The organism is Arthrobacter sp. UYEF20 (genome assembly GCF_040546335.1).
Taxonomy (GTDB): Bacteria; Actinomycetota; Actinomycetes; order Actinomycetales; family Micrococcaceae; genus Arthrobacter.
Genome location: NZ_JBEPNP010000022.1, coordinates 1 through 56,480 on the forward strand (window position 1 = coordinate 1; position 56,480 = coordinate 56,480).

Consider the following 56,480-nt stretch of genomic DNA (forward strand, 5'->3'; position numbering starts at 1 on the left):
CTGGGCACCCACTTCGAGGGCCGCAACGCGACCCACCAGATGAAGAAGCTCACCCTCGCGGACCTCAAGGCCTTCCGCGACCACCTGCGCATCCCCATCACCGACGAACAGCTCGAAGCCGACCTCTACCGGCCGCCGTACTACCACCCCGGCATGGACTCCCCGGAGATCCAGTACCTGATGGGCCGCCGGAAGGAACTCGGCGGCTTCGTCCCCGAACGCCGCTCCAAGCATTCCGAGATCACCCTCCCGGAGGAGAAGGTCTACGAGGTGGCCAACCGCGGCTCCGGCAAGCAGCAGGCAGCCACCACCATGGCCTTCGTCCGGCTGCTCAAGGACCTGATGCGGGACAAGGAGTTCGGCCAGCGGATCGTGCCGATCATCCCGGACGAGGCCCGCACCTTCGGGATGGACGCGTTCTTCCCGACCGCGAAGATCTACAACCCGAACGGCCAGAACTACCTGTCCGTGGACCGCGAACTCGTCCTGGCCTACAAGGAGTCCATCTCCGGGCAGATCGTGCACGCCGGCATCAACGAGGCCGGTTCCGTGGCGGCCTTCACCGCCGCCGGCACGTCCTACGCCACGCACGGCGAACCGCTGATCCCGATCTACGTCTTCTACTCCATGTTCGGGTTCCAGCGCACCGGGGACTCCTTCTGGGCCGCCGCGGACCAGATGACCCGCGGCTTCATCATCGGCGCCACCGCCGGCCGCACCACGCTGACCGGCGAGGGCCTGCAGCACGCCGACGGCCACTCGCCCATCCTGGCCTCCACCAACCCGGCCGTCGTCTCCTACGACCCCGCGTACGGGTACGAGATCGGCGTCATCATGCGCGACGGCCTGAACCGCATGTACGGCCCCGGCCCCGCCGACGACGACCCGTCCCGGAACCTGATGTACTACCTCACGGTCTACAACGAGCCGATCGTCCAGCCGCCGGCGCCGGCGGAACTCGACACCGAGGGCATCATCAAGGGCATCTACCTGCTGGCACCGGCCAAGATCGACGGCCCGCGCACGCAGATCCTCGCCTCCGGCGTGTCCGTCCCCTGGGCCCTCGAAGCCCAGCGGCTCCTCGCCGAGGACTGGGGCGTCTCCGCGGACGTCTGGTCCGTGACCTCCTGGACCGAACTGCGCCGCGACGCCATGGCCGCCGAGGAAGACGCCTTCCTCAACCCCGGCCAGCCCGCCCGCGTCCCGTTCGTCACCGAACAGCTCGCCGGCGCCACCGGGCCGATCGTGGCAGTCACCGACTACATGAAGGCCGTCCCGGACCAGATCCGCCAGTTCCTCCCGAACGAGTTCGCCTCGCTCGGCGCGGACGGCTTCGGCTTCTCCGACACCCGCGCCGCAGCCCGCCGCTTCTTCAAGAACGATATCCACTCCATCGTGGTCCGCTCCCTGCAGATGCTCGCCCGCCGCAGCGAAGTGGACGCCCAGGCTCCGGCCCAGGCGATCGAGAAGTACAAGCTGCACAACGTGAACGCCGGCACCACCGGCAACGCCGGGGGCGACTCCTAGACAGGCCGCCAGGCCAGGCAACCCGTGTACGACGGCGGTCCCCTCCGGTTGGTGGGGGCCGCCGTCGGGCGTTTAACCCCGTAACCCGGACCGTGATTCAGCACCAGGACACTTGTAGCCTTTGCACAAATGGAGCTTGGGCGGCGGGCACCGTATGCTCGATGCATGGCAGAGCCAATCACCACTCCCGCAAAACGCAAGCCGGCATCGAAGGCGATGACGCCAGAGAAGGCCGAGACCCTCAAGAAGCTGCGGGCGAGCGTGGGCCAGCTGTCCACCACGACGCTTCGCCAGCTGGAGAAGTCCCTGCCGTGGTACAGCCGGCTGAACTCCGACGAGCGCTCCGCCCTCGGCATGGTTGCCCAGAACGGCATCGCGGCGTTCGTTTCCTGGTACGAGCGTCCCAGTTCGCCGTCGTGGATCCTTTCCGATGTCTTTGGCACCGCACCGACCGAGCTGACCCGCTCCATCAGCCTGCAGAAGGCGCTCCAGCTCATCCGGATCGTGGTCGAGGTGGTCGAGGACCAGGTCCCCGTGATCGCCCCGGAAGCAGACCAGTCCGCCCTGCGCGAGGCCGTGCTGCGGTATTCACGCGAGGTCGCGTTCGCCGCCGCCGACGTCTATGCCCGGGCCGCGGAGTCCCGCGGCTCCTGGGACACCCGGCTGGAAGCCCTGATCGTGGACGCCATCCTGCGCGGCGAAAACACCGACGCCCTGCGCTCCCGGATCGCCGCCCTGGGCTGGAAGGCGCAGGAACGCTTCACCGTCATGGTGGGGAATTCACCGTCCGAGCCCAGCGCCAGCTACGTCAGCGAACTCCGCCGAACGGCCGGCCGCTTCGCCGAGGACGCGCTCGTGGGAATCCAGGGCGACCGGCTGATCCTGATTCTCGGCGGGGTTCATGACCAGGCGACGGCCTATCTGAAACTCAGCGAACTCTTCGCCCCGGGCCCCGTGGTCTACGGTGCCGAGGCGGGGTCATTGCTGGAGGCCAGCGGCTCCGCCCAGTCGGCCTTCGCCGGCCTGACCGCCGCCCGCGCCTGGCCCTCCGCCCCGCGCCCGGTGGCGGCCGATGACCTCCTGCCGGAACGGGTGATCTCGGGGGACGATGCCGCCCGGCGGTCCCTCGTCAAGAACATCTACCGCCCCCTGCTGGCGGCCTCCAACGGGCTCGTGGAGACCCTCGGCACCTATCTCGAGCTGGGCCACTCACTCGAAGCCACAGCCCGGGAACTCTTCGTGCACGCCAACACCGTCCGCTACCGGCTCAAGCGGGTCTGCGACGTCACCGGCTGGGATCCGCTCCTGCCGCGGGAGGCCTTCGTGCTGCAGACGGCCCTCGTCGTGGGCCGTCTGTCGGCCCCGCCGAAGCCCGCCACGGAACGCCAGCCGTCCCGCAACAACCCCTGACCAGTTGTAGACTTCCTACAAACTGACCCTGTGAGCTTGGTGCATGAAAACACCGTTGATCACGCAGTAATTTGGAAAGCTGGATAAGTGCTTGCAATCGTCTGCCCTGGACAGGGCTCCCAGACCCCTGGTTTTCTGGCCCCTTGGCTGGAACTGCCACCCGTCGCGGCCCATTTGGCCTCCCTCAGCGAGATAGCAGGTATCGACCTCACCGCCCACGGCACCACCTCTGACGAGGAAACCATCAAGGACACCGCCGTCGCGCAGCCCCTCATCGTTGCCGCCGGGCTGGTCGCCGCCAAGTCCCTGTTCGACGTCGAGCTCGGCACCCTTCCGGTGATCCTCGCCGGCCACTCCGTCGGAGAAATCACGGCATCGGCCCTGACCGGTGTCCTGACCGAAACCGAAGCCATGACGTTTGTCCGCGAGCGCGCCAACGGCATGGCCGCCGCCGCTGCTGCCACCCCCACCGGCATGAGCGCCGTGGTGGGCGGAGACCCCGCCGAGGTCCTGGCCGCCATCGAGGCCTGCGGCGCCACCGCCGCGAACGTCAACGGTGCCGGCCAGATTGTCGCCGCCGGCACCCTGGACCAGCTCAAAGCCCTCGCGGACAATCCACCGGCCAAGGCCCGGGTGATTCCGCTGAAGGTTGCCGGTGCCTTCCACACCTCGCACATGTCCCCGGCCGTCACGGCGCTGCAGGCGCTGCGGCCCACGCTCCACCCGCGGAATCCGCAGGTCCCGCTCCTGTCCAACTACGACGGCGCAGCAGTCACCGACGGCGGCGCCGCCGTCGACAGCCTGATCGCCCAGGTGTCCCGCCCGGTCCGCTGGGACCTCTGCATGGCGACGATGGTCCAGCGCGGCGTGACCGGAGTGATTGAACTGGCCCCGGCCGGAACGCTTGCCGGGCTCGCGAAACGCGGCATGCCCGGCCTGAAGACCGTAACTGTCAAGACCCCGGACGACCTCTCCGCCGCCCTGGCCCTATTCGCAGAACTGGAAGGACAGGCATGAGCGTTCCCGCCCTGAAGCAGTTGCCCCTGCACGAGAACACCCGCATCATGGGGGTCGGCGCCTACCGGCCGAGCGTGATCGTCACCAACGAGGACGTCTGCCAGTGGATCGACTCCTCCGATGAGTGGATCCGCCAGCGCACCGGCATCATCACCCGGCACCGCGCCCCGGCCGATGTCAGCGTGATCGACATGGCCGAAGGCGCCGCCCGCGAGGCGCTGGATAAGGCCGGGATCGCGGCCTCCCAGCTCGGCGCCGTGATCGTCTCCACCGTGACGCATCCCTACGCGACACCTTCCGCCGCCGCAAGCCTCGCCGACCGCCTGGGTGCGACGCCGGCACCGGCCTTCGACATCTCGGCCGCCTGCGCGGGCTACTGCTACGGCATCGCCCAGGGCGACGCCCTGGTCCGCTCCGGCACGGCCGACTACGTCCTCGTGGTCGGCGCGGAAAAGCTTTCCGACGTCATCGACAACACCGAGCGCACCATCTCCTTCCTGCTCGGCGACGGTGCCGGCGCCGTGGTGATCGGCCCCTCGGACACCCCCGGCATCGGCCCGTCGGTGTGGGGCTCGGACGGCAGCAAGTGGGATGCGATCGGCATGACCCACTCGATGCTGGACATCCGCGAACTGGCACTGACCGGCAAGCGAAGCACTGCCCTCAGCGAAGAAAAAGCCGCAGTCACGGACGCCGCGCTGTGGCCGACGCTCCGCCAGGACGGCCAGACGGTGTTCCGCTGGGCAGTCTGGGAGATGGCCAAAGTGGCCGAGCAGGCGCTGGAGGCTGCCGGCATTACGGCCGATGACCTCGCGGCCTTCATCCCGCACCAGGCCAACATGCGGATCATCGATGAAATGGCAAAGAAACTGAAACTTCCCGAGACGGTCACGATCGCCCGGGACATCGCCGAAGCGGGCAACACCTCGGCGGCCTCCATCCCCCTCGCCACCCACCGCCTTCTGCAGGAACACCCTGAGCTGAGCGGCGGGCTTGCCCTGCAGATCGGCTTCGGTGCCGGACTGGTCTTCGGTGCCCAAGTGATCGTGCTTCCGTAGGCGCCCGCGCCCTCCCCTGAACTGAATACGTTCTTCCACAGTACGGATTCCCACACCAAGCCGAATTCTCGGTTTGAATCATTTCCGTCCGAAGCCGCCGGAGCACCGGCGGCGGAGGGCAACTACAAGAAAAGGAGCCATCAATGGCTAGCAACGAAGAGATCCTGGCCGGCCTGGCTGAAATCGTCAACGAAGAGACCGGCCTCGCCACGGAAGCTGTCGAAATGGACAAGTCCTTCACCGAGGACCTGGACATCGATTCCATCTCCATGATGACGATCGTGGTCAACGCCGAAGAGAAGTTCGGCGTGCGCATCCCGGACGAAGAGGTCAAGAACCTCAAGACCGTCGGCGACGCCGTCAGCTTCATCGCCAACGCCCAGGCCTGATCCTGACCGTTTTGGCTCCTGCCGGCAACGGCTGAGATCCGTGGCCGGTCCGGGGCGCTGCAGCAGCACCCCGGACCGGACCACTTTGCCCCTTCCTTATTTAAAGAATCTGCAGCAAAATCTGCACCAGATTTTGCAGCACCAGTTCGCATGACAAGTTCGCATGACCAGTTCGCATGACCGCAGAGTTTTCCCACGCAGGCCCCGGCAGTCCTTTCCAGGATCCGGACCCGGCAGGCGCACCGACAGAGAGTGATCCCATGGCACGCAAAGTAGTCATTACCGGTCTGGGTGCCACCACACCCATTGGCGGCGATGTCCCCACGATGTGGAAGAACGCGCTGAAGGGCGTCTCCGGCGCGCACACGCTCGAGGACGACTGGGTGGCCAAGTACGAGCTGCCCGTGCACTTCGCCGCACGCGCCTCCACCCCCGCGTCAGAGGTCCTGGGCCGGGTCGAAGCCAAGCGGATGGACCCGTCCACGCAGTTCGCCGTGGTCGCCTCCCGCGAGGCCTGGGCCGACTCCGGCATCACGGAAATCGACCACGACCGCCTGGCAGTGGCCTTCGCCACCGGCATCGGCGGCGTCTGGACACTCCTGGACGCCTGGGACACCCTGCGCGAAAAGGGGCCCCGCCGCGTCCTGCCCATGACCGTGCCCATGCTTATGCCCAACGGCCCGGCTGCGGCGGTCAGCCTTGACCTGGGCGCCCGCGCCGGCGCCCACACCCCGGTCTCCGCCTGCGCCTCCGGTACCGAGGCCGTGCACATGGGCCTGGACCTGATCCGCTCCGGCAAGGCCGACGTCGTGGTCTGCGGCGGCGCCGAAGCCGCCATCCACCCGATGCCGATCGCAGCGTTCGCCTCCATGCAGGCACTCTCACGCCGGAACGATGAGCCCGAGCGCGCCTCGCGCCCCTACGACCTCGGCCGCGACGGCTTCGTCATGGGTGAAGGCGCCGGCGCGCTGGTCCTCGAGGCCGAGGAACACGCCCTCGCCCGCGGCGCGCGGATCTACGCCGAGCTCGCAGGCACCTCGGTGACGGCCGACGCCTACCACATCACCGCGCCCGATCCCCAGGGCCTGGGCGCCACCCGCGCGCTCAAGGCTGCCATGTTCGACGGCCGGATCCAGGCCGAAGACGTGGTGCACGTCAACGCGCACGCCACCTCCACGCCGGTGGGCGACAAGCCCGAGTACACGGCCCTCAAGGCCGCCCTGGGCGCCCAGCTCGACAGCGTGGCGGTCTCCGCGACGAAGTCCCAGATGGGCCACCTGCTGGGTGCCTCCGGTGCGGTGGAAGCCGTGCTGACCGTGCTGGCGGTGCACGAACGCAAGGCGCCGGTGACCATCAACCTGGAGAACCAGGATCCGGAGATCCCGCTCGACGTCGTCACTTCCGAGCGCGAGCTGCCCTCCGGCAGCATCGTGGCACTGAGCAACTCCTTCGGCTTCGGCGGCCACAACGCCGTCATCGCGGTGCGGAGCATCTAGCCTCCGGTCCCGTTTCGCCGCCGAGATGACAGTTGGCGGCAATGTTGTTCGTGAACATTGCCGCCAACTGTCATTTGGCGAAGCTGTGGAGTTTGGTACGTTCTTCTGCCCGAGGAGTTCTAGCCGACCTGGTGGAGCCAGCGCACCGGGGCGCCTTCGGCGGCGTGCCGGAAGGGCTCCAGTTCCTCGTCCCAGGCTTCGCCGAGGGCGAGAGAGAGCTCGTGGTAGACCGCAGAGGGATCGCCGGCGCCGGATTCGTAAGCGTAGCGGATGCGGTCCTCGGAGACCATGATGTTGCCGTGCACGTCCGTGACGGCGTGGAAGATGCCGAGCTCGGGGGTGTGCGACCAACGTCCGCCGTCGACGCCCTGGCTGGGCTCCTCCGTGACTTCGTAGCGCAAGTGCGCCCAGCCCCGGAGAGCGGACGCCAATTGAGCCCCCGTGCCCGGATTTCCGGTCCACGACAGCTCGGCCCGGAACATTCCGGGCGCAGCCGGCTGAGCGGTCCACTCAAGGTCGGTCCGCTTGTCCACGACAGATCCTATGGCCCACTCAACGTGGGGGCACAGGGCCGTCGGGGCCGAGTGAACAAACAACACACCGCGGGTCAGTGCAACAGACATTCCATCCTCCATAGCTGTAGGTACGTCTTCCCCAACGACCTCTGCCTGGATGTCTGTCTGTTACGCGGGTCCGTAGTTGTGCGGGTGGTCCTGCCAGACTATTAAGTTACTGCCCGGTTTCTGGGTGGAGCTCGAGGCAAACAGCTTCAAGCAACACTTGAAAGTTGGTGGGCGTGCGTCTTATTCTGCCGTACCCCACCTAATTACGCCAGTGAAATTCGGCGCGTCTTTCCGGGCGCGCCGTGCGGGGTGTCGCAGACCGCCATCCAAGCCGCCGGGGACGACTTTATGACAAGCGCTCAGGCGCGCGGGTGGGCCTGCTGGTAGCTCTTCCGGAGCCGGTCCACGGAGACGTGGGTGTAGATCTGTGTGGTGGCGAGGCTGCTGTGGCCGAGAATTTCCTGCACCGCGCGGAGGTCAGCTCCGCCGTCGAGCAGGTGCGTGGCGGCCGAGTGGCGCAGCGCGTGCGGCCCGGTGGCCGCAGTGTCCCCCAGCGCCCCCAGCAGATCGTGGACCACGCTGCGGACCTGGCGCTGGTCCACCCGTTTGCCGCGGGCACCGAGGAACAGGGCTGGGCCCGAGGCGTCCGCGGCAAGGGCCGGCCGGCCGCGGCGGAGCCAGTCGGCCACGGCGAGTGCCGCCGGGAGCCCGTAGGGCACGGTGCGTTCCTTGTTGCCCTTGCCGAGCACGCGCAGGGTCCGGCGCTCCGGATCGAGGTCATCGACATCCAGGCCGGCGAGCTCACCCACCCGGACGCCCGTGGCATACAGCAGTTCCACCATGGCCCGGTTGCGCAGCGGCATCGGCCCGCCCTCGGCGGCGGCGGATTCGGCCCCTTCCACCAGCCGGAGGACCTGGCCCTGGTGCAGCACGCCGGGCAGGGACTTCTCCCGTTTGGGTGCTCTCAGCCGGAGGGCCGGGTCGGTTCCGATCAGTTCCTCGCGAACCGCCCAGGCGGTGAAGGCCCGGGCGGTGGCGGAGCGGCGGCCCAGGGTGGCGCGGGACATGCCCGCTTCGCTCTGGGCACCGAGCCAGCGCCGCAGGGTGCCGAGCTCCAGCCCGGCAAGGTCTTCCACGCCCTCGGACGCGGCATGGGCGAGCAGGCTGCCGACGTCGGAAAGGTAGGCGCGCACGGTGTGGACGGAGCGTCCCCGCTCCGCCACCAGGTAGCGGCTGAAGCCGTCGGCGGCGGCGGCCAGCGCGGCCGGGATCTGCGGAGTAGACACTCCCCTACTCTCGCAGGATTCGCCCGGCAATCAAGAAGCCCGGCGGCGAGCCGCCGCCGCGGTGCCTGACCGGCCGCCGTTGCAGCCTGCCCGCCGGTCATCGCTCACCCCGCCTTTCCCGAGCGTTTCCAGCCTCCCCGATGGGACTCGGCCAGACCCAGCAGCCCGAGCCGGCCGAGTCCGGCACGGACCGAGTCCACACTCAGGCCGGCCACAGCGGTCAGCTTTTCGACGGAGCTGGTGGTCCGCAGCGGAAGGGCGTCCAGAAGGATGAGGTCCTCCAGGGTCAGGCCGTCCTGGACTTCCACCCTGCCCGTCTTTGTCTCCGGCAGCGATTCCCCGCTTGGGGCGGCGAGCTCCGCGATCTCCCCCGCGTCCGTGACGCAAACCGCGCCACCTTCCCGGAGCAGACGGTGGCAGCCCGCTGAATTGGCGCTGTGCACCGACCCGGGCACGGCCCCAACGGCCCGGCCCAGGGTTTCGGCATGGTGTGCCGTGTTGAGGGCCCCCGATCTCCAGCGGGCTTCGACGACCACCGTGACGGATGCCAGGGCCGCGATGAGCCTGTTCCGCTGGAGAAACCTGTACCGGGTGGGCGCGGACCCGGGCGGAACCTCGGCGAGGACAGCGCCCTGGTTGGCGACCGCCCGCAGCAGCTCCTCATTGCCGGAGGGATAGAACCGGTCCACTCCTCCTGCCATCACGGCGATCGTGGGCATGTTCCCAGCGCCGCCGGCCAGAGCCGCCCGGTGCGCGTGCGCATCGATGCCGTAGGCGCCGCCAGAGATGATCGTGAAGCCCCGCTGCGCCAGCGAGTAGGCGAGATCACCGGTCACGGCGGAGCCGTAGGCGGTGCTGTCACGGGAGCCCACCAGGGCAATGGCTTTGGCGGCGGGAGGCAGCGGCTGCTCGACGCCGCGCCACCAGAGGCAGATCGGCTCCTGCAGGCCGAGATCCGCGAGCTGTCTGGGCCACAGTCCGTCCGACGGGATGATCAGGCGTCCGCCCAGCCGTTGCATCGTGGCCAGGTCCCTTGCGGGCGCCAGATCGGGAACGCGGGGCGCCCAGCGCTTCCGGGCCGCTGCCAGCCCTGACCAGCCGCCACCGGAGCTGTTGTCTTCCAGCACCCGGGACATTTCCTGTTCCAGCTCCGGGCCTGCCGCGAGCTCGCCGGTAGCGATTCGCAATGCGTCCTCCGCCCCGGCGACGTGCACGAGCGCCAGGCCTGCGGCGTCCTGGGGCTCGAACAGGCGGGACAACGCCGCCCGGGCCGTCATTTCGTTCGTCATCATGGTGTCCTTTTCGCAGGCTCATCGATCGTTCGCCCGGCGCTGGCTGCGGTCCGGGTGGGGTGTGTGCGGCGCTGCGCCGACCCTTAGGCGGCAGCGGACGCCTGCCGAAGACTGAGGGCTTGGCCGATGTCCTCGGCGCCGGGAGTGTCCCGCGCGGCCAGGTCGGCCAGCGTCCAGGCCAGACGCAGCACGCGGTCGTAGCCGCGGGCCGTAAGCACGCCACGCTCCAGGGCGAGATCCAGGATCCGCGTGGTGGGTGGCCCCAGCCGCAGGGCACCCCTGAGGAGCCGTCCGGGGACCTGTGCGTTGGTCTCGAATCCGAACGGCATCAGCCTCTCCGACTGGCGGTTCCTTGCTGTCCGGACCCGTTCGGCGATGGTGGCGGTGTCCTCCTCAGAACCCGTCTGACCGAAATCGGCCAATGAAACCCGCTCGACTTCAAGCTGGATGTCTACCCGGTCCAGCAGCGGACCGGACAGACGGGAAAGATAGCGCCGCCGCATGGTGGGGGTGCAGGTGCAGTCAACCCCCTTTCCTGACGCCTTGCCGCACGGACACGGGTTGGCGGCGAGGACCAGCTGGAACCTGGCAGGATAAGACGCCGTGCCTGCCGAACGATGGATCACCAGCTCCCCGCTCTCCAGCGGCTGCCGGAGTGCGTCCAGCACCCGGCGTTCGTATTCGGGTGCCTCGTCCAGGAAGAGCACGCCGCGGTGTGCCCGGGAGGCGGCGCCCGGACGGGGCAGCCCTGACCCGCCGCCGATGATGGCGGCCGAGGTGGCGGTGTGGTGTGGATTCTCATAGGGCGGCCGGCGCAGGAGCTGCACGGACGCGGAGGTGAGGGCGCAGAGGGAGTGGATGGCGGTAACTTCCATCGCCTCCGTGTCCCCCAGGTCCGGCAGGAGACCCGGGAGCCGCTCGGCCAGCATCGTTTTCCCCGCTCCGGGCGGTCCCGTCAGCAGGAGATGATGGGCGCCGGCCGCGGCGACCTCCAGTGCCCGGCGGGCCTCGGACTGCCCCGACACGTCACGCATGTCGGGCGGGATGGCTGAACCTGCCTCCGGTCCGGTGCCCCGGTCACCGTCCTCAGGCCCGGGTTCAAAGCCCAGGGCCAGATCCTGTGGATCGGCGCCGAAGTCGAACGCCAGCCGGGCCAGCGTCGAGTAGCCCTGCACCCGCGCGCCGGGGACCAGCTCGGCTTCCGCGGCGTTGGAGTTGGCCACCACGACATCCGGGTATCCGGCCCGCACGGCGGCCATGACCGCGGGCAGGACGCCGCGGACCGGCCGCAGCCTGCCGTCGAGGCCCAGTTCGGCGATGAACACGGTACGGCCCGTGGAGCGGACATCGTTGGAGGCCAACAGCGCGGCCATCGCGATGGCCAGGTCGAAACCGGAACCGCGCTTCGGCAGCGAAGCCGGGATCAGGTTGGCCGTGATCTTCCGGCGGCTCAGCGGAATCCCGGAATTCTGGGCAGCAGAGCGGATCCGTTCCTTGGCCTCATTGAGCGAGGCGTCGGGCAGGCCCAAAATGATGAACGCCGGCAGGGTCTGGCCGATGTCAGCCTCGACTTCGACGATATAGCCGTTGAGTCCGACCAGGGCCACGGAGTACGTCCGGCCCAGCGCCACCTACCCCACCCCCTTGAGGTGTTCCACTGCCGGGTTGCCGATGCCGTCGTCGAGCACGGCAACCACATCGACGCGGCGCAACGGCATTCTTAGCTCATGGTCGCGGCACCAGGCGGACGCCAGACGGTGCAGCCGGGCCAGCTTGACCACGCCGACAGCCTCGAAGGGGTGCCCGTAGTCAAGGGATTTCCTGGTCTTCACTTCCGCAATGACCAGCGCGTCGCCGTCGAGCGCGACGATGTCTATTTCGCCTTCCGGGCACCGCCAGTTGCGGTCCACGATCCGCATGCCTTGGGCTTCAAGGTATTCGGCGGCGAGTTCCTCCCCGCGCCGGCCCAGCACATCTTTTGCTCTCATGGAACCAGCGTGCAGCGGCATCCGGAGCCGTAACAGGGCTCCCGGGTGCTATGTGGGAAACTCCAGCTCGGTGGCCGGCGCATGGGGAAGAAGGCGTCAGCTGATTTGTCGTAGCCAGCTTCTAGACTTCCCGTGACAGCCACCCACGGCTGCCGATTCTGACGGCTGGTTTCTAAGCACCACAGACAGCGCAGGGCCTCATCGGGCTATATGGAAACAGGGGGCTGCCCGCCAAGCACAACAAAGCGCAATCGAGGCGAGGGACAACCCATCGTTTAATCAGGGACCAACCCTCCACCGCCACGCGTCAAGACTCCACCGGCAGGCTAGTGGCCGAACTCGTCCGCGTCGAGCCCTACCGGCGCCCCGGAATCCAGCGCACTGATCTGCTTGATTTCGTCCGGAGTCAGGTGAAAGTCGAAGATGTTGATGTTCTCTTTTTGCCGCCCGACGTCGGCTGACTTGGGGATCGCAACGATGCCCTGCTGGGTGTGCCAGCGGAGGACGATCTGGCTGGGCGTCCGTTGGTAGGCCGCGGCCAGGTCCACGATAAGCCGGTTGTCCAGGACCGGGCCGCCCCTGCCCAGCGGGCTCCAGGCCTCGGTGACAATCCCGTATTCCGCATGGACCTGGCGGATATCTGCCCGTGTGCGCTCCGGATCCAGCTGGATCTGGTTGACATGGGGTGTCAGCCCTTCGTCAAAGAGCCGCTTCAAATGTGCCGGTTTGAAATTGGATGTTCCGATCGCCCGGACGTTTCCGGCGTCGAGCAGGGCCCTGAGGCCCTGGAACGCTTCCACGTAGCGATCCTGACCTGGATTGGGCCAGTGTATGAGGAGCAGGTCGATGTACTGGACGCCAAGCCTGGCCGCGCTTGCGTCGAAGGCGCGGTGCGCGCCGTCGTAGCTGTGCCATTCCTTATTGAACTTGGTGGTGATAAAGACCTCTGCGCGCGCTACCCCGCTGCGCCTTATGCCTTCCCCCACCCCGGTCTCGTTGCCGTAGTTCTCGGCGGTGTCAAAGAGCCTGTATCCGGCTTCGACGGCGGCAGCAACGGCGTCGGCTGTTTCTTCATCCTGCATGGGCCAGGTGCCAAGACCGATCAGGGGAATGCGCGGGCCATGCGCCATTGGAACGGTGGGGGCGAGAGCGTATGCCATGGGCACAGCCTAGTTCCTTGCATACCGGGAATGTCCAGCCGTGACAGCCGATTGCGTCGGAGGCGTTCTTCTGACGCCCGCTTCAGGAGCTCGAGCGGCCGGCCTGAGGCAGCGGGATCAGTTCCCCAGGTCTTCGACCTTCGGCAGGGCCAGCTCCTCGCTGCGAGGGAGTTCCTCGACGTTGACGTCCTTGAAGGTGATGACGCGGACGCTTTTGACGAAGCGGGCAGAGCGGTAGACGTCCCACACCCAGGCGTCCTGCAGCGTCAGGTCGAAGTAGACCTCGCCGTCGGCGCTGCGGGCCTGCAGGTCCACGTGGTTGGCCAGATAGAAACGCCGCTCGGTCTCGACCACATAGCTGAACAGCCCGACGACGTCACGGTATTCGCGGTAGAGCTGGAGCTCCATGTCGGTCTCATAGTTTTCAAGGTCCTCGGCACTCATGGTTCCATCTTGCACCATCCGGCGCCGGGCGCGCGCCACGAGGTGCGCCACAACGGTCCGCTGCCGGGCCCGGACCGTCGGGGCAGGCAGCAGGCAGGCAGGCAGGCAGCAGGCTAGAGCAGCTGCCAGCTGACCCGGTGGTACGGCGTGGGCCCGGCGGCGCGGAGTGCGTCCTTGTGCGCGGCGGTCCCGTAGCCCTTGTTCTCGTCCCAGCCGAAGGCCGGGTACTCCGTGTGCAGCCCGCGCATCAGCCCGTCGCGTTCCACCTTGGCCAGGATGCTGGCCGCGGCGACGCTCAGGCACTGCATGTCCGCTTTGACGAGGGTGTGCACCGGCGCGTCGCAGCCGGGCTCCGCCGGGCCGTCGTCAAACAGCGAGGGCTGGGCCTCCGGAGACAGCCAGTTGTGGCTGCCGTCCAGCAGCACCACGTCCGGGATCACGCCGCCGGCCAGGACCGAGTGCCAGGCCCGCGTTCCGGCGAGCCGGAGCGCCCCCACGATGCCGAGGGTGTCGATTTCGTTGGCCGAGGCATGTCCGACGGCCGAGGCAACGCTCCAGCTCCGGACGAGTGGCACCAGGCGTTCCCGGTCTGCCACCTTGAGCAGCTTGCTGTCCCGCACATCCGCCAGAAGCTGCTGCTGTTCGAGGTCGATGACGGCGATCCCCACGCTGACCGGCCCGGCCAGGGCGCCGCGGCCCACCTCGTCGATACCGGCGAGGAGCCGGGCGGAGCTGCGGAAGCGGCGTTCGTAGTCAAGAGTGGGCGCGTCAGACATCGCTGCAGCCGTTACTTTCCGGCCGGGGCGGGAACGCCGCGGAAGACGTCCGGGTAGTTGTCCAGGGACGTGATCCGGTTCAGCGGCCAGGCGATGACGGCAGCCTTTCCCTCGATATCGGCCACGTCCACGAAGCCGCCGTTGCTGTCCAGATGGGCGCGGGAGTCGGCGGAATGGTTCCGGTTGTCTCCCATGACCCAGACCTTGCCCTCGGGGACCACAACGTCGAAGTCCCGCACCTGCGGCACTTCCGCGGCGTTGATGTACGTCTCGGCCAAGGGCGCACCGTTGACGGTGAGCTGGCCGCCGGCGTCGCAACAGGCGACATGGTCGCCGGGCAGCCCGATGACCCGCTTGACGAGGTGCTGTTCGGAGTTGTCCGGCAGCAGGCCGACAAAGGTCAGCCCGTCCTGCACCCAGGTGAAGGGGCCATCCACCTTCGCCGCCGCAGGGACCAGCCAGCCCTGGGTGTCCTTAAACACCACGACGTCGCCGCGCTGAAGCGCGAACGGTTCGGGGACAAGGAGGTTCACGAAGATGCGGTCGTTCACGTCCAGGGTGTTGACCATGGACTCGGACGGGATGTAAAACGCGCGGAACAGGAATGTCTTGATCAGGAAGGACAGCACGATGGCGACCACCACCACGGTGGCCACTTCCTTCACCCAGAGGACGAACGGGTTGCGTCCTTCTTTCGCCTTGGCCCGCCTGGCCCGCTTCGACGTGGATACGGCGTGAGAGGGACCGGTGTGGCCGGGACCGGCGTGCGCAGGCCCCGCAGCAGCGGGCGGACGGGCCGCCGGAGCGTCCGACGTCGAACCGGCAGCAGCCGCCGTCTGGTCCTGCACCTGCGGGAGCGCCGCGGTCGGGTCCTGAGGTGCCACCGCGGGCTCCGGGTCAGCCTGGAAATCAGGGCTCACCGGCTGAACGGAGGTGGGGATCGCTGAGGAGGTAACCCGGGGCTGGTCCTGCCCCCGCGGATCAGGAGTCCGGGGTCCGGTCTCGGGCATCTACTGTCCGTTCGTTGTCGTGTTGGCGGCCGCAGTGGGCCGTGTTACTGCTGTAAATCTATCAAGGGGCCAGATGATCTGTACCGGCCGGCCGACCACGCGGTCCAGCGGCACCATTCCCCCGCCGGGGGCGCCAAGCAGGCTCCGGGAATCGGCCGACATGGAGCGGTGGTCGCCCATCAGCCACAGCCGTCCGGCGGGCACGGTCACACTGAACGTCTGCTCGCTGGGGGCATCGCCGGCATTTAGATATGGTTCCGCAACTTGCTGGCCATTGACTGTGAGCCGTCCGGGCGCGTCGCAACACACCACGTGGTCACCCGGAAGCCCGATGACGCGTTTGACGTAGGTGTTTTCACTGCCGGCCAGCCCAAGCCAGTGCCCGGCGGCGGCGAGGAAATCGGGCACCGGGCCGTTGCCGCTGTTCAGCGGGGCGAAGGATCCACGGCCGTCGAAGACGACGACGTCGCCGCGCCGCACCGGGCCGGCCTGGAAGTCCGTCCGGGACACCACGATCCTGTCGCCCTCGCGGAACAGCGGCTCCATCGAGGCGGAGGGGATGAAGTAGACGTCGAGCCAGACCGAACGGACCACACCGCTGATGACGAAGGCGAGAGCCAGCGCCAGCAACGCAAAACGCCAGCCGAGTTTCCCGGGCTGGCGTTTTGTCTGTTCCATGGTCCGTATCCTCTAACGCTTTTCTGAATTGAACGGCGCTGTTGCGGATGCTCCGGCGCCGCGCTAGCTGACGCATCGGATACGGTCCGTGGACCGCGGTGAAGTCCGGAAGGGACTTACTTTTTGGTCTGGAAGTCGCGCTTTTCCTTGATCTTCGCGGCCTTGCCGCGCAGATCACGCATGTAGTAAAGCTTGGCGCGGCGCACGTCACCCTTGGAGACAACCTCGATCTTGTCGATGATCGGGGAGTGCACCGGGAAGGTACGCTCCACGCCGACGCCGAAGGAGACCTTGCGGATGGTGAAGGTTTCGCGGAGACCGTCGCCATGGCGGCCCAGCACGAAGCCCTGGAAGACCTGGACACGGGAGTTCTTGCCTTCGATGATGTTCACGTGAACCTTGAGGGTGTCACCCGCGCGGAAGACGGGAACATCGGTGCGCAGCGAGGCTGCATCTACGGAATCGAGGATATGCATTGATCCACTCCTGGTGAACGCCACAGGTCACTCACGTTGGGTCACGGCGGCCAAGCCCGGCGCAAAAGCGGCCCGGGAATTCCCGCCGAAAGTTTTCTGTTCCGGCTCCGTCAGGAATTGACGGGGCCGGGGTGCCGGGCTGTTGGTGACGCTCCCCCTGTGGCAGGTTCGCAACCCAGCAGGCACAAGGACTAATTTTGCCACATCCGGGGCCTTCCGGCCAATCCCGCGCGACGCGGACTCTAGGACTGCTCCGCACCGGCGTCGGGGCGGCGCCTGAGGTGCCCGTCGACGACGTCGTACCCGAGGTCCGAGAAGGCCGTACGGTCCGCGCGCGGCAGCTTGGCGGCGTCGAACTCCGTGAGCAGGTCGGGGCGGCGTTCGGCAGTGCGCCGGTACTGCTCGTGCCGGCGCCATTGGGCGATTTTGCCGTGGTTGCCGCTCAGCAGCACCGCCGGCACATCCCGGTCCCGCCAGCTGGAGGGCTTGGTGTAGACGGGGTATTCCAGCAGCCCGTCCGAGTGGGATTCCTCGACGAGGGACTCGGGGTTGCCGACGACGCCGGGCAGCAGCCGCCCGATGGCCTCCACCATGGCCAGCACGGCCACCTCGCCGCCGTTGAGCACATAGTCCCCCAGGCTCACGGGCCGCACGGTGAAGTGGCCGGCGGCCCATTCCATCACGCGCTCGTCGATGCCTTCGTAGCGTCCGCAGGCGAACACCAGCCGGTCCTCCTCGGCGAGTTCGTGGGCCGTGGCCTGGGTGAACCGCTCCCCCGCCGGCGACGGCACAATCAGGACCGGCCGGGCCGCTGTTCCCGGATTGTCAGGGCCGTCCGGACTGGAGTCTGCGGGTCCGACGGCGGCCACGGCGGCCAGCGCCTGCGCCCACGGCTCCGGCTTCATGACCATGCCGGCACCGCCGCCGTACGGGGTGTCATCCACCGTCCGGTGCCGGTCCGTGGTGAAGTCCCGGAGGTCGTAGACGTTCAGCTCCAGCAGCCCGTCCTGGCGCGCCTTACCGATCAGCGAGAGTTCCAGGGGCGCCAGGTACTCGGGAAAGATGCTGACGACGTCGATCCTCATTTAGGCGGTTTCTCCAGCGTCCTCGGACTTGGAAGCGTCCCCGGGCCCGGCGTCGTCGTCGGACTCGGCGCCCTCTTCGGCATTGACCTCGAAGAGTCCCGGCGGCGGGGTCACGAGGACAAAGCCTTCGCCGACGTTGACCTCGGGGACAATCTGCTCCACGAAGGGGATCAGGATTTCCCTGCCGTCCTGCGACGTGACCACGAGCAGGTCCTGGACCGGGAGGGTGTTCAACCCGGAGACCTTGCCGACCACCTTGTCGCCGACGCGGACGTCCAGGCCGACGAGCTCGTGTTCGTACCAGCCCTCGTCGTCGTCATCGTCGTCGAGTTCCTCGGTTTCGATGAACAGCTTGGCGCCGCGGACGGTCTCCGCTTCGTTGCGGGTCTCGATCTCCTCGAACGCGAGCAGCAGGATGTCCTTGTTCCAGCGGGCGCTGAGGATGGTCAGCGGGCCGGCCGAGGCGGGCTCCACCACGAACTGGGTGCCCGGAACGAAGCGGTCCCCGGGCGCGTCGGTGAGCACCTGGACGGTCACTTCGCCGCGGATGCCGTGGGGCTTGCCGATTCGTGCCACCTGAAGCTGCATCTGTTCCTCTGTTCGGGGTTGGTTGTTCGGTTGGCGATTCTGTGGATCAAGGGAAAACAGTCCGGCCCCTCCACCATTATCTGGTGAAGGGGCCGGACTCAAGACAAGTAGTGCTGAAAGCGTTACCGGCGGCGGTCGGTGTCGACGACGTCGACCCTGACCGGCTCGCCATCCGCCAGCGCTGCAACCACTGTGCGCAATGCGCGTGCGGTGCGGCCCTGCCGGCCGATCACCCGTCCGAGGTCGTCCTGGTGAACGCGCACTTCGAGGGTGTCCCCGCGGCGGTTGTTCTTCGCACTGACCTTGACATCCTCAGGGCTGTCAACGATCCCGCGGACGAGGTGTTCGAGCGCTTCTGCCAGCAATGTACTAAGCCTCGGTGGTCTCTGCTGCGGCGTCGGCGGGGGCCTCGGCTGCGTCGTCCTTCTTGGCCTTCTTGGTGATGGCCTCCGGGATGATCACGGAACCCTTTTCCGGGGTAACGAAGGCAGCCTTGGGAGCCTTGGTCTTCAAGGTGCCCTCCTGGCCCGGGAGGCCCTTGAACTTCTGCCAGTCACCGGTGATCTTGAGGATCGCGGCAACCTGCTCGGACGGCTGTGCGCCGACGCCGAGCCAGTACTGGGCACGGTCCGCGTCCACCTCGATGTACGAGGGCTCTTCGGTGGGGTGGTACTTGCCGATCTCTTCGATGGCACGGCCATCACGCTTGGAGCGTGCGTCCATGACGACGATGCGGTAGTACGGTGCGCGCATCTTACCGAAGCGCTTAAGGCGAATCTTTACGGCCACTTTTGTGGTCACTCCTGTTTCTGAAACGGGGTCGAGCCCGGCGTTCTGCACCCGTGGGGCGGGCCGTACTAGGGGGTTCTAAAAGGACAAGATCCGGACGCGGAGAGAGGGGCCACGCAGATCGAGTACCTGTTCATTGTGCCAGATCAACGCGCGGATTTCGACTTGACGCCCGCACCCGTGCAGATCAGAGGGCAAATCAGGGGGCAAATCTGCAGACAAATAGCGGGGCCAAGCGGTTCCGGACTGCGGCGTCAGCGGGTCCAGACGTAGAGCCCGGACCGGGCGGCGGGATCGACGCCGGCAGCCAGTTCCGCCAGCTGGCGGACATAACGGGCTGCCTGGTCCGCACCGAAGGGCATGTCCTCCTCGGCGGCCCAGCTGAGGGCCACCTCCGCCAGGACGTCGCCCTCCCCCTCGGTCTCATAGCTGAGCAGGTCCGCGAGCGCCCTGACCATGGCCGGCGGGACGCCAAGCAGGGAGTCGCTGGCCACGTCCACCATGGCGAGCTCGTAGTCGGCGCCGGCGGAGTGCACGGCCGTCCCGGCCAGATCGCCGAGTCGTTCGACTTCGAAGTCGCTGATGTCCGGGATCCGGAGGGCCCCGGCGGCCGCGGCTCCGCCGCCCTCGAGCGCAGCCGCGCGCTTGAGGGCTTCATCGTGGGTGGAGACAAAGATTTCGGTGAATCCCATGGGTGATCCTTAGTGGCTCGGCGCTGATCGCGCGGCGGAAATTCCGGCTCCAGCCTAGCCCAGCCGCCCGGTCCGGACGGCGTGCCGGCCAGCGCCGCCGGCCAGCACGCCCAGCCGGCGCCCAGCCAGCGTGCCGGCCGGCGCCGCAGCCAGCGCACCGGCCCGCGCCGCAGCCAGGGTGCCGTCAGCGCACGGCGACGCGGATGCGGTTCCGCCACGGGTCTTCGAAGCGCAGTTCGGCTCCCGTGTGGTGCGAGGGGACGCCGGCGGTCTTGAGGCGGCCGGCGAGGGCTCCGACGTCGTCGCCTGACGGTACTTCAATCAGCACCTCGCCCAGGCCGAGGGTGTCCCGGCGGGGGCCGGCGCCGCGGCTGTTCCAGACGTTCATCGCCATGTGGTGGTGGTAGCCTCCCGCGGACACGAACAGCGCCTGGCCGTGCCAGCCTGCGGTCTTCTCGAAGCCGAGGGTCCCGACGTAGAAGTCCTGCGCAGAATGGACGTCACCCACCTGCAGATGGACATGCCCGATGCCGGCCTCCGCCTCACGCTGTCCGCTGACGGATTCCTCGGTGAGGAACTGTTCGAGGTAGCGCTGCGGCGGCAGGGCCAGGCTGTCCATCACAACGTTGTTACCCTCCCAGGACCACGCCTCGCGCGGACGGTCCCAGTACAGCTCGATGCCGTTGCCCTCGGGATCGTTGAAGTAGAAGGCCTCGCTCACGAGGTGGTCTGCGCTGCCGGTGAAGGACTGCGGCTCGAACTGGGCGGCGCTGGCCACCGTGGCGGCGAGGGACGGCTGGTCGTCGAACAGCAGCGCGGTGTGGAAGAGGCCGGCCTCGCCGCGCGAGGGGAGGCTGAGTCCGGGCGCCGGGGCGAGGTGGACCAGCGGCTTCTGCCGGCGTCCCAGGTAGAGCCCGCCGTCCTGCTCGGCCACGATGTCGAGGCCGAGGGCGCGCTGGTAGTAGTCCGTCATGAGCTTCATATCGCCGACCTTGAGCATCACGGTGCCCATGGTGAGTGCGGCGGGAAGAAGATCCTGGGTGCTGGCTTCTGCAGTCATTTGATCGCTCCGGTGCTTCAGCGGCCACCGACCTTCGATGACCTTCATATAAACTAAATTACTTGAAGCTTCAATTTATTCCTAATGGCCTGGGTTGTTCCTGGCGGACCGGCTCTCCGCGCGGCACGATATGTTTCAGCTGCCGCAGCGTGTCCAGACCGCTCCGCGGATCGTCGGCGGAGACCAGGACATCGGCGCTGGCACCTTCGCTGATCGCCCTGGGCAGAACCTTGTACGTCATTGACCGCTCATCTACGCTGGGCGAGTCAGATTCAAGGTTGGCACGGCAGCGCGGCCGGAGACCGAGGTCGGCGCTCTTGGAGAAGGAGGAACCATGCAGGACGAGCAGGTTGACCGCAATCTCAAGGGAATGGACGATCTCGACTTCGACGGTTGGAACAAGGCCGACTGGAACGGCGCCTTTGCCCATCACCACACTGATGACGTTCTCGTGGACTGGAAAGGCCAGGACCCCACGCGTGGGGTCGGGCAGCACATTGACGCGATGAAGGCTTACGTCGATTCCGCCGGGGGCACGCCGCCCACGATCACCTCCCACCCGATCGCGTTCGGATCCGGTGAGTGGACCTGTGTCATCGGCGAGTTCGAGGATGGAAGCCGCATGGTGACGGTCGCGAAGTGGCGTGACGGAGCCATCGCCGAAGAGTACATCTGGGCGTAGACCCGCGCCCATCACGCGGAAGCCGAAGCCGGGACCGGGCGCAGTGGTCATTCGGCTCCACACCGCTTCCACCCATTTATCCACAGAAGGCTGGGCCATGACAGAGAAGACTCAGATAACCGGGCGAAAGTTCGTTTTCGATTTCGGCGACAACGCCAAATACGAACTGAATTTCGTTGCCGAGGACAAACTCGAAGTCACCGTCGTCGCCGACGCCAGCTACCCGGCCGGGACACTCAATAAATTCGATATCACCCGCACGCAACTCCGCCCCGACCTGTATTTGGTCACCTGGGTCGAGGAAGACACCGGCAACACCGTCACCCACGTCCAGGACTACGAAAACCTGACCGCTTACACCAACATCACCGACCTGGCCTCCCGCAGCTTCTGGAACCTTAAGGGGCGAATCATCCCGGTCCATGATCACTGAGCCGTCCACAGGCCGCGCGTTGCCGAACTGCGTGAGCGCGCAACGCGGATGGCCATTGATGCAAGGAAAGACCCTGCGACCAGGACCGGCGCGTACCGCCGGATCGGAGAGCAGCTCGGGGTGAGCTCCGAGGCGCTGCGGACCTGGGTGAGCCGGGCCGAGGTCGACGAGGGTCTGCGGCCGGTCACGACGACGGCGGACGCGGACCGGATCGCCCTGAAAATGACGCTTCTTCCGGCTAGTAGGCATTTTCGTTAGTTCGCCGGGGGTTCAGGTCCAGGCAGCGGGGTGGCCGGACTCAAGGGCATGCCGCGCGCCGGGGTCGGCGGGCGACATATTCCGGTCCTGCCCGGTCCCGGGCGCGAGGACTAGGCGGTCCTCCCGGGAAGTAGCCCGGCGCCGGCCACCGGAAACGCCCCACGCACCCCTGCCGTGACGTTCCTCCCCAGTTGCTTCGGCGCCACGCGCAAACCGCCCGCGGGAATCCGGGGTTCGCCACGGCAGGCAGGCGGTCCGGCGGCAAGCAACCGGGCAGGAGCGCCCCGCCGACTGCCCGGGCTAGTCTCACGAACAGTCGTTCGCGGACAGGTCCCATCGAATTGCTGAAGTAAGGGTGATGCAGGTTCGACGAGCGGGGGCGGCCGGTCTTGCGCCGCCCTCCGGCGTGTCCTAGAAGATGCCGTTGGTGTGTGGAAGTTCGGCCGGAACCGGGGCGATGGCGTCCCAGTGTTCGACGATCTTGCCGTTCTCGATGCGCCACAGGTCGTTGTAGATGACCGGGACGCCGAATTCACCTTCGGCGCGGGTGAAGACGAAGTCTCCCTCGGCGACGACCTGGTGCACCGCTTTGTAGGCCAGGAGCTTGCCGTCCGCGCCCCAGGCGGCTGCCGCCGCCCCGAATCCGTCAAGATTGTCGGCCGCCTCGACATTGTGCTGGGCGTAGAGCCCGGTCGTGACATAGTCGGTCAACAGGCTGTAGTCGGCGCCAACGAGGACCTTCTCGACCCAGTCGAGGACGAGGGCCTTGTTCTGCGCGGTCTTGTCGAGGTCGGTGGCGGCCACCGGGCCATCGGTCTGGGTGCGGCCGCTGACGGTTTCCTCGGCGACGGGGACGAGAGAGTCCCAGTGCTCCACGATGCGGTCGTTCTCGACACGCCACACGTCGAAGCCGACCAATTCCGCGGGCCCGAAGCCGGCGTAGAGACCCTGGGTGACAACGAGGTCACCTTCCGCGTATGCCCGTACAGGGGTGTAGGCGAAGTCCGTCGGCAGATTCGATGCGAGTGCCCGCAGCCCCTCGATGCCGCCGGCAACCAGGGTGGAGTGCTGTACGTAGCTGGGATCGAAGTAGGTGTCGATCGCCGTAAGGTCCCTGTTGATGAAGAGCGCGGTGGTTGCCGCGATGACGATGGCCTTGCTGGTCATGGGAGTGCTCCTAGTCCTCATTTTCGTTAATTCGTCGGGGGTTCAGGTCCAGGCGGCGGGGTCGTTGGGGTAGAGGCCGCAGGCGGTGTCGAGGGCTTCTTCGGCGGTGCCGCCGGCCAGCCCTATGGGCAGGTAGTTGTCCTGGTAGTCGTCCGTGACTGGCGCGGTAGATCGCGAAGCCCCAGGCGTTGGCGTATCCGGCGTAGCGCAGCCGGCACAGCGGCAGGGTCTCCCCGCAAACTTTGTGTCCGCCGGCGCCGCGAGGGCCGGGAACGTCGCGATGTTGATGAGGGTGGGGACGATCGGCACGCCTTGTTCGACGAAACGAGGCAGGTGCCGCGGGGGGCAGGCCGGTGCCGTTTTCGATGCAGTCGATCCCGGCGTCGAGCATGTCATCCAGCGTGTCCTCGGCGAAGCAGTGCGCCGTGACCCGGGCGCCTTCATCATGGGCGGCCTGCACGGCGTCCTTGAGCTCCCGGGGCGAGGTCGCCGGCGTCGCGGTCAATCCAGTCCCCCACGACCTTGACCCAGCCGTCGCCGGCGCGGGCCTGCTTGCGTACGGCCTCCACCAGACCCTCCGGCTCCACTTCGACGGCGAAGCCGTGCAGGTAGCGCCGGGTTCTCGCGATGTGCCGGCCGGACCGGATGATGTGTGGCACGTCGGCACGCCGCTGCAGCCAGCGGGTGTCGTGCACGGCGCCGGCATCGCGCACCAGCAGGGTGCCGGCGTCTCGGTCGGTGATGGCCTGCGCCTCCGCCACCTGTTCCGCCACAACCCCGCCGGGGCCGAGACCGATGTGGCAGTGCGCGTCGACCAGCCCGGGGATGACCCACCCGTCCAGTCCCGGCCCACCCGTGTGGTAGCTTCGTCTACGACCACACGGGTGCCCTTGCAGGGGCTGAGATCGGGCTGATGCAGCCTGCGACCGTTGAACCTGTCCGGGTAATGCCGGCGAAGGAAGTGAGTATTCCCGTGAATACGCAAGAAACACAGTTGATCCCTGCCCAAAATGAGACTTCCCAGGAAACACAGTCACTGAAGTCCCATTCTTTGGCTTTCACCACGGACGAGGAACACGGCATCCGCGTTCCGGTGACCGAAATTGCCCTGGAGGATTCCCCCGGCGGGGTGAAGAATCCGCCGTTCACGATATACCGGACGGCCGGCCCCGGAAGCGATCCAGTGGTCGGCTTGGAGCCGTTCCGGTCCGAATGGATAGAATCCCGGGGCGATACCGAGCCCTACGGCGGCCGGGAACGGAACCTGCTCGACGACGGTAAGTCGGCGGTGCGCAGGGGCGCCGCGTCGGCTGAATGGAAGGGTGCACAGCCGGTGCCCCGCCGCGCCGTCGACGGCAAGACGGTCACCCAGATGCACTACGCCCGCCAGGGCGTCATCACTCCGGAGATGCGGTTCGTGGCCGCTCGGGAGAACTGCGACGTGGAGCTGGTCCGCAGCGAGGTGGCGGCCGGCCGCGCCATCATTCCCAACAGCATCAACCACCCCGAATCCGAGCCCATGATCATCGGCAAGGCCTTCCTCGTGAAGATCAACGCCAACATCGGCAACTCGGCGGTCACCAGCTCCATCGCCGAGGAAGTGGACAAGCTGCAGTGGGCCGCCCAGTGGGGCGCGGACACGGTGATGGACCTTTCCACCGGGGATGACATCCACACCACCCGTGAATGGATCATCCGCAACTCCCCCGTCCCGATCGGGACGGTGCCGATCTACCAGGCGCTGGAGAAGGTCAACGGCGAGGCCAATGACCTGACCTGGGAGATCTACCGGGACACGGTGATCGAGCAATGTGAGCAAGGCGTGGACTACATGACCGTCCACGCAGGTGTGCTGCTGCGCTATGTGCCGTTGACCGCCAACCGGGTCACCGGGATCGTGTCCCGCGGCGGAGCGATCATGGCAGGCTGGTGCCTGGCCCACCACGAGGAAAACTTCCTGTATACGCACTTTGACGAGCTGTGCGAAATTTTCGCCAAGTACGACGTCGCGTTCTCCCTCGGTGACGGTCTGCGGCCAGGGTCGACGGCGGACGCCAACGACGCCGCCCAGTTCGCCGAACTGGACACCCTGGCCGAACTTACCAAGCGGGCGTGGACATACGACGTGCAGGTCATGGTCGAAGGCCCGGGGCACATCCCCTTCCACCTGGTCCGTGAAAATGTGGAACGCCAGCAGGAGCTGTGCGACGGCGCCCCGTTCTACACGCTGGGGCCGCTGGTCACGGATATTGCGCCCGGCTATGACCACATCACCTCGGCGATCGGCGCCACGGAGATTGCCCGCTACGGCACCGCGATGCTCTGCTATGTCACGCCCAAGGAACACCTCGGACTGCCCAACAAGGACGATGTGAAGACCGGCGTGATCACCTACAAGATCGCCGCCCATGCCGCCGACCTCGCCAAGGGCCACCCCGGTGCGCACGAACGCGACGATGCCCTGTCCAAGGCCCGCTTCGAATTCCGCTGGCGGGACCAGTTCGCGCTGTCGCTGGACCCGGTCACGGCCGAGGCCTTCCACGATGAGACGCTCCCCGCGGAGCCGGCCAAGACGGCCCACTTCTGCTCGATGTGCGGGCCCAAGTTCTGCTCCATGCGCATCAGCCAGGACATCCGGGACGAATACGGCTCCGCGGACTCGCAGGCCGCACTCGCCGACATGGCGGCGGGAATGCGTGCGAAGAGCAACGAGTTCCTCGCCTCGGGCGGCAAGGTCTACCTGCCGGAGCCGCAGCTTCCGGCCCAGGCCTAGCGGACCCGCCCAACTAGGTCGCAGTTAACGTCGTTTTGGGCGCCCATAACGACATTAACTGCGACCCAGTTGGGCCAGCCACTTAGGAGGCGTGGGCGTGCTGGCTCCGGCCGACGTCGGCGATGAACGCCCGGATGACCCGGTCACCCTCAGCTGAATCCTGGGGCCGGTGCCCGCCCGCCGCAATGCGGTGCAGGGCGCCGGTCTCGCGCAGGTAGCCGGCGATTTCCTCGTAGAGCGGCTCCCAGCCACCGGTCAGGACCAGGGTGGGTACGCCCGGGACGATCTGCAGCGGGGCTTCCCAGGGCGGTGCCTGCAGCCGCAGCCTGCGGGCTTCACGCTGCTCTTCGGGCCCCGGGACTTCGGCCGTTCCGGCGCCGGGGCTGTGGGCGGCGAACGCCCGGCGGATGAACTCGCGCCGGAAATCGTCATCGCTGAGGTGGTGCCGCACATCGAAGAGCGGCTGCATCAGGGCCCGGTACGCCGCCGTCGCGGGCAGTTCCGCCGTCAGCGAGAGGCAGGCCGGTTCAACCAGGGCCAGGGACTGCACCAGGTCGGGGCGCTCGACGGCGGCCATCATCGCCGCTATGGCGCCCTGCGAATGCGCCACGACGTGGCCGCCCGACTCGCCGCGGCCGTCGTCGGCCAGGGCACGCAGCACGATCGCGGCATCCGCGGCGAAGTCCGTTTCAAGCGGTTCCGCGACGGCGTCGAAGCCGTGCCGGCGCAGGAACAGCGCGTCGTAGTCCAGCGCCATCCCGTGCTGTTTCGGCCACGCCGCGGCGCCGAAGCTGCCCGCCCCGTGGACGAAAACTACGCGCTGCTTGAACATGATCCAACCCTATGGCACCGGCCCGGCAATCAGCCCCGGCGACATAGCGGGCACGGCGCCTGGTTCGCCGGCTCCGTTACCCTAATGCCGTTACTTTAGTGCCGCTACTTGCTGCCGCCGAGGAACTTATCGAAGCCCTTGGGCAGGTTCAGCTGGGAGGGATCGAAATCCTCACCTTGGCCGCCGAAGGATGCCCCGGTGGGCAGCGGCTTCGGTCCCGCGGCACGCCGGGCCTCGGCGTCCTTGAGTTCCTGTGCTGCCTTGGCCGGGTTCCCGGAGCGGGCCTTCTTCTTGGGCGCGTTCTTGGCACTCTTGCGGGCACCTCCTCCGCCGCCCATGCCCGGCATGCCGGGCATTCCAGGCATGCCGCCGCCTGCAGCCATCTTCTTCATCATCTTCTGCGCCTGGGCAAAGCGTTCCAGCAGGCCGTTCACCTCGGAGACATGCACACCGGAACCACGGGCAATACGGGCGCGGCGGGAGCCGTTGATGATCTTCGGCGCAACCCGCTCGTGCGGGGTCATGGAGCGGACGATCGCCTCGACGCGGTCGATTTCCCGTTCATCGAACTGCTCCAGCTGCTGCCGGATGTTCTGCGCGCCGGGCATCATCATGAGCATTTTCTTCATGGAGCCCATGTTGCGGATCTGCTGCATCTGGGAGAGGAAGTCGTCAAGGGTGAAATCTTCCTGGTCGGCGAACTTCTTCGCCATCCGGGCGGCCTCGTCCTTGTCCCAGTTCTGCTCGGCCTGCTCGATCAGGGTGAGCACGTCACCGAGGTCGAGGATCCGCGAGGCCATCCGGTCCGGGTGGAAGAGCTCGAAGTCGTCCAGGCCTTCGCCGGTGGACGCGAACATGACGGGCTTGCCGGTCACGGACGCGACGGAGAGCGCGGCACCGCCGCGGGCGTCGCCGTCGAGCTTGGAGAGCACGATGCCGGTGAAGTTGACGCCTTCGTCGAAGGCCAAGGCCGTGTTGACGGCGTCCTGGCCGATCATCGAGTCGATCACGAACAGGACTTCGTTCGGGACGATGGCCCGGCGGATCTGGCGTGCCTGTTCCATCATGTCCGCGTCGACGCCGGTCCGGCCGGCGGTGTCCACGATCACGACGTCGTGCAGGGTGCGGCGGGCTTCCTCGACGCCGGCGCGGGCGACGGCGACCGGGTCACCGGCGGGGTGATCGAGCTCGGTGGAGGTGGCGCCCGGGTGCGGGGCGAACACGGGCACGCCGGCGCGCTGGCCGACGATCTGGAGCTGGTTGACGGCGTTGGGGCGCTGCAGGTCGGAGGCGACCAGCATGGGGCTGTGGCCCTGGGCCTTGAGGTACTTGGCGAGCTTGCCGGCGAGGGTGGTCTTGCCGGCACCCTGGAGGCCGGCGAGCATGATGACGGTGGGGCCGGTCTTGGCGAGGCGGATCCGGCGGGTTTCGCCGCCGAGGATCTCGACGAGTTCCTCGTTGACGATCTTCACGATCTGCTGGCCGGGATTCAGGGCGGCGTTGACCTCGGCGCCGAGGGCACGCTCGCGAACTCGTCCGGTAAATTCGCGGACCACGGGCACGGCAACGTCGGCGTCCAGCAGGGCGCGCCGGATCTCGCGGACCGTGCCGTCAACGTCCGCCTCGGTGAGGCGGCCTTTGCCACGGAGGTTCTTGAAGGTTGCTGTCAACCGGTCAGAGAGTGAATTGAACACGCGCCGTGCACTTCTTTCAGTGGATCTACGGATGGCGGCCGGTCCGGCACGCCAGCGTCGCGACTGATGTTCGCCTGAACGAACCGCCTCGACAACGGGACTCGACTATCTAGGGTACCAAGACGGGACTCCAAGATGGCATGCTGGCTGGATGACCAGCCAAACAACCGTGAAAACCCTGCTCATCCTCGGCGCCTCGGGCGACCTGACCGGAAGGCTGCTGCTGCCGGGACTGGCGGGGCTCGCGGCCCGCGGGCGGGCCGAGGGCCTGACGCTCGTGGGCGCCGGCTCCAATCCGTGGACGCAGGCTCAATGGCTGGAACGCATCGACGCGAGCTTCGCCGATGCCGCCTCCCAGACGGATGCCGCTGGCAAGAGGGAACTGAAGCGGATCCGCGGGACCACGAGCTACCACCAGCTGGACGTGACGGCGGATGGACAGCTGGCCGGGCAACTGGCACAGCTCGAGGGCCCGGTTGCGGTGTACTTCGCGCTCCCGCCGCAGGTCAGCCAGAAAGCCTGCGAGGCCCTTAAACCGGGGCAGGTCCCGTCCGGAACCCGGCTGGTGATGGAGAAACCCTTCGGTTCCGATGAGGAGTCCGCGCGCCACCTGAACAAGACCCTGGCCAGCCTCGTCCCGGAGGACCACATCCACCGGGTGGACCATTTCCTGGGCAAGGCGACGGTGCTCAACATCCTGGGCCTGCGGTTCGCCAACAACTTCCTTGAACCCGTCTGGAACCGGGAGCACATCGAAAAGGTGGAGATCATCTTTGATGAGGACCTTGCCCTGGAGGGACGTGCGCGTTACTACGACGGCGCCGGCGCCCTCCGGGACATGATCCAGAGCCACCTGCTCCAGATCATGGCCCTCATGGCGATGGAGCCCCCGGCCTCTGTAGATCAGCGGGATCTCCGCGACGGTGTGGCGACCGTCCTGCGGGCCAGCAGCATCAAGGCGCCCTACGCCAAGAACACACGCCGCGCCCGGTACACGGCAGGGTCTATCACCGGACGCAAGATCCCGGACTATGCCAAGGAAGAGGGCGTGGACGCGGCCAGGGGCACCGAAACGCTCGCCGAGGTCAAAGTGGAGATCGACAACTGGCGCTGGCGGGGTGTCCCCTTCATCCTGCGCTCCGGAAAGGCGCTGGGCACGACGCGAAAGGAAGCGGTGATCACGTTCCGGCCCGTGCCGCACCTGCCGAAGGGGTTCACCGGGGTGGACGCCCCCAACCAGCTCCGGATCGGATTCGGCCCGGACACGCTGCAGCTCGACGTCGATGTGAACGGCCCGGGCGACATCTTCAGCCTGGACCGGACCACCCTCTTGGCCGAGCTGAATGCCTCGGCGTTCCTGCCCTACGGCGAAGTCCTGGAGGGTGTCCTCACCGGCGATCCCCTGCTGTCCGTGCGGGGCGACACCGCGGAAGACTGCTGGCGGATCGTTGAACCCGTGCTGAAGTCGTGGGAGCGAAACTCCGTGCCGCTGGAGGAGTACCCCGCCGGGACGTCCGGTCCGGAGGGCTGGCCCACGTAAGTGTATTGACCACGGAGGTTGGCGACGCGGCTGGCGGCTAAACGAGAATGACCACCGGGCAGGACATGCCCCGCGTGGGGGCCGGCCGATGGACATATTCGGATATGCCCGGTCCCCGGGGCGAAGACGGGACATGTCCTCCCGGGGAAGTGGCCCGGCGCCCCCGGCGGAGCCGCTGCACGTGCCCCCGGATCAGGACATGCCCAGCGCCGGGGCCGGCCGATGGACATATTCCGGCTATGCCCTGTCCCGGGCGCGAAGACTTGGCATGTCCTCCCGGGCGCGAAGCCTGGGCCTCAACCCCGACGAACTAACGAAAATGCCCACTAGATCCTGAATGGCCGACGGACTTCCTCCATCTTCGGCCATCGCCCTCATAACTTCACGCTGTGCTGGCGTCGCCCTCTCCCAGCCTGACTGGTACAACCCCCGATCAACCTCCAGGCGGGCTTTGATTGCGCCAATTTCTAACCTGTTCTATCGCCGTATAACAAAAAGCTTATACGGCTTGATAAATCGTTATAGACCTGCGTGCGCATTGCGACGAAACCCCTGAGCCGCACGAACACCTCCGTTTGTGGAATGGGACTCAGGAAAAACCCACTCCGCCCCGAGGTCTTCTTCATGTCACCCCGCCACGCCGAACGTCACAAACATCTGTGGTTAATGCACCTCGGCCGCCGTCGATCTCTGCCTGACGCAAAGTTTTCCGGCGCGCGGGCACAGAAAAGCGGGCCGGTCACCTTTCCAGGTAACCGGCCCGCTCTTGCTGGTAACGCTCTGCTAGACGGCGGCGCTAGATGGCGGCCGATCCGCGTTCCCCGGTGCGGACCCGCACGGCCTCGAACACATCCATCGTCCAGACCTTGCCGTCCCCGGCCCGGCCGGTGTTCGAACTGGCGATGATGACATCCAGGATGTCGTCCGCCTGTTCGTCCGTGGCCAGCACCTCTACCCGGATCTTGGGCAGCAGGTCCACGTTGTATTCGGCGCCGCGGTACACCTCGGTGTAGCCGCGCTGCCGGCCGTAGCCGCTGGCCGCGCTGACCGTGAGGCCCTGCACCCCGTAGGCCTCAAGGCCTTCCCGGATTGCATCGAGTTTTTCCGGCCGGACGATTGCTGTGATCAGTTTCATGCCCCCACACTTTCCTTGCCTGCTGCGGTCTTCTTGCCATTGGACGCGACGTCCACCGGGGCGGCGGCCGGGACCGCTACCCCGTCCTCGCCCTGCGGCCTGCCGGTGATCAGTTCATGCAGCGGCTGGAAGCTTCCGCCGTGGCCGCCGACGCCGAACTCGTAGGCCGTCTCTGCGTGCAGGCTGAGGTCCACGCCCACGACTTCCTGTTCCTGGGAAACCCGGAAGCCCATCGTCTTGTGGATGGCCAGGGCGATCACAGTGGTCAGGACTGCCGAGTAGGCGATGGCCATGCCGGCCACCGCGAGCTGGGCCCACAGCTGGGTGAAGCCGCCGCCGTAGAAGAGGCCGCCGCCGACGCCCTCGACGGGGAGCGCGATGAAGCCCAGCGCGACCGTGCCGATGATGCCCGAGACCAGGTGGACGCCCACGACGTCGAGCGAGTCATCAAAGCCCCAGCGGAACTTGAGCCCGACAGCGAGCGAGGAGGCCACACCGGCCACGACGCCGAGGCACAGTGCACCGACCGGGCTGACGTTGGCGCAGGCCGGGGTGATCGCCACGAGACCGGCAACCACACCGGAGGCTGCACCGAGCGAGGTCGGGTGTCCGTCGCGGATGCGCTCCGTGACGAGCCAGCCGAGCATGGCCGCGGCGGGGGCCGCCAGGGTGTTGACCCAGATCAGGCCGCCCTGCTCCGCCGTCGTCGCTGCGCCGCCGTTGAAGCCGAACCAGCCGAACCAGAGGATTGCCGCGCCGAGCATGACGAACGGGATGTTGTGCGGGCGGTGGTTCGGGTCCTTGCCGAAGCCCTTGCGGTTGCCGATGATCAGCACGAGGATCAGTGCGGCGACGCCGGCGTTGATGTGCACCACCGTACCGCCGGCGAAATCGATCGCGGGGCCCAGCGCCTTGCCGATGGCGCCTTCCGGGCCGAAGAGGCCTCCGCCCCAGACCATGTAGGCCAGCGGGCAGTAAACCAGCGTGACCCAGACCGGGACGAAGATGGTCCAGGCGCCGAACTTGGCACGGTCCGCGATCGCGCCGCTGATCAGTGCCACGGTGATGATGGCGAAGGTGGCTGCGTAGCCCACCTTGATCAGTCCGTCAGGGGAGGTGACGCCCTCCAGCCCGAAGGTGGCGAACGGGTTCCCCACCATCTGCAGGAAGCCCTCGCCGGAGCTCATCGAGGCACCCCAGAGCACCCACACCACACCGACCATGCCGATGGAGATGAAGCTCATCATCATCATGTTCAGTGCAGCCTTGGCGCGCGTCATGCCGCCGTAGAAAAATGCGAGTCCTGGTGTCATGAACAGCACGAGTGCCGCCGCCACCATCAGCCATACGTGACCTGCGGTAAGTTCCATGGTGCACGTCCTCCCTTGCCGAGATGCGATCTCAGTTGATCTTGCGGACCACTCCGCCTGCCCAACGCGTTTTGCGTTCTAAGAAGAGTTTTGCCGGGCCGTGTTTCACAGGCAGAGGATTTACATTGCCGGGGTGTTACAAGAACCTGCCGGAAGTAAATGGTGCGTCTCCGCCTTGTTACGGTTATGTTTCAGGCCTTTAGTTCCGCCTTCCGCGTTCCGTGATCGAGGACCACAGCATCATGAGCAAGACCCCCCGCCCCGACGGTGCCACCGAGCCGGAGGCCGCCACCCGCCAGCCGGGACGTTTGCCCCGTGACATCAAGGTGATGCTGGTTGCCGCCTTCCTGATTGCGCTCGGCTTCGGGCTGGTGGCGCCGGTGCTCCCGCAGTTCGCCACCACGTTCGACGTCGGCGCCACGGCCGCCGCGGTGATCGTCAGCATCTTCGCGTTCATGCGGCTCGTGTTCGCCCCGGCCGGCGGTGCCCTGATCGTGCGGCTGGGCGAACGGCCGGTGTATGTGGCCGGGCTGCTGATTGTGGCGGCCTCCACCGCGGCGTGCGCCTTCGCCCAGGACTACTGGCAGCTGCTGGTCTTCCGGGGCCTGGGCGGCGCGGGTTCGGTGATGTTCACGGTGGCGTCGATGGCGCTCGTGATCCGGCTGGCGCCGCCGGAAAGCCGCGGGCGTGTCTCCGGGGCTTACGCCTCGGCTTTCCTGATCGGCAACGTCTGCGGTCCGATTGTGGGCGGCCTGCTCGCCAGCTTCGGGCTCCGCGTCCCCTTCCTCGCGTACGCCGCCGCGCTGGTGCTGGCGGCCCTGGTGGTGCAGACCCAGCTCAGCCACGTTCCCGCCGCGTCCCGGCCGGAGGGCGGGGTGGCCCCGGCGATGGAGCTCCGGGAAGCCCTGCGGGACAGCGCCTACCGCGCCGCCCTGGCCTCCAGCTTCGCCAACGGCTGGGCCACTTTTGGGGTGCGGATGGCCACCGTGCCGCTCTTCGCCGTCGCGGCACTCGGGGCGGGACCGGAGGCCGCCGGCTGGGCGCTGGCCGTGTTCGCGGCTGGAAACGCTGCGGCGCTGACGTTTTCCGGAAGGCTCGCCGACAACCTGGGCCGGAAGCCCCTGATGCTGGCCGGCCTGCTCATCACCGGCACGGCCACGGCGGCCATCGGCTTCACCGAGGCGTTGCCCTGGTTCCTCGCCGCGTCCGCCGTCGCAGGCATCGGCTCCGGGCTGCTCGGCCCCGCGCAGCAGGCGGCCATCGCCGATGTGATCGGCAATGACCGGTCGGGCGGCCGCGTGCTTGCCGTCTTCCAGATGACCGCTGACAGCGGCGCCATCATCGGTCCCGTGTGCGCCGGGCTGCTGGCGGACCGCTTGGGCTACGGCTGGGCCTTCGGCGTCACCGGCGGCATCCTCATTGCCGCGGCAGCCGGCTGGCTGGTGGCCCGGGAGAGCCTCCGGGCCCAGCCCGCGGCGAAGGCCTGACGCCGGGCGCGGCGCCGCGGTCCGCGGGGTGCCCCAGCCTTGGCTAAGCTGGACGGGACTTGCCAAAACTTCCGGAGGTACTGCCTTATGGCGCCAATCGACCATTCACCTGGGAATTCAGCTACCCCCGAGCCCGACGACCATGATTCCACGCCAGCGGGCAACAAGAAGCGCGCGCGGCTGATCGCCGTAGGCGGGATCGTCGCCGTCGTGGTTGCCGCGGCCGTGGCCATACCTCTGACGTTCGGGACGCCGGCGCCTCAGCCCGCTGCCTCGAGCCCGGCCGCAACGGCGCCAACGGCCGCAAGCAGCGAACCCGCAGAAGTGGGTCCTGCCGTCACCTACTACAACCAGGCCGGGCCGCCGGCCGGTTCACCGCTGGAAAATGTTGAGCCCCTCAAGGTGGGCGTGTCCAAGGACCTGGTGGGCACCTCCCTGAACAAGGGCCTGACAGGAATCTCGCTGGAGGCCACCGATCTCGGCGATCCCGACCTCGCCGACACCAACCCGACCATCGTGAAGCTGCTGCAGGAAATCGACCAGCCCGTCATGCGCTTCGGCGGCAATGCCGTGGACCGCCGGTTCTTCTGGACGTCCACCGGTGAGGCAGTCCCGTCCGGTTACAAGGGAGACAAGGCCCGCCCGGTGAGGGCCGTGGGACCCGCCGACCTGGACAGGGTCAACAAGCTCCTGGTGGCCGGCAATGCGAAAATTAGCCTCACCGTGGACCTCGGCCACTACGACCCGAACCGCGCGGCCGACATGGTCAAGCACGCCTCGCAGATCTTCGGCGACCGGCTCCTGAGCGTCACCGTCGGCAACGAGCCCAACGGGTTCGTCTTCAACGATGTAAAGACCGACGGCTACAGCCTGGACCAGTACGTCAGGGAGCTCAAGGACTACGCCAAGGCGATCTACGCCGTGGCCCCGAATGTGCCCATTTCAGGTCCAGGCGCCTATGACCAGAAGTGGTGGCAGCCGTTCGTCGATGCGGACATCCCGCAGAAGAAGATCCTGACCTTCCACAACTACCCGCTGTACAGCTGCGACGGCAGCGACCCCAAGGGCTCGCCCACCATGGCCAATCTGATGAGCCGGCTCATGCATGACCGTGCCGCCGATTACCAGAAGGCGGCGCTCAAGGTCGGCCAGGACGCGGGCCTGGAAACGTGGCTCCCGGAGACGGGAATCGCAGCCTGCCCAGGTTCCAACGAGACTTCGCGCACCCACGCGTCGGCGCTGTGGACGGCGGACTACGCCCTGAACGCCGCACAGCTGGGCATCACGCGCATCGGTTTTCACAGCTCTATGCAGACCTGCAAGGGCGGCCCGCCCATGTCCGCCATCTGCAGCGCCGGCGCCTACCCGGACGGCAACGGCCAGATGTCCGGCCGGGCCAACTTCTTCGGCATTTCCATCGTGGCCGAGCTGGAGGCCGGTAAATTCATGAAACTGGACAGCTCCGGAGGCGGCCTGGCGTACAGCTACGCGCTGCAGAACGCGGACGGCAGCACCAGCGTCGTCATCGTCAATGAGAACGATCCGGAAAAGGCCGCCCAGACCGATGTCACGCTGAACCTTCCGGGCAAGCCGCTGACCGGGACCATGACCCAGCTCACCGGTCCCAGCTACGCGGCCGAGGACAGCACCATGATCGACGGGGTCACGTCCGAACCGACACCGCTGGCGGACCGCGCCACGGTGCCGGGCTTCCAGTACAAGTCCGCGACCCAGAACTTCAAGCTGACGGCCGGCACCGTGACGGTGCTGAACTTCAAGTACTGATACCTCCCAACTGGCCCGCATTCGTTGTCGTTTTGAGCCCTCAAAACGGCAACTACTGCGGGCCAGTTGGGTTGCGGATCAGTTCAACAGGGCGTCGACGAAGCCCTCCGCGTCGAAGGGAGCGAGGTCGTCTGCGCCCTCGCCCAGGCCGATCAGCTTGACCGGGACGCCGAGTGACTTCTGGATCGCGACGACGATCCCGCCCTTGGCGGTGCCGTCCAGCTTGGTCAGGACGATGCCCGTGATGTTGACGACTTCGGCGAAGACCCTGGCCTGGTTCAGGCCGTTCTGGCCGGTGGTCGCGTCCAGGACCAGCAGCACCTCGTCCACTTCGGCGAGTTTTTCGATGACACGCTTGACCTTGCTCAGCTCGTCCATCAGGCCCACCTTGTTCTGCAGGCGCCCGGCGGTGTCGATCATGACGACGTCGACTTCCTGATCAATGCCCGCCTGGACCGCCTCGTAGGCGACGGACGCCGGGTCCGCCCCGTGGACGTGGGACCGGACCGTGGGGACGCCCACGCGCGCACCCCAGGTGGCCAGCTGCTCGGAGGCAGCGGCCCGGAAGGTGTCCGCGGCGCCCAGCAGCACGTCCTTGTCCTCCGCCACGAGCACGCGGGCAAGCTTGCCCACGGTGGTGGTCTTGCCGACGCCGTTGACGCCGACCACCAGCACGACGGCGGGCTTGTCGGCATGGCGCTCCACCCGCAGGCTGCGGTCCATCGTGGGATCCACGAGCTTGATCAGTTCCTCGCGCAGCAGGGCCTTGACGTGCTCCGGGGAACGTGTGCCCAGCACTTTCACGCGTTCGCGGAGCGCGTCCACGAGCTGCATGGTCGGTTCGGTGCCGAGATCGGCAAGAAGGAGGGTCTCCTCCACCTCGTCCCAGACGTTCTCGTCGATCTTGTCCGCGGAGAGCAGGGCCAGCAGGCCCTTGCCGAAGATGTTGTTGGACTTGACGAGGCGTTCGCGCAGGCGGGTCAGGCGGCCCGCCACCGGCAGCGGGGTCTCCACCGGGACGGTTTCCAGGCCGGCCACATCGTCCGGCACCTCGACCGTTTCGAGGCCGTCCAGGTCGAGGCCCTCCAGGTCGGCGGTCTCCGACGCCCCGCGTTCGCGCGTTGGCGAAGGCCGGTCCTCGACGAGGGTCCCGCCGGCGGCGCCTGACTGCACAGGATCGTTCTCGTCACGCGTGCCCGGGTAGCTGGTGATGTTCTTCCGGGTCTTCATGAGGACCGGAATCAGCGCGCCGAGGACCACCAGGGCAGCGAGAATGGGCAGGATAATGGGGAGGATGTCGTTCACTCCCCTAGCTTCTCACAAACGCGAAAGCGGCCACGGAGATAGCCCGGCGAGGGGCGCGGCCCGGCCAGCGGCCCGGGCAGCCGGCCGGGCAAAGCCAGGGCTCAGACCTCCGCGCGGAGCCGCTGGCTGATGACGGTGGAGACGCCGTCGCCGCGCATGGTGACACCGTAGAGCGCGTCGGCCACCTCCATGGTGCGCTTCTGGTGCGTGATGACGATCAGCTGGCTGGATTCGCGCAGCTCCTCGAAGATGGTGATGAGCCGCCCCAGGTTGGTGTCGTCCAGGGCCGCCTCCACCTCATCCATGACGTAGAACGGTGAGGGCCGGGCCTTGAAGATCGCCACCAGCAGGGCCACGGCTGTCAGCGAGCGTTCGCCGCCGGAAAGCAGCGAGAGCCGTTTGATCTTCTTGCCCGCGGGACGGGCTTCGACCTCGATGCCGGTGGTGAGCATGTCCGACGGGTCCGTGAGGATCAGCCGCCCCTCCCCGCCCGGGAACAGCCGGGCGAAGACGCGGACAAACTGGGCGGACGTGTCCGCGAAGGCTTCCGCGAAGACCTTCTGCACGCGCTCGTCGACTTCCTTGATGATGTCTAGCAGGTCCTTGCGGCTGGACTTGAGGTCCTCCAGCTGGGTGCTGAGGAACTGGTGGCGTTCCTCCAGGGCGGCGAACTCCTCGAGGGCCAGCGGATTGACGCGGCCCAGCGCGGAGAGGTCCCGTTCGGCACGTTTGAGCCGTTTCTCCTGCTCTTCCCGGACAAAGGGCTTTCCTTCGACGATCTCGCGGCCGTCCTCGTCCACGGGGGCGCGCAGGGCAGCCCATTTGTCCGCCGCTTCCCCGGCGGGCAGGGGCACGGGCCGGTCCGGACCGTAGTCGGCCACCAGCTGATCGGCCGTGAGCCCCAGTTCCTCGACGCTCTTCAGTTCCAGGGCCTCGATCCGCAGCCGCTGCTGGGCGCGGGCCAGTTCGTCGCGGTGCACGGAGTCGGTGAGTTCCGCGAGCTCGCGGGCCAGGGCGTCGGTACCGGTGCGGACCTCGGCGAGTTCGCGGTCCATCTGCTCCCGGCGCTCCTCGGCGCTGTCACGCTCCAGCCGGGCGAGCTCGACCGAGACATCGATGAAGCCGAGCATCTGTTCGACGGCGGCGGAGACGGCGGCGGCGCGTTTGGCCTGGAGCCGGCGGCGACGCGCGCGTCCGGCGGCTTCCTCGCGGGCGCGGCGTTCGGTGGCGGCGGCGCGTTCGAGCGAGGCCGCCCGGTTGGCGGTGGCCGTGAGCTGTTCCTCGGCGCTGCGCAGCGCGAGCCGCGCCTCCATTTCGGCGGCGCGGGCGAGCGAGGCCGCAAGGGCAAGCGCATCACGGTGCTCGGCGGACGGCTCCTCCTCGGCGGGAGTTTCCTGGGCGGCGGCCAGCCTCGCCGCCACCGCTTCGAGGGACGCCTGTTCCGTGCGGATGTTCGCCTCGGCCTTGGCGAGGGACGCGGCGAGCCGTTCACTTTCGCCGACGGCGCTGCGCAGCACGGAATTGAGGTGTCCCAGCCGCTCGGCCACGGCCGCGAGCCGGGCGTCCGAGTCGTGGAGTTTCTCCAGGGCGGCGTCCGCGCGGTCCTGCGCTTCGGCCCGCCGTGCCTGCGCTGCGGACAGCGCGAAGCGGTTCCGCTCCAGCCCGGCGGTCACCGCGGCCAGCCTTGCGGCGGCGTCGTCGACGGCGGCCTGGACCTCCAGCAGCGAGGGCGCCTTGGCGGAGCCGCCGCTGGCTGTCAAGGCGGTAAACACGTCCCCTGCCCGGGTGACGGCTGTCAGCTCCGGCCGTTCCGTGATCAGCTCCGCGGCGGCGTCGAGATCGTAGACGACGGCGATGCCCGCCAGCAGGCCGGCCAGCGGCAGCTCGGGGATTGCCGTCGGGGACCCGCCGGAGGTGACAAGGCTTGAGGCCCAGCGCGCCCCGCCCGGCAGCAAAGAGTCCGGCAGCCCGGTGTCCGGCTGAGTCGCGGCGTCCGGGGCCGCCGCGGCGAGCAGCAGCGAGGCGCGGCCGGCGTCGTCGTCCTTCAGCCTCTTCACGGCGGCGGCGGCCGCCTCCGCGTCCTGCACCACGACGGCGTCCGCGGAGGTACCGAGGGCGGCGGCGATGGCGGCCTCGAATCCGTTCTCCACCGTGATCATGGCCGCCAGGGACCCCAGCACGCCGGGCAGACCGGCGCCGAGCACATGGCCGGTGCCGTCCTTGCGGTTCAGGCCCAGCTGCAGGGCGTCGCGGCGGGCCACCAGGGCACCGCGTTCGCGGTCGCCGTCGCGCTCGGCCGCCTTGAGGGCGTCAATCTCGGCGATGACCGCGTCGAGGGCCTCGCTGGCGTCCTCGTAGTCGGCGTCGAGGGTTTCCTCGCCGTCCTCGACGCCGGCCACCTGGGTTTCCAGTGCGGTGAATTCGCTCCGGGCGTGCCGGCGGCGCTCCTCCCCTGCGTTCTGGGATTCGCGGAGCCGGCCGAGTTCGGCCTGCGCCGACTCGACGCGGGACCGGGCCGCGCCGACCTGGCCGGCGAGTTTCGCCAGGCCCTCCCGCCGGTCCGCGGCGGCACGGAGCAGGGCCGCGAGCCGGACGTCTTCGGCGCCGGCCGCGTTCTCGGCCTCCTGTTTCGCAGAGCTGGCAGCCTCCAGCGCGCCGCGCCGGTCCAGGATCTGCCGCTCCAGGGCGGCCTGTTCCTCGCGGACTCGGGCGGCCTGCCGGTCCAGCTGGTCCGGGTCCCGGCCGGTGTCCGGGACCGGATCTGCCGCACCCAGCAGCCGCCGGCGTTCCTCGGCGAGGGAGCCGAGGGACCGGAGCCGTTCGCGTCCGGCGGAGAGCTGGTACCAGTTGTCCCGGGCGGCGTTCAGCTTCGGCGTGGCCCCCGCCGCGAGCTGTTCCAGGCCGGCCCGGCGCTGCCGGCCGTGTTCCAGCTCCTGCTCGACGACGGCGCGCCGGGCCTTGAGGGCTGACTCGTCGGCGACGTCCTGCTCCAGCGCGGACTGCAGCTGGACGAGGTCGTCGGCGAGGAGGCGGGAACGTGCGTCGCGGACTTCGAACTGGACGGTCTGGGCCCGCCGGGCCACCGCCGCCTGCTTCCCCAGCGGGGTCAGCTGCCGCCGGATTTCCCCGGTGAGGTCGCTGAGCCGCTGCAGGTTGGCCTGCATGGCTTCGAGTTTGCGGAGCGTTTTTTCCTTGCGCCGCCGGTGTTTGAGGATGCCGGCGGCTTCTTCGATGAAACCGCGCCTGTCCTCGGGCGTGGCATGCAGGACCTTGTCCAGCTGCCCCTGGCCCACGATCACGTGCATCTCCCGGCCCAGTCCCGAGTCGGAGAGGAGTTCCTGGATGTCCAGCAGCCGGCAGCCGGCGCCGTTGATGGCGTATTCCGAGCCGCCGGTCCGGAACAGGGTGCGGGAGATGGTGACTTCGCTGTAGTCGATCGGCAGGGCGCCGTCGCTGTTGTCGATGGTCAACGAGACGTGGGCGCGGCCCAGTGGCGGGCGCCCGGACGTCCCGGCGAAGATGACGTCCTCCATCTTGCCGCCGCGGAGCGTTTTGGCCCCTTGCTCGCCCATGACCCAGGCCAGGGCATCCACCACGTTGGATTTGCCCGAGCCGTTGGGGCCCACCACGGCGGTGACGCCCGGCTCGAATTCGAAAGTCGTCGCCGAAGCGAAAGACTTGAATCCGCGGACGGTCAGGCTCTTGAGGTGCAAAGTGCTTCGGGTCTCCTGCTCGGCGGACGGGGCTCGCTGTTGGACTACAGCATGACCCGGACGTGGGTTTTCTGGTGCGCGGGCGTTTCGGGATGGCGCCGGATACTTACAATCTACTGCGGAGCTGCGAGAATTCCGCGCAGAACCCGTGCAAAGCGCCGCAGATGCCGCAGGCGGCATATGCAGGAACTGGCCTTCACCGGGCATAGTTAAGCCCTTGGGCTTGTGCTTGAAGGTGCAATCAACCGCCGGAGCGCAGGACGTACACGAACAGGGGCCTGAATTGGTAGGGAATGCAACATTCCGGCACAGCAACACCGCCTTGCTTTCGGTGAGCAGCGTCGAAGCTCCGACGATCGTCAGTTCCACGGATTTCGACCGCAGGCTGGCTATGACGCTGCGGCGGCTGAAGATCCCGCCGAAGCTACTCGAACGGGTCGCCGGCATCACGCACCGGCGCTGGTGGGCCCCCGGGACATCTTTCGACGACGCCGCCATCGAGGCGGGCGCGAAGGCCCTGGCCGAGTCCGGCATCGAAGCGGCCGAGGTTGGCCTGCTGATCAACACCTCGGTCACCCGGCGCAACCTCGAACCATCTGTCGCGGTGAAGATCCACCACGGACTCAGCCTGCCGTCTTCGGCCATGAACTTCGACCTGGCCAACGCCTGCCTCGGATTCGTCAACGGCATCACCCTGGCGGCCAACATGATCGACTCCGGCCAGATCAAGTACGCGGTGATTGTCAACGGTGAGGATGCCCAAGCCACGCAGGAGGCCACCATAGCGCGGCTGCAGCGGCCCGAGACGACGCGCGAGGACTTCAACCGCGAGTTCGCCACACTCACCCTGGGTTCCGGAGCCGCTGCGGCGGTCCTGGGCCCGGCGGACCGGCACCCCGGGGCGCACCGGGTCCTCGGCGGCGTGATGCGCGCCGGCACCGAGCACCATGAACTGTGCGTGGGCGGCATCGACGGCATGGCCACCGACACCAAGGGCCTGCTCGACGGCGGCCTGCAGCTGGTGGTCGACGCCTGGCACGAGGCCCAGCAGGAGTGGAACTGGTCCTCGATGGACCGCTACGTCACGCACCAGGTGAGCACTGCCTATACCCAGGCCATCATCGACGCCATTGACCTGGACCCGGAGAAGGTGCCCATCACGTTCCCGCACTGGGGCAATGTGGGCCCGGCCTCCCTCCCAATGACCCTCGCGGCCGAAGCGCAGACCCTCGGAACCGGAGACCGCGTGCTGTGCATGGGCGTCGGATCCGGCCTGAACACCGCGATGGTGGAAATAATTTGGTAGCCGCCGGCTGGCCCGGCGTCGACCCCGAATGGTCGCGCGAAATCGATGTGGCGTCCACCTCCGCCGCGGATGAGCCCGGAGCCGTGCGCCGCTGGCACCTGCTCGACAACGGTGCCCAGCTCTCCCGCCGCGGCCTGACTCCTGCCGGCACCCTGCTGTGCGTGCACGGCAACCCGACGTGGTCCTACCTGTGGCGGACCCTGCTGGCCGCCGGATCCGACCCCGCACATCCGTGGCGTGTGGTGGCGGTGGACCAGCTGGATATGGGATTCTCCGAGCGCACCGGCACGTTCCGGCGCCTGGCGGACCGGATCAACGACCTGGGCGACCTCACCGCCGCGCTCGGGCTGGGCGGGCCGGTGGTCACCGTCGGCCACGACTGGGGCGGCGTGATCAGCCTCGGCTGGGCCCTGGCACATCCGCAGCAGCTCGCCGGGGTGGTGCTGACCAACACCGCCGTCCACCAGCCCTCCGGCGCGCACATCCCGCCGGCGCTGCGGCTTGCCCTGCACCCTGCCGTGCACCGCTGGGGAACCACGACGTCGGACGCCTTCCTGCGGGTGACGCATTCCCTGGCGCACCCGCCGCTGGCCGCGGATGTCCGCAGCGCCTTCATGGCCCCGTACCGGGGCGTCGGCCGCCGCGCCGGCGTGGGGAACTTTGTCGCGGACATTCCCGCCGACGCGTCCCATCCCAGCTTCCCGGCGCTCAGCCGCGTCGCCGAAGGGTTGCGCGGGCTGAGGATTCCGGCCCTGATGCTCTGGGGCCCGCGAGACCCGATCTTTTCCGATAAGTACCTCAAGGACCTCATCAGCCGGCTGCCGGACGCGAAAGTGCACCGCTTCGAGGGTGCCGGCCACCTGGTCGCGGAAGACCGGGACATCGCCGCTCCCGTCTTCGCGTGGCTTGCCGAGCGCGGACGGGACAGTGGACCCGGCCGTCAGCGGACGGACGCCCCGACCGACCGCCCGACGCTGGAGGACGGGGCAGGGCCGCTGAAGGACGGGCCCCTGAAGCCCGGGGCCGGGGTCCCGCCCCTGTGGGCGCCGCTCACCGAGCTGGCGGCAGGACCCGCCGGCGGGGACACCGCCGTCGCGGAAATGGCCGCGGACGGCAGCGTCGCCCGCTCGCTCGGCTGGCGGGAGCTGGAACAGAGTATCGCCGCCCTCGCGGCGGGCCTGCACGAAGGCGGTGTGGGGCACGGCAGCCGGGTGAGCCTGATGGTTCCGCCGGGCGTGGATTTGACCGTGGTCCTCTATGCCTGCCTGCGCCTCGGCGCGGTGGTGGTCGTGGCGGATGCCGGCCTGGGCACCCGCGGCCTGAGCCGCGCCGTGAAGGGCGCCACCCCGGATTTCCTCATCGGAATCGACCGGGCGCTTGCGGCTGCCGCGGTACTCGGCTGGCCGGGACGGCGCATCAGTGTGCGGGACCTGCCGGCCGCCCGCCGCCGCCTCCTCACGGTCGAAACCTCCCTCGCCGCCCTCGCCCGCCGCGGAGCGAGCCCCACGCCGGAGCTCCCTTGCCGGCGTCCGGCCCTGGCTCCGGACCCGGACGAGGCTCCGGACCCGGACGCCCCCGCCGCCGTGCTCTTCACCTCCGGTTCCACTGGTCCTGCCAAGGGCGTGCTGTACACGCACCGGCAGCTGGCGGCGATGCGGGATACCGTGGCCGCGACGCTGGGGATCCGCCCGGGCGCACGCCTGGTGGCGGGCTTCGCGCCGTTCGCCCTGCTGGGTCCGGCGCTCGGAGCAGTCTCGGTGACGCCCGCCATGGACGTCACCAGGCCCCGCACCCTGACGGCCCGCGCGCTGGCGGACGCCGCCGCAGCCATCAACGCCACGGTAATCTTCGCCTCGCCCGCAGCGCTGCGCAACGTCCTCGCGACCCAGAGCGGCCTGAGCCGGGCCGGGCACGAGGCCCTGGGGCGCGTGGAGCTGCTGCTCTCCGCCGGCGCGCCCGTCCCCGAAGCCCTCCTCGGAGAGGTGCAGCGGCTGCTGCCCCGGGCCTTGCTGCACACCCCGTACGGGATGACCGAAGCGCTGCCCGTCACCGACATCAGCCTCGAACAGATCCGCGCCGCCGAGGCCGACGCCGCCGCCGGAACCGTGGCGGGGGCCGGCAATGGCGTGTGCGTGGGCCGGCCGGTGCACGGCGCCCGCGTGGCCGTCATCCCGCTCGCCGCGGATGGCACCGCACCCGGGAACCGCCCCGTCACGGAGGCGGGAGTTACCGGCGAGATCCTCGTCAGCGCCCCGCATGTGAAGGAAGCCTACGACAGGCTCTGGCTGACCCAGCGCGAGAGCGTTCGCACGGCCGGATGGCACCGCACCGGCGACGTCGGGCACTTCGACGCCGCCGGCCGGCTCTGGGTGGAAGGTCGCCTCGCGCACGTCGTGACAGCGCCGGGTACTGTCGTCACGCCCGTAGGCGCCGAGCAGGCCATCGAACGCCTGGACGACGTCGGGCTGGCCGCCGTCGTCGGCGTCGGTCCGTCCGGTACGCAGGCCGTCGTCGCCGTCGTCGAGACCGTACCTCCCGCCCGCCGGGCCGGGCCCGCCGCGCCGCAGCTCGCCGGGCGCGTACGGCACGCGGCCCGTCAGGCAGGCGTCAGCGTCTCGGCCGTGCTCGCCGTCCCCTCCCAGCCAACCGATATCCGCCACAATGCCAAGATCGACAGGACCAGCCTGTCCCGGTGGGCTTCGGCGGTGCTGGCCGGCGGCCGTCCGGGCGCGCCATGAGGATCCTCGTCACCGGCGCGAGCGGCCTGCTTGGACGGGAAGTGGCCCGGCTGCTGGTGCGCCAGGGCCACGCCGTCACCACCTTCCAGCGCCGTCCCACGGGCGTCGAGGGCGCCGCGGACCTCTTGGGGTCCGTCACGGACGACGACGCCGTCCGCCGCGCCGTCGCCGGCGCCGAGGGCGTCATCCATCTGGCCGCGAAGGTCTCCTTCACCGGCCGCGCCGCGGATTTCGAGGAGGTGAATGTCGAAGGCACGCGCCGCCTGCTCCGTGCGGCCCGCGAGGCCGGCGTGCGGGACCTCGTGTTCGTCTCCTCCCCGTCCGTGGCCAACTCGGGGGCCGCCATCGCCGGCCTGGGCGCCGAGCCGGCGGACCCGGCCCGCGCACACGGCCACTACTCCCGTACCAAGGCCGAGGCCGAACTGCTGGCGCTGGCCGCGGACTCGCCGGAATTCCGGGTCGCAGCGGTGCGCCCGCACATCGTCTGGGGCCCCGGCGACACGCAGCTGGTGGAACGGGTGCTGGACCGTGCCGGCCGCGGCCGCCTGCCGCTGCTCGACGCCGGGGCGGCCCTGATCGACACCACCTACGTGGACAACGCCGCCTCGGCCATCGTCGCCGCGCTGCACCGCATGGAGCACATCCACGGCCGGGCGCTCGTCGTCAGCAACGGCGAACCCCGCCCGGTCGGCGAGCTGCTGGCGGGCATCTGCGCCGCGGGCGGCGTCCCTGCGCCGTCGTGGACGGTTCCGGGCTGGCTCGCGCGCGCGGCAGGATCGGTGCTGGAGAAGGTCTGGACCCGGGCCGGCCGGGCGGAGGAGCCGCCGATGACCAGATTCCTCGCTGAGCAGCTCTCCACCGCCCACTGGTTCGACCAGCGCGAGACCCGTGAACTCCTCAACTGGACCCCCGCCGTTTCGCTTGACGAGGGCCTGGTGAGGCTGGCCGAGTACTACCAGCGGCCGTTGCGGGGCCTGGGCTGGCAGACGGGGCAGGTGTAGGAGGACCGGTTCATGAACTGGTCCCGCTTGAGGATGCTCACCAGGCCCGCGGCGGCGCAGCGCCTGCACTCCTGCCCAACGCGGCCGTAGGCGTTGAGTGAACGGTCGAAGTAGCCGGAGGCGCCGTTGACGTTGACGTAGAGCGAATCGAAGCTTGTTCCGCCGGCGGCCAGGGCGTCCGTCATGACCTCCCGCGCGGCGTCCAGCACCCGCTCGGCGTCCGCCCGGCGCAGGGTGTCCGTGGGGCGCGCGTAATGCAGCTGTGCCTTCCAGAGGGCCTCGTCCGCGTAGATGTTGCCGATCCCCGAGACCAGCCCCTGGTCCAGCAGGGCCCGCTTGAGGCCGGTCTTCCGGGCCCGGAGGCGGCGGTAGAACTCGTCGAAGGAGAAGTACGGGTCCAGCGGGTCCCGGGCAATGTGCGAGGCTTCCTCGGCGATCAGCGGAAGCGGCGTTTCGGCGAGCCCGCCGGGACCGCCGTCGGACGTGGCGATCAGCGAGGTGAGGAAGAGTCCGCCGAAAATGCGCTGGTCCACGAAGCGGAGCTGTTCCGGCATGCCCTCGGCCGGGCTCAGGCGCAGCCGGACCTTCAGGTGTTTCTCGTCCGGAACACCGGCGTCCTGCATCAGGAGCTGCCCGGACATGCCCAGGTGGGCCATGAGTGCCACGGCCGGACGGGCGGCTGGGCCGTCTCCCGATACAGCGTCTCCCGATACAGCGGCGGCGCCGTCCGGTGTGTCGGCCAGCGGCAGCCAGAGGAACTTCCCGCGCCGGACCACGTCCAGGACCCGGGCACCTTCGAGGTTGCCGGCGAAGTCCTCGGGACCGAGAGCGTGCCGGCGGACGGAGCGCGGATCCACCACGTCAACGGACGTGATGATCCGGCCCCGTACCCAGCTCACCAGGCCGCGGCGGACAACTTCAACCTCGGGCAGTTCAGGCACAGCGGGTGCCTAGCGGCCATGTTCGTTGGTTCGTCGGGGGTCCACCGGACGGGACATGCCCCGCGCCGGGGCCAGCCAATGGACATACTCCCGTTGTGCCCGGTCCCGAGCGCGAAGAGCGGACATGTCCTCCCGGGGACGTGGCCCGACGCCCCCAGCGGAGCGACTGCACGTGCCCCGGATCAGGACATGCCCCGCGCCGGAGCCAGCGAATGGACATATTCCGCTCATGCCCTGTCCCGGGCGCGACGACTGGACATGTCCTCCCGGGGAAGTGGCCCGACGCCCCCGACGAATCAACGAACATGACCACTAGCTGCCGGTCTGGGTCTTCAGCTGCTGCGTCTCCGAACGCGTGTCCGAAGGTGTTCCGGGAACCGGTGCCGCGGGTGCGGAGAGCCGGCGCCAGGCGTCCGCGGCGGCTTCCTGCTCGGCTTCCTTCTTCGAATTCCCCGAGCCGGTGCCGTAGTCATTGCCGCCGATCCGCAGTATCGCCTCGAACATCCGCGCGTGGTCCGGGCCGGAGCCCTCCACCGCGTAGTTGATGGTGCCCATCTGCCGGCTGGCGGCCAGCTCCTGGATGCTGGTCTTCCAGTCGGTGCCGGCGCCGAGGGCGGCAGCGTCCGCCAGGAGCGGCCCGACCAGCCGCATGACAAGCTGGCGTGCCGTCTCGATGTCGTTGGAGATGTAGGTGGCGCCGATCAGCGCCTCCATGGTGTCCGCCAGGATGGACGCCTTGTTCTTGCCCTCGGTGAGCTTCTCGCCCTGTCCGAGGAAGATGTATTCGCCGAGCCCGATGCTGCGGCCGATGCCGGCCAGCGCCCGGGTGCTGACGACGGCGGAGCGGCGCTTGGCCAGGTCCCCTTCCGGCAGCGTGGGGTTGTCACGGTACAGCGCGTCGGTGACGGAGAAGCCCAGGATGGAGTCACCCAGGAATTCGAGCCGTTCGTTGGTGGGAATGCCGCCGTTTTCGTAGGCGTAGGAACGGTGTGTGAGCGCAAGACGAAGCGTCCCGGCGTCAATAGAGACACCGAGACGCTTCAGAAGCTCTTCAGTTGAAGACATCTTATTCAGCCTGTCGGCGGATTAGACGTCTGCGACCTTGCGGCCCTTGTATTCAAGGAACAGCGCGGTGCCAGCCGAGTCGGTAACGACCTTTGCCTGGTGCGGCAGGCTGTAGGTAACCTGGCCGTTTTCGACAGTCTTCACCAGGTGGGGGGCGGTTGCCTTCCACTGGGAGCGGCGGGCGCGGGTATTCGAGCGAGACATTTTCCGCTTCGGGACAGCCACGGCTAACTCATTTCTCTCTAGTCCAACACTTACAAATCAGTTTTGCCGGTCAGGCTTAGCCAGGTCGGCTAGGGCAGCCCAGCGAGGATCTACGATCTCGTGGTGATGCCCCGGCTCGTCTTCCAGGCGAACTCCACATTCGGAGCAAAGGCCCTGGCAGTCTTCCCGGCACACCGGCTGGAACGGCAGCATGGTGACAACTGCGTCCCGCAACACCGGCTCAAGATCGATAACATCGCGCTCGACTCGATATTGCTCTTCTTCGTCTTCTTCATCCGGGAACTCAGAGTCCTCGTAGAAGAAAAGTTCCTGCACATCGACCTCAAGGTCATACGCAAGGGGATCCAGGCATCGGCCGCATTCGCCAGTTACTTTGACGTTTGCGGTTCCTGATACCAGAATTCCTTCGTGTACGGCCTCCAGCCGCAGGTCCAGCCCGACATCCGAGCCTTCCTGCACGCCAATGAGCGCCACACCAAGATCACCTGGTGCGGGTACATGTTCCGTCAGCGTCCGCATGCTTCCCGGACTGCGTCCGAGGTCCTTGACGTCGAACGCCAAGGGCGAACTAGCATCTCGTTTAATGAGAACTCCTGTTGAACATATGACCGACGTACTATCTTAGCCTGATCTTCCGGACGGACTCAAACCGGACGCGGGCCTGCAGTTTTCACCGCAGTCCAGCCCCGATAAGGGCCGCGCAACCGGCAGCAGGCCGCCGAGTACCGATCAAGCTTACCCCCTGCGGGCCTGATCCTGGCCAGGCTCGCCCCCGTGCAGCCGTTTCAGCACGGATCGGGGCACAAACTCCGAGACATTGCCGCCGAGGGTGAAGACTTCCTTGATCAGGGTGGACGACAAATGAAGGTAATGGGCTTCCGCCGGAAGGAAGACCGTTTCGACGCCGGTGAGCTGCCGGTTCATGGTGGCCATGGGCAGTTCGTAGTCGAAGTCCGACGACGAACGCAGGCCCTTGACGATGGCGGACACACCCCGCTGGCGGCAGTACTCGGCCAGCAGCCCCTCCCCCACCGGCTCCACAACAATCCCGCGCAGGGACGCCAGTGTTTCGCTGGCCATCTCGATCCGCTCGTCCAGGCTGAAGCGGTACTTCTTCGCGTAGTTGGTGGATACTGCCACGATCACCTCATCGAAGAGGCCGGCGGCTCTGGCGATGACTTCCAGGTGTCCATTGTGAATGGGGTCGAAGGAGCCAGGGCATACGGCGCGTCTCATGCTCCGAACCTACCGTATGCCCGCCGCCGGGCGGGATAACATGGCTGAATGTCCCAGCTCCCTCCCCAGTTCCCGTGGCAGCGGGCCGCCACCGGCGCCAACCTGCTCTCCGCCGAAGGCACCCTGGGTGTCACCATCTTCGAGGAAATGACCACGCTGGCGCTGCACACCGGCGCCATCAACCTGGGACAGGGATTCCCGGACGAGGACGGCCCGGCGGAGATCAAGGCGGCCGCCCAGGCCGCGATCGCCGCCGGCTACAACCAGTACGCGCCGGGCAAGGGCATCGTGGAACTGCGCGAGGCAATCTCCCTCCACCAGGAGCGCTTCTACGGCCTGACCCCGGACCCGCAGACGGAAATCATCGTCACCACCGGCGCCACCGAGGCCATTGCCGCCTCGCTGCTGGCGCTCGTGGGCCCCGGCGACGAGGTCCTCACCTTCGAGCCGTTCTACGACTCCTACGGCGCCATCATCGGCCTTTCCGGCGCCCGCCACGTCACCGCGCCGCTGCTGGCACCGGACTTCATGCCGGACCTGGACGCCCTAGAAGCGGCATTCAGCCACCGCACCAAGGTGGTGCTGGTCAACAACCCGCACAACCCGACCGGAGCGGTGTTCCCGCGCTGGGTGCTGGAGCGCGTCGTCGAGCTGGCCACGAAGTACGACGCCGTCATCATCACCGACGAGGTCTACGAACACCTCACCTTCGGCGTCCGCCACATCCCCCTGGCCACCCTGCCCGGGGCGGCCGAGCGCACCCTCACCATTTCCTCGGCCGGGAAGACGTTCTCTTTCACCGGCTGGAAGATCGGCTGGCTCAGCGGCCCCGAACACCTCGTCGCAGCCGCCCGGACCGTGAAGCAGTTCCTCAGCTACAGCTCCGGCACACCCTTCCAGGGCGCCATCGCCGTGGGCCTCGGCCTGCCGGACGAGTTCTATGCCGGGATCGCCGACACCCTCCAGCTCAAGCGGGACATCCTCAGCGAGGGCCTCCGCGCCGCCGGGCTGGACGTCTTCACCCCGCAGGGGACGTACTTCGTGAACGTGGACACCGCGCCGCTGGGCATCTCGGACTCCGTGGACCTGGCCCGCCGGCTGCCGGCGCTGATCGGCGTCGCCGCGATCCCGGTGCCGGTTTTCTGCCACCCGGAAGGAGCCGAGCGCACCCGCAGCCTGCTGCGCTTCGCGTTCTGCAAGCGGATCGACGTCCTGCAGGAGGCCGCCGAACGGCTGGCAACCCTGCGGGACAGGCTCTAAAGGGGTGGCCGGAACACCGGCGGCGTCGCGCTTCCTGCGCACCACGGGCCAGCACGCCACGATCGAGGCCGATGAATTCACCGAAGGCGGCTTCGTCCTCAGCATCGGCGGGGCCGAGCAGTCCCACGTGAACTTGGCGGATCCCTCGGACATTTTCTACGAGTACCTGCGTCGGATCGGGCATGTGGTGGACCTCGCGGCGTCGTGGGGTGAGCCCATCAGCGCGCTCCACCTCGGCGCCGGGGCCCTGACGCTGGCCCGCTACATCCAGGCCACCCGGCCCGGCTCCGTGCAGTACGCGGTGGAACTGGAGCGGGAACTGCTGGACTTCGTGCTGCAGCAGCTGCCGTTGCCCGAAGGCATCCGGCTGCACACGGTGGTCGGCGACGCCAGGGAGGCGCTGGCCGGGCTGCCTGCGGGACAGCGCTTCGACGTCGTGATCCTGGACATTTTCTCCGGCCCCGAGGCACCCGCGCATCTTGCCTGCACGGAGTTCTACCGTGAGGCCGCCGCGACGCTGAGCCCGCGCGGGGTGCTGATCGTCAACGTGGGTGACGAACCCGGGCTCACACTGGTCCGGAGCCAGGTGGCCGCGCTGCGCCGGGCGATGACGGACGTGTCGGCGGTCGCCGAGGCCGGCATCTTCACCGGCCGGTATCCCGGCAACATCATCCTGACCGGCACGCAGGCGCCGTGGCCGGAGGCGTGGACCGCGGCGCTGATGGCCCGCGGCCCGCACCCAGCGAAGGTGCTGTCCGGCGTCGGGCTGGATGTGCTCTCGGACTGACGGCTTGGCCGCCCGGGGGTCGGGCTTGCCTTCCGGGCCGCAGCCGGCGGCGGCGAACGCCGATGCGTTGCGCCGCGCGTGAGCTCGGGCGCTTACGCGAGTGAGAGCGAAGTTATCCGAGATGGTTTGCGCACGTTGACCGCGCGCGACCGAGTGCTCGAATCTTGGCTTCGCGAGGAAGTAGTGAGTGCCTATGACGCACTCGTGACCGATCCCTCCGCTGTGGTGAGCGTCGATGAGGTGCGGGCGCGGCTTTCGGCGAAGCATGCCGAACATCCGTGACTCACTATCGGGTTGTTTTCCGGCGGGAAGCGCTGCAACAGCTTGAGGAGCTTTACTCATCGCCGATGCCGGGTCTCCCGCTACTGCGGCAGACTTCACTGAATCGATCGTCTCGTTCTGTGAAGGTCTAACCGATTTTCCCTACCGCGGTTTGGCGAGGGAGGACCTCCATCCTGGGCTGAGGACGATTGGCTACAGGAAGCGCCGCAAGACACAGAGCCATCGCGCGCATGGCGTCAATAGTTTCACCCCGCGACCCGCGTCCGGCTTACGGGCCAGTTCAGCGAGGAACCACCGCCTGACCGTGCATCGATAGGGCCGCCCGCCACTCGATGGTCATCCAACACCTCGTGCCGGCGGAGGACCGCTCGCGCTAACGATGAACAGGCCTTGATATGCAAGTCACCACTTGCCTATAATTTATCCATGGTCGATGTCTTCCGAGCTCTCGACGACGAGACGAGGCGCCTTGTCCTCGACGAACTGTCAGTGCGCGACGGCCAGACCCTGTTCGAGATCTGTTCCGTGCTCACGATGCGGCATGGTCTCAGCCTCACGCGCCAGGCGATCTCGCAGCACCTCGGCGTGCTCGAGTCGGCTGGCCTCATCGTGACGGAGCGGCGCGGACGTTCCAAGTTCCACTACTTCAACCCCGAGCCACTCGCCGAGATCACCGGACGATGGCCCACCAGAAAGAGGACCGAGCAATGAGAATTGACCTGACCAGCGTGTTCGTCGACGACCAGCGAGCAGCTCTCGCCTTCTACACCGAGGTGCTCGGCTTCACGAAGCGCCGGGACATCCCCCTCGGTGACAACTTCTGGCTCACCGTCGTGTCCCCCGAATCAACTGACGGTCCGGAACTGTTGCTGGAGCCGTCGGACCACCCCGCCGTGAAGCCGTATCGGGATGCTCTCGTCGAGGACGGCATCCCACTCGCTCAATTCGCCGTCGACGACATCGAGGCCGAGCATGCCAGGCTCACCAGCAAGGGCGTGGTGTTCACGCAGCCGCCAACGGACATCGGCACCGCTGTCGTCGCCGTCTTTGATGACACGTGCGGCAACCTCATTCAGCTCATCGAAATGAAACCGGACGAGAACCACGCCGACGCCCGGTGAAGGTTCCCCACATGGGAGGATCCTGTCCAGCGCGAAAGGTCTGCTAGATACCGTCGGGTTCCGCCGCCGGGTCCACGTCCTCGTCCGCGGCCTCCACGCCCGGCTCGGCGAACCACAGCTTGGTCTCCCCGTACTTCCGTTCGGCAAACCGCTCCATACCGTCCGGCCAGGTGGGTTCGGGGGTCCGCGAGGAGCGTTCCACCACGACGACGGCACCTTCCGCCAGGTGCGGTGCGAGCCTGGCCAGCACCTCGGCCAGCGCCGGTTCCTCCAGCGGGTAGGGCGGATCCAGGAAGACAAGGTCCCAGCGCGCGGCTTCGATGGTCCGGTCCAGGAACGATTCGACCTTGGAGCGGTGCACCGAGACCACCTTGCGGCGCGCGACGGTGTTGACGAGGTCCGCGTTGCGCTGGCAGACCTCGCTGGCCCTGGCATCGAACTCCACGAGGTCGACGGATTCGGCGCCCCGGCTGGCGCTCTCCACGCCGAGGGAACCGGAACCGGCGTAGAGATCCAGCACGCGGGCGTCCGCCACCACCTCGAAGGCATCCAGCCGCGAAAACAGCGCCTCCTTGACCCGGTCCGTGGTGGGGCGGGTCAGGGAGCCGGGCACACTGACCAGCGTCGTTCCGCCGGCGGCGCCGGCGATGATGCGGCTCATGGCCGGGGCCCCGTCGCCGGGTGGATTCTGCTAGCCGCGTTCAAGGAACGCCTCCTTCTCAGGGTTCAAATACTCATCAATGGCTTCGGCGAGTGCGGGGTGCACGGCCAGCGAGGGGTCGGCCGCCACGATCCGCTGGGCGTCCTGCCGGGCCCGGGCAATGATGTCCTCGTGGTCCAGCACCCGCAGGAGCTTCAGCGTGGACCGGCCGCCGGACTGGGAGGCGCCCAGGATGTCGCCCTCACGGCGCAGCTTGAGGTCCTCCTGCGAGAGCACGAACCCGTCCGTGGTGGCCGCGACGGCCTCGAGCCGGCGGCGGCTGGGATGGCCGGGTTCCAGGGTGGTGACCAGCAGGCAGGTCCCGGGCAGGCCGCCGCGGCCCACCCGGCCGCGGAGCTGGTGGAGCTGCGAGATGCCGAACCTGTCCGCGTCCAGGATCACCATGAGCGTGGCGTTGTGCACGTCCACGCCGACTTCGATCACGGTGGTGGAGACGAGCAGTTGGGTCTCGTTCGCGGTGAACGAGGCCATGGTCCCGGACTTGAGCGACGGGTCCTGCCTACCGTGCAGCGGCGCCAGGGCCACCCCGGCGAGTGCCGGTTCGTCCCGGAGTTGTTCGACGACGCCGGTCACGGACGCCAGCTCGCGCGCGCCGCCGTCGCCTTCGAGGTCCGCGGCGGACGGTTCGGCTTCCCCGGGACTGAAGTCGCCGTCGTCGTCGGTGCCGATCTTGGGGCAGACGACGTAGACCTGATGGCCGGCGTCGATCTCCTCGCGGGAGCGGGACCACAGCCGGGCGAGCCACGCGGGGTGCTCGGCCAGCCCCACGACGTGCGTGGTGATGGGCGCGCGCCCCGCCGGCAGCTCATCCAGCACGGAGGTTTCGAGGTCGCCGAACACGGTCATGGCCACGGTCCGCGGGATGGGGGTGGCGGTCATGACTAGCAGGTGCGGCGGTTTGCTGGCCTTGGACCGGAGCACGTCGCGCTGTTCCACGCCGAAGCGGTGCTGCTCGTCCACCACGATCAGGCCGAGGTCGTAGAAGGAGACGTTGTCGCTGAGCAGCGCGTGCGTTCCGATCACGATCCCGGCCGTTCCGGAGGCGGCGTCCAGCATGGCCTGCTTCCGCGCCGCGGTGGGCATGGAGCCGGTCAGCAGGCTGACCTGGACGGCGTCGGCTCCGAAGCCGCCGAGCATCCCGTCCCGGGACAGCGGGCCGAGCGTGCGGCGGATCGACTCGAAGTGCTGGGCGGCGAGGACCTCGGTGGGGGCCAGCAGGGCCGCCTGTCCCCCGGCGTCGACCACCTGCAGCATGGCGCGCAGGGCCACGATCGTCTTGCCGGAGCCCACCTCGCCCTGCAGCAGCCGGTTCATCGGGGAAGCCTGGGCGAGCTCGTCGGCGAGCGTCTTGCCGACGGCGGACTGGCCGGCTGTCAGCGTGAACGGCAGCTGGCGGTCGAAGGCGGGCAGCAGGCCGCCGGCTGCGGGGCGGCGGGCGGTGGCCTCCTCGGCGGCGAGCAGGGCGCGGCGCCGTGCCAGTGCGGACTGGAGCACCAGGGCTTCCTGGTATCGGAACCTGTCGCGGGCCCGCTGCCAGTCCGGGGGCGTCTGCGGGGCGTGGATCAGGCGGTAGGCCTCCGCGACGGGCAGGAATTTCTCCCGGGCGGCAATCTCCGCCGGCAGCGGATCAGCCAGGGCCTCGAGCTCCGCGGTTTCCAGGAGCGTGGAAATCACCTTCTGGATGGACCAGCTGGTCAGCTTGGCGGTGGCCGGATACACCGGGATGGGCATGGCCGCGAGCTCTTCCGGATCCATCCCCGGCGTCTCAGGGTCCTCGTCGAGCAGCTGGAAATCAGGGTTGGTCAGCCCGAGGGCGCCAGCGTAGCGCGTGACCTTGCCGGAAAACAGGGCGCGCCGGCCCGGCTGGAGTTCGGCTTTGGCCCGGAAGCCGTTGAAGAAGCTCACCTTCAGGGTGCCCGGCATCCGTGCCCCCGGGGGCCGCTGGACACCGCCGGCGGCGGCGGCGCCGGCTCCCCCGGCATCATCGGAGATTACGACGTCGGTCAGGGAACCGCGGCGGGCGCGCATGGACCGGGTGCTGTTGGAGATCACCCGGGCGATGAGTGTGACTTCCTCGTCGTGCGGGACCTCACTGATCGGGGTCAGCTCACCGCGATTGAGGTAGCGGCGCGGGAAGTAGTTCAGCAGCCCGCCCACGGTGGTGATGCCGAGGTGCTTCTCAATGACCGCCGCGGAGCGCTTGCCGATCCGGCGCTCCAGGCCGAGGTCCAGTTCAGCGTTCATGTCCGTCGGGGTCCCGGGGCTCAAATTCCCGGGGCTCAAATTCCGGCGGCTCAAATTCACGCGGCAGGGCGAGTTCGCTGACGGAAAAGTCCGAGGGTTCGCCGAGCGAGCGGATCAGGGCCACGGCAGGGTCCGCATCCAGGACATGGACGTGGACCCGCCAGCGGTACCGGCCGGAACTGTCGGCCGCGGCGCCCACCTGGCTCATAATGACAGAATCGCCCATCTCATCGAGCCGCTGGCGCATCATCGCGGCATCCAGCGGCGAGAGCGTGATGGTGCACATGACTTCCACGCCCTCGTCCCTGGGCATGGCGGCGTGGATGTGCGGATCCTGGACGTCGTAGCCGTGCAGGCCGTCGAGGAGCTCACTCTGCAGTTCCTCGCCCAGGACGGCGGAGCGCAGGCAGTCAAGGATCAGCAGCATGCCCACCCCGCCGGCGTCCACCACATGGGCTGCCTGCAGGGCGTCGAGCTGGTCCTCGGTGTGGATCACCGCTGCCAGGGCAGCCTCGACGGCGGCATCCAGTGCCAGTCCGAGCGTCTGGTTGCTGTCGTCGCCATCGTGCGCTGACTCCACGGCGGCGGCGGCGCG

55 protein-coding genes, 1 pseudogene and 1 riboswitch (1 of these 57 running past the window's edge) are annotated in these 56,480 nt (G+C 68.1%); of the genes and pseudogenes, 21 read left to right on the forward strand and 35 right to left on the reverse strand.

All coding sequences use genetic code 11. The features are described 5' to 3' along the window. The 6 genes from ABIB26_RS19450 to ABIB26_RS19475 form a co-directional block, all read left to right on the forward strand. Positions 1–1,527, forward strand: a 1,527-nt coding sequence (locus tag ABIB26_RS19450) for a transketolase-like TK C-terminal-containing protein (protein ID WP_502913715.1), incomplete at its 5' end; no start/stop codon positions are given. 165 nt (positions 1,528–1,692) lie between these two features. Further along, the gene (locus tag ABIB26_RS19455) at positions 1,693–2,937 is read left to right on the forward strand and encodes a PucR family transcriptional regulator (protein WP_354246926.1); all 1,245 of its coding nucleotides are present in this window, start codon (positions 1,693–1,695) and stop codon (positions 2,935–2,937) included. 87 nt (positions 2,938–3,024) lie between these two features. Continuing rightward, on the forward strand, positions 3,025–3,954 hold the full coding sequence (locus ABIB26_RS19460; protein WP_354246929.1) for an ACP S-malonyltransferase: 930 nt from the start codon (positions 3,025–3,027) through the stop codon (positions 3,952–3,954). Continuing rightward, positions 3,951–5,012 carry a beta-ketoacyl-ACP synthase III gene (locus tag ABIB26_RS19465; RefSeq protein ID WP_354246932.1) on the forward strand — a complete coding sequence of 354 codons (1,062 nt, stop codon included), beginning with the start codon at positions 3,951–3,953 and terminating at the stop codon, positions 5,010–5,012. Before ABIB26_RS19460 ends, ABIB26_RS19465 begins: the two co-directional genes overlap by 4 nt. 143 nt (positions 5,013–5,155) lie before the next feature. Beyond that, on the forward strand, positions 5,156–5,401 hold the full coding sequence (locus ABIB26_RS19470; RefSeq protein ID WP_018773434.1) for an acyl carrier protein: 246 nt from the start codon (positions 5,156–5,158) through the stop codon (positions 5,399–5,401). 260 nt (positions 5,402–5,661) lie between these two features. Continuing rightward, complete coding sequence (locus ABIB26_RS19475) at positions 5,662–6,897, forward strand: beta-ketoacyl-[acyl-carrier-protein] synthase family protein (RefSeq protein WP_354246935.1); 1,236 nt, start codon at positions 5,662–5,664, stop codon at positions 6,895–6,897. A 119-nt stretch (positions 6,898–7,016) separates the two neighbouring features. Here the strand turns inward: ABIB26_RS19475 and ABIB26_RS19480 are convergent, their stop codons facing one another. The 18 genes from ABIB26_RS19480 to ABIB26_RS19565 all read right to left on the reverse strand — a co-directional run bounded on the left by ABIB26_RS19480 (position 7,017) and on the right by ABIB26_RS19565 (position 21,025). After that, positions 7,017–7,520 (reverse strand): DUF3145 domain-containing protein, encoded by a 504-nt coding sequence (locus ABIB26_RS19480; RefSeq protein WP_056426723.1) that lies wholly within the window; start codon positions 7,518–7,520, stop codon positions 7,017–7,019. A gap of 299 nt (positions 7,521–7,819) precedes the next feature. Then, a complete protein-coding gene (locus ABIB26_RS19485) occupies positions 7,820–8,746 on the reverse strand; it encodes a tyrosine recombinase XerC (RefSeq protein WP_354246938.1) in 927 nt (308 codons plus the stop codon). Between the two features lie 104 nt (positions 8,747–8,850). Next, on the reverse strand, positions 8,851–10,038 hold the full coding sequence (gene dprA, locus ABIB26_RS19490) for a DNA-processing protein DprA (protein ID WP_354246941.1): 1,188 nt from the start codon (positions 10,036–10,038) through the stop codon (positions 8,851–8,853). Between the two features lie 83 nt (positions 10,039–10,121). Beyond that, positions 10,122–11,669 (reverse strand): YifB family Mg chelatase-like AAA ATPase, encoded by a 1,548-nt coding sequence (locus ABIB26_RS19495; RefSeq protein ID WP_354246943.1) that lies wholly within the window; start codon positions 11,667–11,669, stop codon positions 10,122–10,124. Further along, complete coding sequence (locus ABIB26_RS19500; RefSeq protein ID WP_354246946.1) at positions 11,670–12,026, reverse strand: YraN family protein; 357 nt, start codon at positions 12,024–12,026, stop codon at positions 11,670–11,672. Between the two features lie 326 nt (positions 12,027–12,352). After that, the gene (locus ABIB26_RS19505; protein ID WP_354246949.1) at positions 12,353–13,186 is read right to left on the reverse strand and encodes an aldo/keto reductase; all 834 of its coding nucleotides are present in this window, start codon (positions 13,184–13,186) and stop codon (positions 12,353–12,355) included. 117 nt (positions 13,187–13,303) lie between these two features. Beyond that, positions 13,304–13,630: a DUF2469 domain-containing protein gene (locus ABIB26_RS19510; protein WP_018773443.1), complete on the reverse strand. Its 327-nt coding sequence runs from the start codon at positions 13,628–13,630 to the stop codon at positions 13,304–13,306. Between the two features lie 113 nt (positions 13,631–13,743). Then, entirely contained in the window at positions 13,744–14,406 is a 663-nt protein-coding gene (gene rnhB / locus ABIB26_RS19515; RefSeq protein WP_354246951.1) for a ribonuclease HII, read from the reverse strand. 11 nt (positions 14,407–14,417) lie between these two features. After that, positions 14,418–15,416 (reverse strand): signal peptidase I, encoded by a 999-nt coding sequence (gene lepB / locus ABIB26_RS19520; RefSeq protein ID WP_502913716.1) that lies wholly within the window; start codon positions 15,414–15,416, stop codon positions 14,418–14,420. Continuing rightward, on the reverse strand, positions 15,417–16,094 hold the full coding sequence (lepB, locus tag ABIB26_RS19525; RefSeq protein WP_354246955.1) for a signal peptidase I: 678 nt from the start codon (positions 16,092–16,094) through the stop codon (positions 15,417–15,419). Between the two features lie 116 nt (positions 16,095–16,210). Further along, positions 16,211–16,570 (reverse strand): 50S ribosomal protein L19, encoded by a 360-nt coding sequence (gene rplS / locus ABIB26_RS19530; RefSeq protein ID WP_354246957.1) that lies wholly within the window; start codon positions 16,568–16,570, stop codon positions 16,211–16,213. Positions 16,571–16,812: 242 nt separating this feature from the next. Continuing rightward, the gene (trmD, locus tag ABIB26_RS19535) at positions 16,813–17,655 is read right to left on the reverse strand and encodes a tRNA (guanosine(37)-N1)-methyltransferase TrmD (protein WP_354246960.1); all 843 of its coding nucleotides are present in this window, start codon (positions 17,653–17,655) and stop codon (positions 16,813–16,815) included. Continuing rightward, a complete protein-coding gene (gene rimM / locus ABIB26_RS19540) occupies positions 17,656–18,243 on the reverse strand; it encodes a ribosome maturation factor RimM (protein WP_354246963.1) in 588 nt (195 codons plus the stop codon). It abuts the gene before it with no gap. 122 nt (positions 18,244–18,365) lie between these two features. Continuing rightward, complete coding sequence (locus tag ABIB26_RS19545; protein ID WP_056426755.1) at positions 18,366–18,608, reverse strand: RNA-binding protein; 243 nt, start codon at positions 18,606–18,608, stop codon at positions 18,366–18,368. Between the two features lie 4 nt (positions 18,609–18,612). Further along, positions 18,613–19,032, reverse strand: a complete 420-nt coding sequence (gene rpsP / locus ABIB26_RS19550; protein WP_354246966.1) for a 30S ribosomal protein S16 — start codon at positions 19,030–19,032, stop codon at positions 18,613–18,615. Between the two features lie 254 nt (positions 19,033–19,286). After that, positions 19,287–19,724, reverse strand: a complete 438-nt coding sequence (locus tag ABIB26_RS19555) for a hypothetical protein (RefSeq protein WP_354246969.1) — start codon at positions 19,722–19,724, stop codon at positions 19,287–19,289. Positions 19,725–19,908: 184 nt separating this feature from the next. Next, complete coding sequence (locus ABIB26_RS19560) at positions 19,909–20,784, reverse strand: VOC family protein (RefSeq protein ID WP_354246971.1); 876 nt, start codon at positions 20,782–20,784, stop codon at positions 19,909–19,911. Between the two features lie 70 nt (positions 20,785–20,854). Beyond that, positions 20,855–21,025 carry a hypothetical protein gene (locus ABIB26_RS19565; protein WP_354246973.1) on the reverse strand — a complete coding sequence of 57 codons (171 nt, stop codon included), beginning with the start codon at positions 21,023–21,025 and terminating at the stop codon, positions 20,855–20,857. Positions 21,026–21,118: 93 nt separating this feature from the next. Between ABIB26_RS19565 and ABIB26_RS19570 the strand changes: the two genes are divergently transcribed. From ABIB26_RS19570 to ABIB26_RS19580, 3 genes are all read left to right on the forward strand, one after another. After that, positions 21,119–21,466 carry a hypothetical protein gene (locus tag ABIB26_RS19570; RefSeq protein ID WP_354246975.1) on the forward strand — a complete coding sequence of 116 codons (348 nt, stop codon included), beginning with the start codon at positions 21,119–21,121 and terminating at the stop codon, positions 21,464–21,466. A gap of 97 nt (positions 21,467–21,563) precedes the next feature. Beyond that, positions 21,564–21,899: a MoaF-related domain-containing protein gene (locus ABIB26_RS19575; RefSeq protein ID WP_354246977.1), complete on the forward strand. Its 336-nt coding sequence runs from the start codon at positions 21,564–21,566 to the stop codon at positions 21,897–21,899. A 48-nt stretch (positions 21,900–21,947) separates the two neighbouring features. Continuing rightward, positions 21,948–22,157 (forward strand): hypothetical protein, encoded by a 210-nt coding sequence (locus ABIB26_RS19580; protein WP_354246980.1) that lies wholly within the window; start codon positions 21,948–21,950, stop codon positions 22,155–22,157. 411 nt (positions 22,158–22,568) lie between these two features. Here ABIB26_RS19580 and ABIB26_RS19585 read toward each other — a convergent pair whose 3' ends face one another. Beyond that, the gene (locus ABIB26_RS19585) at positions 22,569–23,324 is read right to left on the reverse strand and encodes a nuclear transport factor 2 family protein (RefSeq protein WP_354246982.1); all 756 of its coding nucleotides are present in this window, start codon (positions 23,322–23,324) and stop codon (positions 22,569–22,571) included. A 237-nt stretch (positions 23,325–23,561) separates the two neighbouring features. After that, positions 23,562–24,166 (reverse strand): annotated as a pseudogene (locus tag ABIB26_RS19590) (amidohydrolase family protein); the annotation flags it as partial. 28 nt (positions 24,167–24,194) lie between these two features. Further along, a riboswitch (TPP riboswitch) is annotated at positions 24,195–24,302 on the forward strand. On the opposite strand from ABIB26_RS19590, the gene thiC reads away from it, so the two are divergent. Then, complete coding sequence (thiC, locus tag ABIB26_RS19595; RefSeq protein WP_354246985.1) at positions 24,298–26,097, forward strand: phosphomethylpyrimidine synthase ThiC; 1,800 nt, start codon at positions 24,298–24,300, stop codon at positions 26,095–26,097. (Overlaps the previous riboswitch by 5 nt.) 82 nt (positions 26,098–26,179) lie before the next feature. Here thiC and ABIB26_RS19600 read toward each other — a convergent pair whose 3' ends face one another. Together ABIB26_RS19600 and ffh are read right to left on the reverse strand one after the other, a co-directional pair. Next, positions 26,180–26,929, reverse strand: coding sequence for an alpha/beta fold hydrolase (locus ABIB26_RS19600; RefSeq protein WP_354246988.1), 750 nt, complete (start codon positions 26,927–26,929; stop codon positions 26,180–26,182). A gap of 104 nt (positions 26,930–27,033) precedes the next feature. Further along, positions 27,034–28,623, reverse strand: coding sequence for a signal recognition particle protein (gene ffh / locus ABIB26_RS19605; protein ID WP_354246990.1), 1,590 nt, complete (start codon positions 28,621–28,623; stop codon positions 27,034–27,036). Between the two features lie 151 nt (positions 28,624–28,774). Between ffh and ABIB26_RS19610 the strand changes: the two genes are divergently transcribed. After that, entirely contained in the window at positions 28,775–30,163 is a 1,389-nt protein-coding gene (locus tag ABIB26_RS19610; RefSeq protein WP_354246993.1) for a glucose-6-phosphate dehydrogenase, read from the forward strand. Between the two features lie 237 nt (positions 30,164–30,400). On the opposite strand, the gene ABIB26_RS23800 is transcribed toward ABIB26_RS19610, so the two are convergent. From ABIB26_RS23800 to ABIB26_RS19620, 3 genes are all read right to left on the reverse strand, one after another. Then, positions 30,401–30,589 (reverse strand): DUF8462 domain-containing protein, encoded by a 189-nt coding sequence (locus ABIB26_RS23800; RefSeq protein WP_502913717.1) that lies wholly within the window; start codon positions 30,587–30,589, stop codon positions 30,401–30,403. Between the two features lie 370 nt (positions 30,590–30,959). Next, positions 30,960–31,298: a P-II family nitrogen regulator gene (locus ABIB26_RS19615; protein WP_264354265.1), complete on the reverse strand. Its 339-nt coding sequence runs from the start codon at positions 31,296–31,298 to the stop codon at positions 30,960–30,962. Beyond that, positions 31,295–32,668, reverse strand: coding sequence for an ammonium transporter (locus ABIB26_RS19620; protein WP_354246995.1), 1,374 nt, complete (start codon positions 32,666–32,668; stop codon positions 31,295–31,297). Before ABIB26_RS19620 ends, ABIB26_RS19615 begins: the two co-directional genes overlap by 4 nt. 242 nt (positions 32,669–32,910) lie before the next feature. Between ABIB26_RS19620 and ABIB26_RS19625 the strand changes: the two genes are divergently transcribed. Both ABIB26_RS19625 and ABIB26_RS19630 read left to right on the forward strand, forming a co-directional pair. Further along, positions 32,911–34,155 carry an MFS transporter gene (locus tag ABIB26_RS19625; protein ID WP_354246997.1) on the forward strand — a complete coding sequence of 415 codons (1,245 nt, stop codon included), beginning with the start codon at positions 32,911–32,913 and terminating at the stop codon, positions 34,153–34,155. A gap of 87 nt (positions 34,156–34,242) precedes the next feature. Continuing rightward, positions 34,243–35,940 (forward strand): hypothetical protein, encoded by a 1,698-nt coding sequence (locus ABIB26_RS19630; protein ID WP_354247000.1) that lies wholly within the window; start codon positions 34,243–34,245, stop codon positions 35,938–35,940. Positions 35,941–36,018: 78 nt separating this feature from the next. Here the strand turns inward: ABIB26_RS19630 and ftsY are convergent, their stop codons facing one another. After that, complete coding sequence (gene ftsY, locus ABIB26_RS19635) at positions 36,019–37,245, reverse strand: signal recognition particle-docking protein FtsY (RefSeq protein WP_354247002.1); 1,227 nt, start codon at positions 37,243–37,245, stop codon at positions 36,019–36,021. Between the two features lie 101 nt (positions 37,246–37,346). Further along, positions 37,347–40,958 (reverse strand): chromosome segregation protein SMC, encoded by a 3,612-nt coding sequence (smc, locus tag ABIB26_RS19640; RefSeq protein ID WP_354247004.1) that lies wholly within the window; start codon positions 40,956–40,958, stop codon positions 37,347–37,349. A gap of 283 nt (positions 40,959–41,241) precedes the next feature. Here smc and ABIB26_RS19645 point away from each other — a divergent pair, with 283 nt between their 5' ends. The 3 genes from ABIB26_RS19645 to ABIB26_RS19655 are packed head-to-tail and all read left to right on the forward strand — an operon-like array spanning position 41,242 to position 46,003. Next, positions 41,242–42,264: a 3-oxoacyl-ACP synthase III gene (locus tag ABIB26_RS19645; protein ID WP_354247007.1), complete on the forward strand. Its 1,023-nt coding sequence runs from the start codon at positions 41,242–41,244 to the stop codon at positions 42,262–42,264. After that, complete coding sequence (locus ABIB26_RS19650; protein WP_354247009.1) at positions 42,258–45,002, forward strand: alpha/beta fold hydrolase; 2,745 nt, start codon at positions 42,258–42,260, stop codon at positions 45,000–45,002. Before ABIB26_RS19645 ends, ABIB26_RS19650 begins: the two co-directional genes overlap by 7 nt. Continuing rightward, positions 44,999–46,003, forward strand: coding sequence for an NAD-dependent epimerase/dehydratase family protein (locus ABIB26_RS19655; protein WP_354247012.1), 1,005 nt, complete (start codon positions 44,999–45,001; stop codon positions 46,001–46,003). The genes ABIB26_RS19650 and ABIB26_RS19655 overlap by 4 nt, the downstream gene beginning before the upstream one ends. Here the strand turns inward: ABIB26_RS19655 and mutM are convergent. From mutM to coaD, 5 genes are all read right to left on the reverse strand, one after another. Continuing rightward, on the reverse strand, positions 45,955–46,944 hold the full coding sequence (mutM, locus tag ABIB26_RS19660) for a bifunctional DNA-formamidopyrimidine glycosylase/DNA-(apurinic or apyrimidinic site) lyase (protein WP_354247015.1): 990 nt from the start codon (positions 46,942–46,944) through the stop codon (positions 45,955–45,957). The two genes, ABIB26_RS19655 and mutM, sit on opposite strands and share 49 nt — an antisense overlap. Positions 46,945–47,256: 312 nt before the next feature. Continuing rightward, positions 47,257–48,009 (reverse strand): ribonuclease III, encoded by a 753-nt coding sequence (gene rnc, locus ABIB26_RS19665; protein WP_354247018.1) that lies wholly within the window; start codon positions 48,007–48,009, stop codon positions 47,257–47,259. A 21-nt stretch (positions 48,010–48,030) separates the two neighbouring features. Then, positions 48,031–48,234, reverse strand: coding sequence for a 50S ribosomal protein L32 (gene rpmF / locus ABIB26_RS19670; RefSeq protein WP_009356569.1), 204 nt, complete (start codon positions 48,232–48,234; stop codon positions 48,031–48,033). Positions 48,235–48,270: 36 nt separating this feature from the next. Beyond that, positions 48,271–48,795 (reverse strand): YceD family protein, encoded by a 525-nt coding sequence (locus tag ABIB26_RS19675; RefSeq protein ID WP_354247021.1) that lies wholly within the window; start codon positions 48,793–48,795, stop codon positions 48,271–48,273. Positions 48,796–48,969: 174 nt separating this feature from the next. Continuing rightward, positions 48,970–49,470: a pantetheine-phosphate adenylyltransferase gene (gene coaD / locus ABIB26_RS19680; RefSeq protein WP_354247024.1), complete on the reverse strand. Its 501-nt coding sequence runs from the start codon at positions 49,468–49,470 to the stop codon at positions 48,970–48,972. A 48-nt stretch (positions 49,471–49,518) separates the two neighbouring features. On the opposite strand from coaD, the gene ABIB26_RS19685 reads away from it, so the two are divergent. From ABIB26_RS19685 to ABIB26_RS19700, 5 genes are all read left to right on the forward strand, one after another. Further along, on the forward strand, positions 49,519–50,730 hold the full coding sequence (locus ABIB26_RS19685; protein WP_354247027.1) for an aminotransferase class I/II-fold pyridoxal phosphate-dependent enzyme: 1,212 nt from the start codon (positions 49,519–49,521) through the stop codon (positions 50,728–50,730). Positions 50,731–50,734: 4 nt separating this feature from the next. Further along, complete coding sequence (locus ABIB26_RS19690) at positions 50,735–51,517, forward strand: spermidine synthase (protein WP_354247030.1); 783 nt, start codon at positions 50,735–50,737, stop codon at positions 51,515–51,517. 78 nt (positions 51,518–51,595) lie between these two features. Beyond that, positions 51,596–51,799, forward strand: coding sequence for a ribbon-helix-helix domain-containing protein (locus tag ABIB26_RS23805; protein ID WP_502913719.1), 204 nt, complete (start codon positions 51,596–51,598; stop codon positions 51,797–51,799). Between the two features lie 426 nt (positions 51,800–52,225). Continuing rightward, entirely contained in the window at positions 52,226–52,510 is a 285-nt protein-coding gene (locus tag ABIB26_RS19695) for an ArsR/SmtB family transcription factor (protein WP_354247032.1), read from the forward strand. Further along, positions 52,507–52,920: a VOC family protein gene (locus ABIB26_RS19700; RefSeq protein ID WP_354247035.1), complete on the forward strand. Its 414-nt coding sequence runs from the start codon at positions 52,507–52,509 to the stop codon at positions 52,918–52,920. Before ABIB26_RS19695 ends, ABIB26_RS19700 begins: the two co-directional genes overlap by 4 nt. Before the next feature lie 43 nt (positions 52,921–52,963). Here ABIB26_RS19700 and rsmD read toward each other — a convergent pair whose 3' ends face one another. The 3 genes in view from rsmD to ABIB26_RS19715 are tightly spaced (at most 30 nt apart) and all read right to left on the reverse strand, a layout consistent with a single transcriptional unit that may run on beyond the window. Beyond that, positions 52,964–53,581, reverse strand: coding sequence for a 16S rRNA (guanine(966)-N(2))-methyltransferase RsmD (gene rsmD / locus ABIB26_RS19705; RefSeq protein WP_354247038.1), 618 nt, complete (start codon positions 53,579–53,581; stop codon positions 52,964–52,966). Between the two features lie 30 nt (positions 53,582–53,611). After that, positions 53,612–55,885, reverse strand: coding sequence for an ATP-dependent DNA helicase RecG (locus tag ABIB26_RS19710; protein WP_354247039.1), 2,274 nt, complete (start codon positions 55,883–55,885; stop codon positions 53,612–53,614). Further along, positions 55,875–56,480, reverse strand: the 3' portion of a protein-coding gene (locus ABIB26_RS19715) for a DAK2 domain-containing protein (RefSeq protein WP_354247055.1). Its footprint extends 498 nt past the window's final position; only the last 606 of its 1,104 coding nucleotides appear in the window; its start codon lies beyond the right edge, outside the window; the stop codon is at positions 55,875–55,877. The genes ABIB26_RS19710 and ABIB26_RS19715 overlap by 11 nt, the downstream gene beginning before the upstream one ends.

Excerpts from the sequence above, each read along its gene's own strand:
- rsmD (WP_354247038.1), bottom strand. The coding sequence starts at position 53,581 with ATGAGCCGCATCATCGCCGGCGCCGCCGGCGGAACGACGCTGGTCAGT.
- ABIB26_RS19480 (WP_056426723.1), bottom strand. The coding sequence starts at position 7,520 with ATGTCTGTTGCACTGACCCGCGGTGTGTTGTTTGTTCACTCGGCCCCG.
- ABIB26_RS19630 (WP_354247000.1), top strand. The coding sequence starts at position 34,243 with ATGGCGCCAATCGACCATTCACCTGGGAATTCAGCTACCCCCGAGCCC.
- ABIB26_RS19610 (WP_354246993.1), top strand. The coding sequence starts at position 28,775 with ATGACCAGCCAAACAACCGTGAAAACCCTGCTCATCCTCGGCGCCTCG.
- ABIB26_RS19565 (WP_354246973.1), bottom strand. The coding sequence starts at position 21,025 with ATGACGTACAAGGTTCTGCCCAGGGCGATCAGCGAAGGTGCCAGCGCC.
- ABIB26_RS19695 (WP_354247032.1), top strand. The coding sequence starts at position 52,226 with ATGGTCGATGTCTTCCGAGCTCTCGACGACGAGACGAGGCGCCTTGTC.
- rimM (WP_354246963.1), bottom strand. The coding sequence starts at position 18,243 with ATGCAGCTTCAGGTGGCACGAATCGGCAAGCCCCACGGCATCCGCGGC.
- ABIB26_RS19510 (WP_018773443.1), bottom strand. The coding sequence starts at position 13,630 with ATGAGTGCCGAGGACCTTGAAAACTATGAGACCGACATGGAGCTCCAG.
- ABIB26_RS19465 (WP_354246932.1), top strand. The coding sequence starts at position 3,951 with ATGAGCGTTCCCGCCCTGAAGCAGTTGCCCCTGCACGAGAACACCCGC.
- ABIB26_RS19620 (WP_354246995.1), bottom strand. The coding sequence starts at position 32,668 with ATGGAACTTACCGCAGGTCACGTATGGCTGATGGTGGCGGCGGCACTC.
- rnhB (WP_354246951.1), bottom strand. The coding sequence starts at position 14,406 with ATGTCTGACGCGCCCACTCTTGACTACGAACGCCGCTTCCGCAGCTCC.
- coaD (WP_354247024.1), bottom strand. The coding sequence starts at position 49,470 with ATGAGACGCGCCGTATGCCCTGGCTCCTTCGACCCCATTCACAATGGA.
- ABIB26_RS19470 (WP_018773434.1), top strand. The coding sequence starts at position 5,156 with ATGGCTAGCAACGAAGAGATCCTGGCCGGCCTGGCTGAAATCGTCAAC.
- ABIB26_RS19455 (WP_354246926.1), top strand. The coding sequence starts at position 1,693 with ATGGCAGAGCCAATCACCACTCCCGCAAAACGCAAGCCGGCATCGAAG.
- ABIB26_RS19585 (WP_354246982.1), bottom strand. The coding sequence starts at position 23,324 with ATGACCAGCAAGGCCATCGTCATCGCGGCAACCACCGCGCTCTTCATC.
- ABIB26_RS19570 (WP_354246975.1), top strand. The coding sequence starts at position 21,119 with ATGCAGGACGAGCAGGTTGACCGCAATCTCAAGGGAATGGACGATCTC.
- trmD (WP_354246960.1), bottom strand. The coding sequence starts at position 17,655 with ATGAGGATCGACGTCGTCAGCATCTTTCCCGAGTACCTGGCGCCCCTG.
- rplS (WP_354246957.1), bottom strand. The coding sequence starts at position 16,570 with ATGCATATCCTCGATTCCGTAGATGCAGCCTCGCTGCGCACCGATGTT.
- ABIB26_RS19655 (WP_354247012.1), top strand. The coding sequence starts at position 44,999 with ATGAGGATCCTCGTCACCGGCGCGAGCGGCCTGCTTGGACGGGAAGTG.
- ABIB26_RS19580 (WP_354246980.1), top strand. The coding sequence starts at position 21,948 with ATGGCCATTGATGCAAGGAAAGACCCTGCGACCAGGACCGGCGCGTAC.
- ABIB26_RS19625 (WP_354246997.1), top strand. The coding sequence starts at position 32,911 with ATGAGCAAGACCCCCCGCCCCGACGGTGCCACCGAGCCGGAGGCCGCC.
- ABIB26_RS19500 (WP_354246946.1), bottom strand. The coding sequence starts at position 12,026 with ATGAGAGCAAAAGATGTGCTGGGCCGGCGCGGGGAGGAACTCGCCGCC.
- ABIB26_RS19615 (WP_264354265.1), bottom strand. The coding sequence starts at position 31,298 with ATGAAACTGATCACAGCAATCGTCCGGCCGGAAAAACTCGATGCAATC.
- ABIB26_RS19700 (WP_354247035.1), top strand. The coding sequence starts at position 52,507 with ATGAGAATTGACCTGACCAGCGTGTTCGTCGACGACCAGCGAGCAGCT.
- lepB (WP_354246955.1), bottom strand. The coding sequence starts at position 16,094 with ATGGAACAGACAAAACGCCAGCCCGGGAAACTCGGCTGGCGTTTTGCG.
- rnc (WP_354247018.1), bottom strand. The coding sequence starts at position 48,009 with ATGTCTTCAACTGAAGAGCTTCTGAAGCGTCTCGGTGTCTCTATTGAC.
- lepB (WP_502913716.1), bottom strand. The coding sequence starts at position 15,416 with ATGCCCGAGACCGGACCCCGGACTCCTGATCCGCGGGGGCAGGACCAG.
- dprA (WP_354246941.1), bottom strand. The coding sequence starts at position 10,038 with ATGATGACGAACGAAATGACGGCCCGGGCGGCGTTGTCCCGCCTGTTC.
- ABIB26_RS19505 (WP_354246949.1), bottom strand. The coding sequence starts at position 13,186 with ATGGCATACGCTCTCGCCCCCACCGTTCCAATGGCGCATGGCCCGCGC.
- ABIB26_RS19560 (WP_354246971.1), bottom strand. The coding sequence starts at position 20,784 with ATGACTGCAGAAGCCAGCACCCAGGATCTTCTTCCCGCCGCACTCACC.
- ABIB26_RS19710 (WP_354247039.1), bottom strand. The coding sequence starts at position 55,885 with ATGAACGCTGAACTGGACCTCGGCCTGGAGCGCCGGATCGGCAAGCGC.
- ABIB26_RS19600 (WP_354246988.1), bottom strand. The coding sequence starts at position 26,929 with ATGTTCAAGCAGCGCGTAGTTTTCGTCCACGGGGCGGGCAGCTTCGGC.
- ABIB26_RS19555 (WP_354246969.1), bottom strand. The coding sequence starts at position 19,724 with ATGGGATTCACCGAAATCTTTGTCTCCACCCACGATGAAGCCCTCAAG.
- ABIB26_RS19475 (WP_354246935.1), top strand. The coding sequence starts at position 5,662 with ATGGCACGCAAAGTAGTCATTACCGGTCTGGGTGCCACCACACCCATT.
- ABIB26_RS19575 (WP_354246977.1), top strand. The coding sequence starts at position 21,564 with ATGACAGAGAAGACTCAGATAACCGGGCGAAAGTTCGTTTTCGATTTC.
- ABIB26_RS19685 (WP_354247027.1), top strand. The coding sequence starts at position 49,519 with ATGTCCCAGCTCCCTCCCCAGTTCCCGTGGCAGCGGGCCGCCACCGGC.